59 protein-coding genes and 1 pseudogene (2 of these 60 running past the window's edge) are annotated in these 54,293 nt (G+C 73.3%); 27 read left to right on the forward strand and 33 right to left on the reverse strand.

Annotated features, from left to right (window positions below; translation table 11 throughout):
- On the reverse strand, positions 1 to 501 hold the 5' end (the start) of the coding sequence (locus tag J2X68_RS31045; RefSeq protein ID WP_310435917.1) for an exonuclease SbcCD subunit D. It extends 663 nt beyond the left edge of the window; the window shows 501 of its 1,164 coding nt (coding positions 1-501); the start codon lies at positions 499 to 501; the stop codon falls past the left edge of the window.
- A 185-nt stretch (positions 502 to 686) separates the two neighbouring features.
- Positions 687 to 1,313, reverse strand: a complete 627-nt coding sequence (locus tag J2X68_RS31050; RefSeq protein WP_310435918.1) for a YigZ family protein — start codon at positions 1,311 to 1,313, stop codon at positions 687 to 689.
- Positions 1,314 to 1,367: 54 nt separating this feature from the next.
- Between J2X68_RS31050 and J2X68_RS31055 the strand changes: the two genes are divergently transcribed.
- Complete coding sequence (locus tag J2X68_RS31055) at positions 1,368 to 1,622, forward strand: hypothetical protein (protein ID WP_399041266.1); 255 nt, start codon at positions 1,368 to 1,370, stop codon at positions 1,620 to 1,622.
- Here the strand turns inward: J2X68_RS31055 and J2X68_RS31060 are convergent.
- Together J2X68_RS31060 and J2X68_RS31065 are read right to left on the reverse strand one after the other, a co-directional pair.
- Positions 1,619 to 2,170, reverse strand: coding sequence for a histidine phosphatase family protein (locus tag J2X68_RS31060; RefSeq protein ID WP_310435919.1), 552 nt, complete (start codon positions 2,168 to 2,170; stop codon positions 1,619 to 1,621). The two genes, J2X68_RS31055 and J2X68_RS31060, sit on opposite strands and share 4 nt — an antisense overlap.
- Positions 2,167 to 2,925, reverse strand: coding sequence for a hypothetical protein (locus J2X68_RS31065; RefSeq protein WP_310435920.1), 759 nt, complete (start codon positions 2,923 to 2,925; stop codon positions 2,167 to 2,169). Before J2X68_RS31065 ends, J2X68_RS31060 begins: the two co-directional genes overlap by 4 nt.
- A gap of 112 nt (positions 2,926 to 3,037) precedes the next feature.
- Between J2X68_RS31065 and J2X68_RS31070 the strand changes: the two genes are divergently transcribed.
- Complete coding sequence (locus J2X68_RS31070) at positions 3,038 to 3,445, forward strand: CoA-binding protein (protein WP_310435921.1); 408 nt, start codon at positions 3,038 to 3,040, stop codon at positions 3,443 to 3,445.
- A gap of 48 nt (positions 3,446 to 3,493) precedes the next feature.
- Positions 3,494 to 4,699 (forward strand): annotated as a pseudogene (locus J2X68_RS31075) (4-hydroxybenzoate 3-monooxygenase); the annotation flags it as partial.
- A gap of 19 nt (positions 4,700 to 4,718) precedes the next feature.
- Here J2X68_RS31075 and J2X68_RS31080 read toward each other — a convergent pair.
- A complete protein-coding gene (locus J2X68_RS31080; RefSeq protein ID WP_310435922.1) occupies positions 4,719 to 5,078 on the reverse strand; it encodes a metalloregulator ArsR/SmtB family transcription factor in 360 nt (119 codons plus the stop codon).
- A 61-nt stretch (positions 5,079 to 5,139) separates the two neighbouring features.
- On the opposite strand from J2X68_RS31080, the gene J2X68_RS31085 reads away from it, so the two are divergent.
- Positions 5,140 to 6,273, forward strand: a complete 1,134-nt coding sequence (locus J2X68_RS31085) for a cation diffusion facilitator family transporter (RefSeq protein ID WP_310435923.1) — start codon at positions 5,140 to 5,142, stop codon at positions 6,271 to 6,273.
- 2 nt (positions 6,274 to 6,275) lie between these two features.
- On the opposite strand, the gene J2X68_RS31090 is transcribed toward J2X68_RS31085, so the two are convergent.
- Together J2X68_RS31090 and J2X68_RS31095 are read right to left on the reverse strand one after the other, a co-directional pair.
- Positions 6,276 to 6,833: a YbaK/EbsC family protein gene (locus J2X68_RS31090; RefSeq protein WP_310435924.1), complete on the reverse strand. Its 558-nt coding sequence runs from the start codon at positions 6,831 to 6,833 to the stop codon at positions 6,276 to 6,278.
- Between the two features lie 43 nt (positions 6,834 to 6,876).
- Positions 6,877 to 7,449, reverse strand: a complete 573-nt coding sequence (locus tag J2X68_RS31095) for an XRE family transcriptional regulator (RefSeq protein WP_310435925.1) — start codon at positions 7,447 to 7,449, stop codon at positions 6,877 to 6,879.
- 105 nt (positions 7,450 to 7,554) lie between these two features.
- On the opposite strand from J2X68_RS31095, the gene J2X68_RS31100 reads away from it, so the two are divergent.
- Positions 7,555 to 8,412, forward strand: a complete 858-nt coding sequence (locus tag J2X68_RS31100) for a DMT family transporter (RefSeq protein ID WP_310435926.1) — start codon at positions 7,555 to 7,557, stop codon at positions 8,410 to 8,412.
- Position 8,413: 1 nt separating this feature from the next.
- Here J2X68_RS31100 and J2X68_RS31105 read toward each other — a convergent pair whose 3' ends face one another.
- Positions 8,414 to 9,205, reverse strand: coding sequence for an acyltransferase (locus J2X68_RS31105; protein ID WP_310435927.1), 792 nt, complete (start codon positions 9,203 to 9,205; stop codon positions 8,414 to 8,416).
- A gap of 77 nt (positions 9,206 to 9,282) precedes the next feature.
- Here J2X68_RS31105 and J2X68_RS31110 point away from each other — a divergent pair, with 77 nt between their 5' ends.
- Positions 9,283 to 9,810 (forward strand): gamma carbonic anhydrase family protein, encoded by a 528-nt coding sequence (locus tag J2X68_RS31110; RefSeq protein ID WP_310435928.1) that lies wholly within the window; start codon positions 9,283 to 9,285, stop codon positions 9,808 to 9,810.
- A 9-nt stretch (positions 9,811 to 9,819) separates the two neighbouring features.
- On the opposite strand, the gene J2X68_RS31115 is transcribed toward J2X68_RS31110, so the two are convergent.
- Both J2X68_RS31115 and J2X68_RS31120 read right to left on the reverse strand, forming a co-directional pair.
- Positions 9,820 to 10,473 (reverse strand): DedA family protein, encoded by a 654-nt coding sequence (locus J2X68_RS31115; protein WP_310435929.1) that lies wholly within the window; start codon positions 10,471 to 10,473, stop codon positions 9,820 to 9,822.
- Positions 10,474 to 10,884: 411 nt separating this feature from the next.
- Complete coding sequence (locus J2X68_RS31120) at positions 10,885 to 12,789, reverse strand: RICIN domain-containing protein (RefSeq protein ID WP_310435930.1); 1,905 nt, start codon at positions 12,787 to 12,789, stop codon at positions 10,885 to 10,887.
- 408 nt (positions 12,790 to 13,197) lie between these two features.
- Here J2X68_RS31120 and galU point away from each other — a divergent pair, with 408 nt between their 5' ends.
- Positions 13,198 to 14,127, forward strand: coding sequence for a UTP--glucose-1-phosphate uridylyltransferase GalU (gene galU / locus J2X68_RS31125; RefSeq protein WP_310435931.1), 930 nt, complete (start codon positions 13,198 to 13,200; stop codon positions 14,125 to 14,127).
- A gap of 90 nt (positions 14,128 to 14,217) precedes the next feature.
- On the opposite strand, the gene J2X68_RS31130 is transcribed toward galU, so the two are convergent.
- The gene (locus J2X68_RS31130; RefSeq protein ID WP_310435999.1) at positions 14,218 to 14,655 is read right to left on the reverse strand and encodes a DUF4442 domain-containing protein; all 438 of its coding nucleotides are present in this window, start codon (positions 14,653 to 14,655) and stop codon (positions 14,218 to 14,220) included.
- Positions 14,656 to 14,902: 247 nt separating this feature from the next.
- On the opposite strand from J2X68_RS31130, the gene J2X68_RS31135 reads away from it, so the two are divergent.
- Positions 14,903 to 15,949 (forward strand): hypothetical protein, encoded by a 1,047-nt coding sequence (locus J2X68_RS31135; protein WP_310435932.1) that lies wholly within the window; start codon positions 14,903 to 14,905, stop codon positions 15,947 to 15,949.
- A 116-nt stretch (positions 15,950 to 16,065) separates the two neighbouring features.
- Here the strand turns inward: J2X68_RS31135 and J2X68_RS31140 are convergent, their stop codons facing one another.
- Entirely contained in the window at positions 16,066 to 16,857 is a 792-nt protein-coding gene (locus tag J2X68_RS31140; RefSeq protein WP_310436000.1) for a fused MFS/spermidine synthase, read from the reverse strand.
- Between the two features lie 141 nt (positions 16,858 to 16,998).
- A complete protein-coding gene (gene tuf / locus J2X68_RS31145; RefSeq protein WP_310435933.1) occupies positions 16,999 to 18,180 on the reverse strand; it encodes an elongation factor Tu in 1,182 nt (393 codons plus the stop codon).
- A gap of 266 nt (positions 18,181 to 18,446) precedes the next feature.
- Here tuf and J2X68_RS31150 point away from each other — a divergent pair, with 266 nt between their 5' ends.
- Positions 18,447 to 19,007 (forward strand): hypothetical protein, encoded by a 561-nt coding sequence (locus tag J2X68_RS31150; protein WP_310435934.1) that lies wholly within the window; start codon positions 18,447 to 18,449, stop codon positions 19,005 to 19,007.
- A 13-nt stretch (positions 19,008 to 19,020) separates the two neighbouring features.
- On the opposite strand, the gene J2X68_RS31155 is transcribed toward J2X68_RS31150, so the two are convergent.
- Positions 19,021 to 19,749: a DNA alkylation repair protein gene (locus J2X68_RS31155; protein ID WP_310435935.1), complete on the reverse strand. Its 729-nt coding sequence runs from the start codon at positions 19,747 to 19,749 to the stop codon at positions 19,021 to 19,023.
- A gap of 49 nt (positions 19,750 to 19,798) precedes the next feature.
- On the opposite strand from J2X68_RS31155, the gene J2X68_RS31160 reads away from it, so the two are divergent.
- On the forward strand, positions 19,799 to 20,602 hold the full coding sequence (locus tag J2X68_RS31160; protein ID WP_310435936.1) for a VTT domain-containing protein: 804 nt from the start codon (positions 19,799 to 19,801) through the stop codon (positions 20,600 to 20,602).
- A gap of 65 nt (positions 20,603 to 20,667) precedes the next feature.
- Here the strand turns inward: J2X68_RS31160 and J2X68_RS31165 are convergent, their stop codons facing one another.
- Positions 20,668 to 21,837, reverse strand: coding sequence for a thiolase family protein (locus tag J2X68_RS31165; RefSeq protein ID WP_310435937.1), 1,170 nt, complete (start codon positions 21,835 to 21,837; stop codon positions 20,668 to 20,670).
- Positions 21,838 to 21,972: 135 nt separating this feature from the next.
- Between J2X68_RS31165 and J2X68_RS31170 the strand changes: the two genes are divergently transcribed.
- The gene (locus J2X68_RS31170; RefSeq protein ID WP_310435938.1) at positions 21,973 to 22,443 is read left to right on the forward strand and encodes a helix-turn-helix domain-containing protein; all 471 of its coding nucleotides are present in this window, start codon (positions 21,973 to 21,975) and stop codon (positions 22,441 to 22,443) included.
- A 215-nt stretch (positions 22,444 to 22,658) separates the two neighbouring features.
- On the opposite strand, the gene J2X68_RS31175 is transcribed toward J2X68_RS31170, so the two are convergent.
- The 4 genes from J2X68_RS31175 to J2X68_RS31190 form a co-directional block, all read right to left on the reverse strand.
- Entirely contained in the window at positions 22,659 to 23,375 is a 717-nt protein-coding gene (locus J2X68_RS31175) for a hypothetical protein (protein WP_310435939.1), read from the reverse strand.
- Between the two features lie 117 nt (positions 23,376 to 23,492).
- Entirely contained in the window at positions 23,493 to 24,209 is a 717-nt protein-coding gene (locus J2X68_RS31180) for a cupin domain-containing protein (RefSeq protein WP_310435940.1), read from the reverse strand.
- Positions 24,203 to 25,132: a PmoA family protein gene (locus J2X68_RS31185; RefSeq protein ID WP_310435941.1), complete on the reverse strand. Its 930-nt coding sequence runs from the start codon at positions 25,130 to 25,132 to the stop codon at positions 24,203 to 24,205. Before J2X68_RS31185 ends, J2X68_RS31180 begins: the two co-directional genes overlap by 7 nt.
- A complete protein-coding gene (locus J2X68_RS31190) occupies positions 25,129 to 26,412 on the reverse strand; it encodes a Gfo/Idh/MocA family oxidoreductase (RefSeq protein WP_310435942.1) in 1,284 nt (427 codons plus the stop codon). Before J2X68_RS31190 ends, J2X68_RS31185 begins: the two co-directional genes overlap by 4 nt.
- Before the next feature lie 824 nt (positions 26,413 to 27,236).
- Here J2X68_RS31190 and J2X68_RS31195 point away from each other — a divergent pair.
- From J2X68_RS31195 to J2X68_RS31220, 6 genes are all read left to right on the forward strand, one after another.
- The gene (locus J2X68_RS31195; RefSeq protein WP_310435943.1) at positions 27,237 to 28,112 is read left to right on the forward strand and encodes an undecaprenyl-diphosphate phosphatase; all 876 of its coding nucleotides are present in this window, start codon (positions 27,237 to 27,239) and stop codon (positions 28,110 to 28,112) included.
- 204 nt (positions 28,113 to 28,316) lie between these two features.
- Positions 28,317 to 28,496 carry a hypothetical protein gene (locus tag J2X68_RS31200; protein ID WP_078890313.1) on the forward strand — a complete coding sequence of 60 codons (180 nt, stop codon included), beginning with the start codon at positions 28,317 to 28,319 and terminating at the stop codon, positions 28,494 to 28,496.
- A 150-nt stretch (positions 28,497 to 28,646) separates the two neighbouring features.
- Positions 28,647 to 29,657 (forward strand): hypothetical protein, encoded by a 1,011-nt coding sequence (locus J2X68_RS31205; protein WP_310435944.1) that lies wholly within the window; start codon positions 28,647 to 28,649, stop codon positions 29,655 to 29,657.
- Positions 29,658 to 29,863: 206 nt separating this feature from the next.
- Entirely contained in the window at positions 29,864 to 30,397 is a 534-nt protein-coding gene (locus J2X68_RS31210; RefSeq protein WP_310435945.1) for a GNAT family N-acetyltransferase, read from the forward strand.
- 114 nt (positions 30,398 to 30,511) lie between these two features.
- On the forward strand, positions 30,512 to 30,802 hold the full coding sequence (locus J2X68_RS31215) for a DUF1905 domain-containing protein (protein WP_310436001.1): 291 nt from the start codon (positions 30,512 to 30,514) through the stop codon (positions 30,800 to 30,802).
- Between the two features lie 237 nt (positions 30,803 to 31,039).
- Entirely contained in the window at positions 31,040 to 33,100 is a 2,061-nt protein-coding gene (locus J2X68_RS31220) for a restriction endonuclease (RefSeq protein WP_310435946.1), read from the forward strand.
- A gap of 128 nt (positions 33,101 to 33,228) precedes the next feature.
- Here J2X68_RS31220 and J2X68_RS31225 read toward each other — a convergent pair whose 3' ends face one another.
- Positions 33,229 to 33,810 carry a DUF4291 domain-containing protein gene (locus J2X68_RS31225; protein WP_310436002.1) on the reverse strand — a complete coding sequence of 194 codons (582 nt, stop codon included), beginning with the start codon at positions 33,808 to 33,810 and terminating at the stop codon, positions 33,229 to 33,231.
- Positions 33,811 to 34,004: 194 nt separating this feature from the next.
- On the opposite strand from J2X68_RS31225, the gene J2X68_RS31230 reads away from it, so the two are divergent.
- Together J2X68_RS31230 and lnt are read left to right on the forward strand one after the other, a co-directional pair.
- Positions 34,005 to 34,475: a nuclear transport factor 2 family protein gene (locus tag J2X68_RS31230; RefSeq protein WP_310435947.1), complete on the forward strand. Its 471-nt coding sequence runs from the start codon at positions 34,005 to 34,007 to the stop codon at positions 34,473 to 34,475.
- Positions 34,476 to 34,893: 418 nt separating this feature from the next.
- On the forward strand, positions 34,894 to 36,465 hold the full coding sequence (gene lnt / locus J2X68_RS31235; RefSeq protein ID WP_310435948.1) for an apolipoprotein N-acyltransferase: 1,572 nt from the start codon (positions 34,894 to 34,896) through the stop codon (positions 36,463 to 36,465).
- Here lnt and J2X68_RS31240 read toward each other — a convergent pair.
- The gene (locus J2X68_RS31240; protein ID WP_310435949.1) at positions 36,383 to 37,294 is read right to left on the reverse strand and encodes a Gfo/Idh/MocA family oxidoreductase; all 912 of its coding nucleotides are present in this window, start codon (positions 37,292 to 37,294) and stop codon (positions 36,383 to 36,385) included. The genes lnt and J2X68_RS31240 overlap by 83 nt on opposite strands.
- 233 nt (positions 37,295 to 37,527) lie before the next feature.
- On the opposite strand from J2X68_RS31240, the gene J2X68_RS31245 reads away from it, so the two are divergent.
- A complete protein-coding gene (locus J2X68_RS31245; protein WP_310435950.1) occupies positions 37,528 to 38,040 on the forward strand; it encodes a DinB family protein in 513 nt (170 codons plus the stop codon).
- A 111-nt stretch (positions 38,041 to 38,151) separates the two neighbouring features.
- Positions 38,152 to 38,637 carry a hypothetical protein gene (locus J2X68_RS31250; protein ID WP_310435951.1) on the forward strand — a complete coding sequence of 162 codons (486 nt, stop codon included), beginning with the start codon at positions 38,152 to 38,154 and terminating at the stop codon, positions 38,635 to 38,637.
- Between the two features lie 49 nt (positions 38,638 to 38,686).
- Here the strand turns inward: J2X68_RS31250 and J2X68_RS31255 are convergent, their stop codons facing one another.
- The 7 genes from J2X68_RS31255 to J2X68_RS31285 form a co-directional block, all read right to left on the reverse strand.
- On the reverse strand, positions 38,687 to 39,187 hold the full coding sequence (locus J2X68_RS31255; protein ID WP_310435952.1) for a hypothetical protein: 501 nt from the start codon (positions 39,185 to 39,187) through the stop codon (positions 38,687 to 38,689).
- Between the two features lie 195 nt (positions 39,188 to 39,382).
- Positions 39,383 to 40,075 carry a uracil-DNA glycosylase gene (gene ung, locus J2X68_RS31260; protein WP_310435953.1) on the reverse strand — a complete coding sequence of 231 codons (693 nt, stop codon included), beginning with the start codon at positions 40,073 to 40,075 and terminating at the stop codon, positions 39,383 to 39,385.
- A 135-nt stretch (positions 40,076 to 40,210) separates the two neighbouring features.
- Positions 40,211 to 41,794, reverse strand: coding sequence for an ABC transporter substrate-binding protein (locus J2X68_RS31265; protein WP_310435954.1), 1,584 nt, complete (start codon positions 41,792 to 41,794; stop codon positions 40,211 to 40,213).
- Between the two features lie 205 nt (positions 41,795 to 41,999).
- The gene (locus tag J2X68_RS31270; RefSeq protein WP_310435955.1) at positions 42,000 to 42,761 is read right to left on the reverse strand and encodes an SDR family oxidoreductase; all 762 of its coding nucleotides are present in this window, start codon (positions 42,759 to 42,761) and stop codon (positions 42,000 to 42,002) included.
- A 37-nt stretch (positions 42,762 to 42,798) separates the two neighbouring features.
- On the reverse strand, positions 42,799 to 43,560 hold the full coding sequence (fabG, locus tag J2X68_RS31275; protein WP_310435956.1) for a 3-oxoacyl-ACP reductase FabG: 762 nt from the start codon (positions 43,558 to 43,560) through the stop codon (positions 42,799 to 42,801).
- 132 nt (positions 43,561 to 43,692) lie between these two features.
- Positions 43,693 to 44,109, reverse strand: a complete 417-nt coding sequence (locus J2X68_RS31280; protein ID WP_310435957.1) for a DUF3037 domain-containing protein — start codon at positions 44,107 to 44,109, stop codon at positions 43,693 to 43,695.
- Positions 44,106 to 44,861, reverse strand: a complete 756-nt coding sequence (locus J2X68_RS31285) for a HipA family kinase (protein ID WP_310435958.1) — start codon at positions 44,859 to 44,861, stop codon at positions 44,106 to 44,108. Before J2X68_RS31285 ends, J2X68_RS31280 begins: the two co-directional genes overlap by 4 nt.
- 190 nt (positions 44,862 to 45,051) lie before the next feature.
- Here J2X68_RS31285 and J2X68_RS31290 point away from each other — a divergent pair, with 190 nt between their 5' ends.
- A complete protein-coding gene (locus J2X68_RS31290; protein ID WP_310435959.1) occupies positions 45,052 to 45,555 on the forward strand; it encodes a Rieske (2Fe-2S) protein in 504 nt (167 codons plus the stop codon).
- On the opposite strand, the gene J2X68_RS31295 is transcribed toward J2X68_RS31290, so the two are convergent.
- Positions 45,542 to 46,189, reverse strand: a complete 648-nt coding sequence (locus J2X68_RS31295; protein ID WP_310435960.1) for an isochorismatase family protein — start codon at positions 46,187 to 46,189, stop codon at positions 45,542 to 45,544. The two genes, J2X68_RS31290 and J2X68_RS31295, sit on opposite strands and share 14 nt — an antisense overlap.
- 132 nt (positions 46,190 to 46,321) lie before the next feature.
- Here J2X68_RS31295 and J2X68_RS31300 point away from each other — a divergent pair, with 132 nt between their 5' ends.
- A complete protein-coding gene (locus J2X68_RS31300; RefSeq protein WP_310435961.1) occupies positions 46,322 to 46,789 on the forward strand; it encodes a pyridoxamine 5'-phosphate oxidase family protein in 468 nt (155 codons plus the stop codon).
- A 6-nt stretch (positions 46,790 to 46,795) separates the two neighbouring features.
- On the opposite strand, the gene J2X68_RS31305 is transcribed toward J2X68_RS31300, so the two are convergent.
- Positions 46,796 to 47,698, reverse strand: a complete 903-nt coding sequence (locus J2X68_RS31305; RefSeq protein ID WP_310435962.1) for a LysR family transcriptional regulator — start codon at positions 47,696 to 47,698, stop codon at positions 46,796 to 46,798.
- A gap of 74 nt (positions 47,699 to 47,772) precedes the next feature.
- Here J2X68_RS31305 and J2X68_RS31310 point away from each other — a divergent pair, with 74 nt between their 5' ends.
- Entirely contained in the window at positions 47,773 to 48,705 is a 933-nt protein-coding gene (locus J2X68_RS31310; RefSeq protein WP_310435963.1) for a DMT family transporter, read from the forward strand.
- A gap of 124 nt (positions 48,706 to 48,829) precedes the next feature.
- Here the strand turns inward: J2X68_RS31310 and J2X68_RS31315 are convergent, their stop codons facing one another.
- Entirely contained in the window at positions 48,830 to 50,161 is a 1,332-nt protein-coding gene (locus tag J2X68_RS31315; protein ID WP_310435964.1) for an aminotransferase class I/II-fold pyridoxal phosphate-dependent enzyme, read from the reverse strand.
- 35 nt (positions 50,162 to 50,196) lie between these two features.
- Between J2X68_RS31315 and J2X68_RS31320 the strand changes: the two genes are divergently transcribed.
- Positions 50,197 to 50,880, forward strand: a complete 684-nt coding sequence (locus tag J2X68_RS31320) for a pyridoxamine 5'-phosphate oxidase family protein (RefSeq protein WP_310435965.1) — start codon at positions 50,197 to 50,199, stop codon at positions 50,878 to 50,880.
- A complete protein-coding gene (locus tag J2X68_RS31325; protein WP_310435966.1) occupies positions 50,880 to 51,512 on the forward strand; it encodes an FMN-binding negative transcriptional regulator in 633 nt (210 codons plus the stop codon). The genes J2X68_RS31320 and J2X68_RS31325 overlap by 1 nt, the downstream gene beginning before the upstream one ends.
- A gap of 234 nt (positions 51,513 to 51,746) precedes the next feature.
- Here the strand turns inward: J2X68_RS31325 and J2X68_RS31330 are convergent, their stop codons facing one another.
- A complete protein-coding gene (locus J2X68_RS31330; RefSeq protein WP_310435967.1) occupies positions 51,747 to 52,751 on the reverse strand; it encodes an EamA family transporter in 1,005 nt (334 codons plus the stop codon).
- Positions 52,752 to 53,163: 412 nt separating this feature from the next.
- Entirely contained in the window at positions 53,164 to 53,694 is a 531-nt protein-coding gene (locus tag J2X68_RS31335; RefSeq protein ID WP_310436003.1) for a Clp protease N-terminal domain-containing protein, read from the reverse strand.
- A 383-nt stretch (positions 53,695 to 54,077) separates the two neighbouring features.
- Here J2X68_RS31335 and J2X68_RS31340 point away from each other — a divergent pair, with 383 nt between their 5' ends.
- On the forward strand, positions 54,078 to 54,293 hold the 5' portion of the coding sequence (locus J2X68_RS31340; protein WP_310435968.1) for an SRPBCC family protein. Its footprint extends 213 nt past the window's final position; 216 of the gene's 429 nt are visible here — the first part of the coding sequence; the start codon lies at positions 54,078 to 54,080; the stop codon falls past the right edge of the window.

Genomic DNA, 54,293 nt, shown 5'->3' on the forward strand with positions numbered 1-54,293 from the left:
CGGGCGGGTGGCGAGGTCGGCGCGGACCCGGTCCATGGCGGCGGCCAGCACGCTCTCGTGGCCGGCCTTCTCCACGCCGAACTCGTCCTTCACCAGGGCGGGTTCGAGATAGGGCAGGCCGTAGAACGCCACGTCCCCGTGGGCGTCGGCGAGCACCACGGGCGTCCCCGCGGCGGCGGGATCGGTGCGCAGGTGGATGCCGGCCCGTCCGATCAGCCCGGCGCCGACGCCGAGCCGGCGGGCCGAGTCGTGGTTCCCGGAGATCATCACCGTGGGCACGCCGAGGGCGGCGAGCCGGTGCAGGGCGTCGTCGAACAGTTCGACCGCGGCGAGCGGAGGCACCGCGCGGTCGTACACGTCTCCCGACACGACCACCGCGTCGACCTCGCGCTCACGCACGGTCGCGACGAGGTGACCGATGAACTCGGCCTGGGCGCCGAGCATGTTCACCCGGTGGAACGCCCGGCCGAGATGCCAGTCGGAAGTGTGCAGGAGCCTCATGATCCCCGAGACTAACGGCCGGGTCTGACATCACGGGCGGTTACTCCCGTATCGCACCGTCATACCGGCCGACATAAAGGAGCGTTACGGACATTCCACCCATGTGTCCGTCGACGTGTCACGCGTCACGCACCGCCGGATCGTCTCCGCCGCGCGACGGGCGCCGCCGCCCCGCGCGCCACGACTCACGCGTCCCCGTAGGCCTCCCCGCCCAGCTCGAACCCCGCCGTCCCCGCCGTCGCGTCCGCGAGCCAGGCGCGGAAGGCCTCCACGTCGGCGTCCGGCAGGCCGATCTCGATGGTGACCTCCTCGCCGTAGCGGACGTCGCGCACCGCGCGGCCCGTCGAGTGCAGGTCGTTCTGGACCTTGCCCGCGCGCTGGTGGTCCACGGTCACCGTGGCCAGGCGGAAGCGGCGGCGGGTGAGGGTGCCGAGGGCGTCGAGGGCCTCGCCGACCGCGCCCCCGTAGGCCCGGATGAGACCGCCCGCGCCGAGCTTGACCCCGCCGTAGTAGCGGGTGACGACGGCGACGACGTACCGCATGTCGCGGCGCAGCAGCATCTGGAGCATCGGGACGCCCGCCGTGCCGCCGGGCTCACCGTCGTCGCTCGCCTTCTGGACGGAGGCGTCGGCGCCGATGACGTACGCCCAGCAGTTGTGGGTGGCGTCCGCGTGCTCCCTGCGGACGGACGCGACGAAGTCCTGCGCCTCCTGCTCGGTGGCCGCGGGGGCGAGGGCGCACAGGAAGCGGGAGCGGTTGACCTCGGTCTCGTGCACGCCCGCGTGGGCGATCGTGCGGTACTCGTCCTGCATCCGGCCAGCCTATGCGGTGATCGCGGAGTCGCCGTCGCCGAGGGGCGGGCGACGGTGTGCCCGCACGCCGCCCCGCAGGCGGAGCAGAAGGGCCACCGCCGGTGGCGCGTGATGTGCCCGACCGGTGCCGACTGCTTCTCCACGCTCGGCTACCAGCCGGGCACCGCCGCCCTGGCGGCCGGTCCGCCGTCCCCGCTCGCGATGCTCGTGCCGATCGCGCCGACGCCGCTCGGCGCGCTTCCCACCCGCGAGGTGCTGCGCCGCGCGGGGCCCGGTCCCGGGCGGCGGCCGCGCGTGCGCGTCGGCTAGCCCTCCCGCGGCTTGCGGCCCCTCGGCACGGTCATCGACGTCAGCAGGGCCGTGCCCGCCGCGAGGGCCCGCCAGCCGGGCCCGTGCCAGTCCAGGACGGCGATCGCCGACGTGGGGAACTTCAGCCGCACCTCGTCCAGGATGTCGTCCGGTCCGTCCCCCGCCAGGCCGAGGACCAGTTCCCCGAGGCCGGGGTTGTGCCCGACCAGCAGCAGCGTCCCGACCTCGGGGGGCGCCTCGTGGACGACCTCCAGGAGGCCGGGGACACCGGCCCCGTAGAGCCGCGGGTCGAAGCGCACCGGGGGCGGGGAGTCCCACTCGGCGGCGGCCAGTTCCCAGGTCCCGCGGGCGCGGGCGGCGGTGGAGCACAGGGCGAGGTCCGGGACCTGCCCGGCCGCGGCGAGCGCGCGGCCCGCGGCCGGCGCGTCCCGCAGGCCGCGCGGGGCGAGCGGCCGCTCGTGGTCGGGGACGCCGTCCGGCCAGGCCGACTTGGCGTGCCGCAGCACCACCAGCCGGCGCGGCGCCGTCCCCCCGCCCGGCCCGGTCACGCCGGGGTTCCGATGTCGCGGGTGAGTTCGAGGCCGAGGAGACGGTCGGCGTAGGCGAAGCTCTCGAAGCGGGCGCCGTCCGGCAGCTCGGGCCCCGCGGCCTCCACCCACCGCAGCACCCGCAGCACCGCGGGCAGGTCCAGGTCGTCCTCCCAGGCGGTCCGCAGCCGTCCGCGCACCTCTTCGGGAACCGGCCGCGAGGGCCGCCGAGCCCACCGGGCGACGGCTCGCCGCCAGCCCGCGAGGGTGTCCCGGGCCTCACCCAGCGCGTCGGCGTCGAGCCGCAGGGGTTCGGTGCGGGGCCGGGAGAGAAGGGCCAGCCGCAGGACGGCGAGGCCGGTGTCCGTCCCGCCGGCGCCCCGGCCCGATCCCGGCCCGCGGGGCACCGCGCCCTCCGCCGGCGCGACGGCGACGCACACCCCGTCGGGGGTGCGGCCGCCCTCCGCCACCACGTGCAGGATCTGCGCCTCGCCGACCCCGGCGCCCGCGCCGAGGTCGCGGCCGTCCTCGAAGGGGTGCATGCCGAGGGCGGTGGCGGCCGCCCGGAGTTCCGCCTGGTCGCGTTCGCCGGACAGCTGCGCCCACACGGGCGTGCCGCCGAGCTCCAGCGCGCGGAAGAGCAGATCGGCGACGAGGAGGACCCGCAGCGATGCGGCTCCGTACCCCGAGGCGTGCGCCTCCACCCGGGTCAGGCCACGGCGGACGGGGGCGGCGACGACGGACTCGCCGGTTCGGGCGTCGATGATGCTCAGCACGAGGCGAGCCTAGGCGGGTGGGCGCGACTTCGCAGGCAGGGACCGGAATCAAGGCCTGGCGCGAGCTGTTGTAGGCGGGGACTGTCCCTTTCCGATCTCAAGGAGGCCGCCGGTGCACGGCGACGAGGCAACGATCCGCAGGATCCTCACCGGACTCGGCGACACCTGGGCCGTCGTCGGCCTGTCGACGAACCGCGGACGGGCGGCCTACGGGGTCGCCGAGGTGCTCCGGCGCTTCGGCAAGCGGGTCGTACCCGTCCACCCCAAGGCGGAGACGGTGCACGGGGAGCAGGGGTACGCCTCCCTCGCCGACATCCCCTTCGAGGTGGACGTCGTGGATGTCTTCGTCAACTCCGAGCTCGCGGGCGCCGTCGCGGGCGAGGCGGTCGCCAAGGGCGCGAAGGCGGTGTGGTTCCAGCTCGGCGTCGTCGACGAGGCCGCCTACGACCGGACCCGGGCCGCGGGTCTGGAGATGGTCATGGACCGCTGCCCGGCGATCGAGATCCCCCGGCTGGGCTGACCGGGCGGGGCACTCCGGGCCGGTCCCGGGCCCGCCCACAATGTGCGGGTGAGCACCGACTCCCCTTCCCCCCACCACACTCCCGTCGTCGTCGTGGGCGCGGGCCCCGCGGGTCTCACCGTCGGCAACATCCTGCGGGCCGCGTCCGTCGACTGCGTCGTACTGGAGACGGAGAGCCGTGCGTTCACAGAACGGCGGCCGCGCGCCGGAGTCGTCGAGGAGTGGGCCGTCCAGGGACTGCGCCGACGGGGCCTGGCCCACAACCTGTCGGCGCGGGCCCAGCAGCACTCCGTATGCGAGTTCCGCTTCGGCGGTGAGCGTCACCGCTTCCCCTACACGGAGCTGACGGGTCGTCATCACTGGGTGTACCCGCAGCCGTTGCTCGTGACGGACCTCGTCCACGAGTACGTCGACGTCCGCGGGGGCGACGCCCGCTTCTCGGTGCGCGACGTCGCACTGCACGACCTCGACACGGACCGCCCCTCGGTGTCGTACACCTGCCCCGACACCACGCAACGACAGGTGCTGAACTGCGACTTCGTCGTGGGAGCCGACGGGGCGCGCGGGGTCAGCCGGGCCGCGCTGATGCCGGAGCGGGCCCGGATCGCGCGGCACGACTACGGCGTGGGCTGGCTGGCGCTGCTCGCCGAGGCGCCCCCGTCCGCCGACTGCGTCCTGTTCGGCGTCCACCCGAACGGGTTCGCCGGGCACATGCCCCGCAGTCCCGAGGTCACCCGGTACTACCTCCAGTGCCCGCCGGGCGACGATCCGGAGAACTGGCCCCACGACCGGATCTGGTCCGAGTTGCGGCTGCGTCTCGCGGGCGCGGGGGCGCCGCCGCTCGCCGAGGGGCGGCTGATCGAGAAGCGCGTGCTGGACATGCACGACTACGTGGTCGAGCCGATGACGTACGGGCGGCTCTTCCTGGCCGGGGACTCGGCCCACCTCGTCGCGCCGATCGCCGCGAAGGGCATGAACCTCGCCCTGCACGACGCGTTCCTGCTGGGCGACGCGCTGGTCGCCCGTCTCGACGGCGGTGACGGCGCGGGCCTGGCCGACTACTCCCGGGCGTGTCTGCGCCGGGTGTGGGACTACCAGGAGTTCTCGCAGTGGCTGTCCGAGGTGTACCACGGGCCCGCGGCCGGCGACCCGTTCCGCGCGGGCACGACGTCCGCCCGGCTGCGCCGCCTGTTCACGTCTCCCGCGGCCGCCACCGCCTTCGCGGAGCAGTACCTGGGAACGGCCGGGCGGTACCGAGTCAGTCGGTACTGCGTCAGTCGTGCGGCGGCTCGTCCCCGAGCCGGTGGTCCGCCACGTTCAGCGCCTCGTCCACCAGCCGGCGCAGATGGCCGTCGGAGAGCGAGTAGACCACCCGGCGGCCCTCCTTGCGGGTGCCCACCAGTCCGGCGAGGCGCAGCCGGGCCAGATGCTGGCTGACCGCCGGCCGGGCCGCCCCGACTCCCTCCGTCAGCGTCGTCACATCGGCCTCGCCCGCGGTCAGCGCGTGCAGCAGGGCGAGCCGGGTGCGGTCGCCGAGCAGGGCGAGCAGCTCGGCGGCGAGGGCGAACTGCTCCTCGCCGGGCGTGCGCGGATGCGCATGGTGTGCAGGTGACAGGTGCATGCGTGCGCTCATACGCACATAATGGCGGGGTGGGCGCACGCGCGTCCACCTCGGCGCACCGGAAGGGATCGACGTGAGCGAGCGGCACGACCACGAGCACGGCCACCGGCACGACCGCGGGCACCCTCACGACCACGCCCACGAACACCCGCACCACCACTCCCCCCACTCCGCGCACGACCACCCGCCCGCCCACGCCTCCTCTTCCCCCTCCCCCGGGCCGGGCCTGCGCCATCGCCTCGCCCACCTCCTCACCCCGCACTCGCACGAGAGCGCCGACAAGCTCGACCCGGCCCTGGAGTCCTCGGCCCGGGGCATGCGCGCGTTGTGGGTCTCGCTGGCGGTCCTGGGCGTGACGGCCGTCGCGCAGGCGGTCGTGGTCGCGCTGTCCGGGTCGGTGGCGCTGCTCGGCGACACGGTGCACAACGCGGCGGACGCGCTCACGGCCGTACCGCTGGGCATCGCCTTCGTGCTGGGCCGGCGGGCGGCCACCCGCCGCTTCACCTACGGCTACGGACGGGCGGAGGACCTGGCGGGCATCGCGATCGTGCTGACGATCGCCGCGTCGGCGGCCTTCGCGGGATGGACCGCGGTCGAGCGGCTGATGAACCCGCGTCCCGTCGAGCAGGTCGGCGCGGTCGCCGTGGCCGCGCTGGCCGGTTTCGCGGGCAACGAGTGGGTCGCGCGGTACCGCATCCGGGTCGGACGTTCGATCGGCTCGGCCGCGCTCGTCGCGGACGGGCTGCACGCGCGCACGGACGGGTTCACCTCGCTGGCGGTGCTGCTGGGCGCGGGCGGCTCGGCGCTCGGATGGCAACTCGCGGACCCGGTGGTGGGGTTGGCGATCACCGCGGCGATCGCCCTGGTGCTGCGGGACGCGGCGCGCGAGGTGTTCCGCCGGGTGATGGACGCCGTCGACCCGGCGCTGGTCGACCGGGCCGAACTGGCGCTGCGGGAGGTCGAAGGGGTGCACGCGGTCGGCGAGTTGCGGCTGCGCTGGATCGGGCACCGGCTGCGGGCCGAGGTGGCCGTCGTCGTGGACGGCGAGGCGACGGTGCGCGAGGCGCACACGATCGCCGTGGCGGCCGAGCACGCCCTGCTGCACGCCGTGCCGCGCCTGACGGCCGCGCTGGTCCACGCGGATCCGGCGCCGGTGCCGGGCGAGGACGACCCGCATCTGGCCCTCGCCCATCACACGGCGGCCTGACCTCAGGCCAGGCCGAGCCCTTCCAGCACCACCGCGCCCGGCAGTTCGGCGAACGCCTTGCCGGGCACGAGCAGCTTCCCGCGCCGTCGCCCGCTGCCCACCAGGACGTACGGCAGGTCGACGACGGCGGAGTCCACCAACACCGGCCACCCGGAGGGGAGTCCGATCGGCGTGATGCCGCCGTACTCCATCCCGGTCTCCCCCACCGCCGTGTCCATCGCCGCGAACGAGGCCTTGCGGGCGCCGAGCCGGCGGCGCACGACCCCGTTGACGTCGACCCGGGTGGTGGACAGCACGACACACGCGGCGAGGGTCGTCCCGCCGCCCCGCTTGCCGGCGACCACCACGCAGTTGGCGGACTGCTCCAGCAGCTCCCGGCCGTAGTGCTCCACGAAGACGGCCGTGTCCGCCCACTGCGGGTCGGTGTCGACGTGGACGAACTGCTCGGCGGGCACGCTGCCGCTCCAGTTGCGCACGGCGTCGGCGACCGGGCCGACCAGCTCGTCGAGACAGTCGGGGGCGGGGGTGGCGGTGTCGAAGTGTCCGATGGGTGCGCGCATGACCGCACGCTAACAAGACCGGCCCGCGCGCGGACGCCGCGTCTCAGTGCACGGGCGGCACCGAGACGGCCATCACCATCTCCATCGGCGCCTCGCCCCGGTTGCCGTAGACGTGCGGGACGCTCGCCTCGAACGAGGCGCTCGCGCCGGTCGGGACGCGGTACTCCTCGCCGTCCACGGTGAGCGTGAGTTCGCCCGCGGTGACGTGGACCAGCTCGACGGTGCCGACGGGGTGGGGTTCCGAGGGGCTGCTCTCCCCCGGCATCAGCAGCCAGTCCCACATCTCCAGCGGTCCGGGCGCCTCCGCTCCGGCGAGCAGCCGGTTGTAGCTGCCGGCGTCGGTGTGCCACAGCCGGACCGCCTGATCGGCCGGGACGATACGGACCTTCGCGCCCCGTTCGTAGTCGAGGAGCGTGGTGACGCTGATGCCGAGCGCGTCACCGATCTTGACCACCGTGCCGATGCTCGGGTTGGTGCGGGCCTGCTCGATCTGGATGAGCATCCCGCGGCTGACCCCGGCCCGGGCGGCGAGCACGTCCAGGGTGAAGCCGCGCACCGCGCGCCAGTGCTTGACGTTGCGCGCCAGGGACTGGGTCAGGAGTTCGAGGTCCGACACGTTCCGTCCACTTCGGGAGTCCAATATTCTGGATGCCAGGATCCACTTCCCTGTACTACCGTGGGGTGCACCTGATCGTGCACCGAACTGTACTGCGAGGGCCCCGTGACAGCACTCTTCGCCCTGGCCACCAGCCTTCTGTGGGGCCTGGCCGACTTCGGCGGGGGGCTGCTGACGCGCCGGACCCCGGCGCTCACCGTGGTCGTGGTCTCGCAGTCGATCGCGGCCGTCGTCCTGGGGGCGATCGTGGTCGCCACCGGAGGGTGGAGCGAGGCCGGCCCCCGCCTGTGGTTCGCGGTCGCGGCCGGGCTGGTGGGACCGGTCGCCCTGTTCTCCTTCTACAAGGCGCTCGCGCTCGGCCCCATGGGCGTCGTCTCGCCGCTGGCCACCCTCAGCGTGGCCGTGCCGGTCTCCGTCGGACTGGTACTCGGCGAGCGGCCCGGACTCGTCCAGGTCGCGGGCATCGCGGTCGCGGTGATCGGGGTCGTCCTGGCGGGCGGCCCCCAGCTGAGGGGCGCCCCGGTGCAGCGGCAGGCCGTCCTGCTCACACTGGTCGCTGCCCTCGGCTTCGGCACGGTGTTCGTCCTGATCACCGAGGCGTCCACCACGGTCACCGGCCTGTTCCTCGCCCTGTTCGTGCAGCGCGTGACCAATGTGGCCACCGGCGGGGCGGCGCTGTACCTGGCCGTCCGGCGCGGGACGCCCGCGCTTCCCGAGGGCGGTTCGACCTGGTCCGCCCTGCCGGCGTACGGGTTCGTCGGGCTGGCCGACGTCGCCGCGAACGGCACCTACGCCGTCGCCGCCCAGCACGGCCCGGTCACGGTGGCCGCGGTGCTCGCCTCGCTCTACCCGGTGGTGACCGCCCTCGCCGCGCGCGGCTTCCTGCGGGAGCGGCTGCGCGCGGTCCAGGCGGCGGGCGCGGGCCTCGCCCTGGTCGGCACGCTGCTGCTGGCGACCGGGTGACCTAGGGGTCCAGCCGGGCCAGCGCGGCCGCCGTCTCCTCGTCCAGTCCCGACAGCGCGACCAGCTGGTCCGAGGTGACCCCGTCCGGGATGGGCACCGGCGCCGGGGTGCGCAGCGGCGGCTGCCAGCCCTCGGCCGGCGTCCAGCGCCGTACGACCTTGGCGGGCGCCCCCGCGACGACGCTGTGGTCGGGCACCGTGCCGCGCACCACCGCCCCGGCCGCGACGACGACGTTCCGTCCGATCCGCGCGCCCGGCAGGATCACGGCACCGGTGCCGATCCAGCACCCCGGGCCGATCTCCACGGGCTCCATGCGGGGCCACTGCTTGCCGATCGGCTCGTGCGGATCGTCGTAGGAGTGGTTCGTCGACGTGACGTAGACGTAGGGACCGAAGTAGCAGTCGCTGCCGATGGTGACCGTGGTGTCGGCGATGACATGGCTGCCCCGGCCGAGCACCACGCCGTCACCGAGACGCAGGATCGGGTCAGGACCGAGGTCCAGGTCGGGCATCAGACCGGCGGTCAGGGTGACCTGTTCGCCCACGATGCAGTGTGCGCCGAGATGGATCCAGGGCTCCCCGAAGACGGTGCCGAGCGGGAAGGCGAGCCGGGTGCCCGGGCCGATCGAGCCGAAGCGGAAGCGTCCGGGGTGCTCGGCGGTGACGGAACCCGTGCGCTGCACCCACGCCCAGCCGGCGTGGACGGCGCGCTGCACCAGTCGACGCCGCCATGATGAGAACGTGTTCCAGGGCTTCGGCACCCGCTCACCGTACTCAGCGCGCGGTGCGGCCATACGCCGAAGCCCCTGTGATCTTCGCCCCACCGGGGTGGCGTACGGTGCCGTGGGACGACCGACACGAGGAGACGGTGATGACGCACAAGGCGCTGATCGTGGGCATCGGCGGCAGGGAACCGGAGATCGACGCCGAGGCGTTCGTGGCGCCGACCGCCTCGGTGATCGGGGACGTGACGCTGGAGGCGGGCGCGAGCGTCTGGTACGGGGCCGTGGTGCGCGGTGACGTGGAGCGGATCACCGTCCGGGCGAGCGCCAACATCCAGGACAACGTGACGCTGCACGCCGACCCCGGCTTTCCGGTGACGATCGGCGAGCGGGTGTCCGTCGGCCACAACGCCGTCGTGCACGGGGCGACGGTCGGGGACGACTGCCTCATCGGCATGGGGGCGACCGTGCTCAACGGGGCGGTGATCGGGGCGGGTTCGCTGGTCGCCGCGCAGGCGCTCGTGCCCCAGGGGATGGAGGTCCCGCCGGGCTCGCTGGTCGCGGGTGTGCCGGCGAAGGTCAGGCGGGAGCTGAGCGAGGAGGAGCGGCAGGGTGTGACGCTGAACGGCACGCTCTACGCGGACCTGGCCAAGGCCCACGGGAAGGTCCACGAGTAGGGCGGTCCCCTACTCGGCGGCGGCGGGCACCGTCTCCGCCTCGGCCTCGCGCGACGTGCTCTGCATCTTCTTGGCCTTGCGCTTGATGATCAGCATCGACGTGAGGCCGATCAGCACCGCGAGCACCAGCCCCAGGTACGAGAACCTCTTCAGCCAGGACTCCGCCACGACGCCCACGTAGTAGATGACGGCCGTCGTGCCGCCCGCCCAGGCGATGCCGCCGAGGACGTTGGCGACGAGGAACTTCCAGTACGGCATGTGCAGGACGCCCGCGAGCGGGCCGGCGAAGATGCGCAGCAGGGCGACGAAGCGGCCGAAGAAGACGGCCCACATGCCCCACTTCTCGAAGGACCGCTCGGCGGTCGCGATGTGCCCCTCGCCGAAATGCCTGGGGAACTTCGCGCCGAGCCAGGCGAGCAGCGGGCGGCCGCCCTTGCGGCCGATGGCGTAGCCGATGGAGTCGCCGATCACGGCGCCCGCGGTGGCGCACGCGCCGAGGACGACGGGGTTGACGCCGCCGTGCTGGGAGGACAGCAGCGCCGCCGAGACCAGGACGATCTCGCCCGGCAGCGGGATGCCGAGGCTCTCCAGTCCGATCACGAGCCCGACGAGGGCGTAGACGGCGGCCGCGGGCACCGTGTCGAGCCATTCCTGCACGTGCACCGCGGGTTCCTCCCGTTAGACGTCCCTGGGCAGCCTTGCCTTCCCGGGAAGCCTACCGGTTCGGCCGGACCCGGCCCGTCGCGTGCTGCGGCCCACCGCGCCGCGGACACGCGAGCCGGGCATCAGACCGACCCCCTCACCGGCGAGCAGGATCACCGCGCCGCGGACACGCGAGCCGGGGCCCTCGCGACGACGGCGCCGCCACGTGACCGTGACGGAGCAACGACCCACCGTGCCGCCACCGTTCACGCGAGGACCGCGCCGTCGCCGCCACGCCGGCCTGCACGCCGACCGCCGGCCCGCTCACCGGCCGCGAGCGACCACGGCGGCGTCAGGGACGGCGTCACGGCGGTCGACGGGGGGGGAGGAGGGGCCACTCCCCTCGGGCGGCCCCTCCTCCCGGTTCCGGGCTCAGCGGCCGAGCGAGCCGGTCACGTCGGCGACGGCGTCGCCCAGCGCGTCGGACACCCCGGCGGTCACCGGGAGGACGTCGAGGACCGCGGCGGGGTCCGGCGACCCGGTCGGGCCGGCCGGCGGCTGGTCGCAGCACTGCACCTGGGCGACCCTCGTCCCGAACTCCGGAGCCGCCGGAGCCGTTCCGGCGGGCGCCGGCGAGTCCTCGGGGGCGAGGGGCCGGTCGCCCCCGGGCGCCGGGAGATCCGGTGCGCCGGGGGCGCCGGGGGCGGGCTCCTCCGTCGCACCGCGCGGCTCCGGACCGGACGCCCCCGGCGCACCTCCGGCGGTGTCGAACACCCAGCGCTGTCCGCCGGAACCGTCCCGCTCGGTGACGACCACGGCCGCGCCCGGCGTGCCCGCGGCGCGCGCGACGGCCAGGCCGTCGTCCCGCCGCAGCAGGAGTTCCCCGCGGACGGTCAGGTCGAAGAACGTCTCGCCCGCGTGCACCAGACAGCTGACCAGGGCGGTCGTCCGCCGGCCGGGGTCCGCGCCCAGGCAGAGCGTCGGGTCGGCCGCGCTGCGCAGCAGCCCGTCGTCCTGGTACGACCACTGCTGGGACGCGGCCGACGAGCACGCCGCGAGGACGAGGCCCGCTCCGGGCCGGTCCTGGCCGCGGGCGGCGTCGAGGCAGAGCTCCGTGCCCGGACCGCGCAGCCTGCCGTGGGCGACCTCCGAGGACCGGGACGCGGAGGCGGCCGACGGGGGTCCGGCCGCGGAGCCTCCGGGCAGACCCCGTGCGCCGGTGGCCGGGGTGTCTGTCCCGCCGGCGGGCGCGCCCCAGGTGGCGGTCCCGGGAGCGGGGACACCGTTGTCATCGGACCAGCCCTTGGCCGCGAAGACGGTGGCGATCAGCACCAGCGAGGTCAGGCCCACGCCCACCAGCACGGCCCTGGGCCGCCGGCCCGGCAGGGCGAGCAGTCCGGCCGAGGTGGTGCGGTGCCGGCCGCCCGCGACGGGCGGGCGCCGCGCGGCGGGCCCGGCCGGCGCCGCGGGCCGGACCGGGGCGTCGGCGGAGGGCGTGCGCCCGGGGCGCGAGTCGAGGTAGCGGCGGGCGCCCCAGCCCAGCACGGCCTCGGTGAGCAGCACGTCGAGGCCGTCGTCGAAATGGCTGAGCTGTTCGGCGGCGTGCCGGCAGAAGCGGCAGTGCGCGAGATGCTGCCGCACATCGGGCAGCAGGGTTCCGCCGCGGCGCAGCGGAATGTCGAGGAGACGGTTGTAGAAGCGGCATTCGCTCGTCGGCGCGAGTTCCCGGTGGGCACGTACGCAGCCCGCCCGGAATTGTTCCCGCGCCTGTTCCAGGGCGGCCGCCGCGGAGAGGTCGTCCACGCCGGACAGACCGGCCGGTACGGATATGGGTTCCGCCTCCACCTCCGTGTGCCACAACAGGCATTGGGAGGCGGCCGGAAGCAACTGGAAAGAGCGCTCGGCGAGTTGCCGCCTTTCGGCGGTCACCGCCCGGGCGGCGCGCAGTCCGCGGCCGCCGACGGTTCTCCGCAGCTCCGGCAGAACATCGGCCACTCCGTCGGCGCCTGCCCATTCACGGACCGTCTCCCGTACGGCGACGAGGAGTTGGGGACGCAGGGCGCCGCCGGTGCGACCCTCCGCGAGCCTGCCCAGCACCTCGTGGAACGCGGCGGCGGCCACGAGCCGCGCCGTGTCCTCGGTGCCGGCCAGGCAGACGGTCGCGTAGTCGTGGGCCGCCCGCCAGTGACGGGCGAACAGCAGGGCCACCGCGCGGGCGCGCCCGTCGTCGCCGGCCGGCCGGGAGGCCAACCGCGCGGCGAGCCGGGGATCGGAATCTCCGGGGGGCCGGCCGGGGCGGGGCGGGTAGGGCGGGCGTGGGGGGTTGGGGGATTGCACGGAACCATTTCCTTCCAAGCCGAAGAACGGCACGGAAAAGCACGGTGTCGGAAAGTCGGCGCCTGATTGGTGCATACCTTTGGCCTGACCAGGCACGTTGGTCTGATCCGGCCCGTCCGTAAGGGGAGGCTCACCTTCGCACACGCGCCTCACAGGAAACAAGGAGTGCGAGTGCCCCAGGTGCAAAGCGCGGGAATATCAGATGAGTTACCGACGGTATCCGCACCCGCATTCGAAAAGTCGCCCGGACCCCCGGACTCAACTTGTGTACGCGCAAAGCTGGATGACGCACGGAATCTCCCCGCCGTCCACGCCGGAGCGAACCGTCCCTCTCGCGCAGGGACGGCCCACAGGAATCTCAGATGCGGCTCTCGGGGTACTCCCATCCCCGTGGGACACCCTGGCCCCATGAGCGCCCCCCACTCCGCACCCAGTGTCCGCAAAGCAGTCGTCCCGGCCGCCGGCCTCGGCACCCGCTTCCTGCCCGCCACCAAGGCGACGCCGAAGGAGATGCTGCCGGTGGTCGACAAGCCGGCCATCCAGTACGTCGTCGAGGAGGCGGCCGCCGCGGGTCTGGACGACGTCCTGATGGTCACGGGCCGGCACAAGCGGGCCATCGAGGACCACTTCGACCACGCCTTCGAACTGGAGCAGGCGCTCGCCGCCAAGGGCGACACGGTCCGGCTGGACGCGGTGCGGGATCCGGCCCGGCTCGCCGACATCCATCACATCCGGCAGGGCGACCCGCTCGGGCTCGGCCACGCGGTGCTCTGCGCCCGCAACCATGTCGGCGACCAGCCGTTCGCGGTGCTGCTCGGCGACGACCTCATCGACCCGCGGGAGACCCTGCTCAGCAGGATGCTGGAGGTCCGCGACCGGTACGCCGGCAGCGTGGTCGCCCTGATGGAGGTGCCGCCGGAGCAGGTCCACCTCTACGGCTGCGCGGCCGTGGAGCCGTCCGGCGAGGACGGGGTGGTGCGCGTCACCGGCCTGGTGGAGAAGCCCGCGCGCGAGGACGCGCCCAGCCGGTACGCGGTCATCGGACGGTACGTCCTCGACCCGGCCGTCTTCGACGTCCTGGAGCGCACCGCGCCCGGCCGCGGCGGTGAGATACAGCTCACCGACGCCCTCCAGGAACTCGCGGCGGGCGGCACGGTGCACGGCGTGATCTTCTCGGGCCGCCGCTACGACACCGGCGACAAGGCGGACTATCTGCGCACGGTCGTCCGCCTGGCCTGCGACCGGCCCGATCTGGGGCCCGAGTTCGTCGCCTGGCTGAAGGAGTTCGTGGCGGGTCTGGAGGACGTCGACGCGGCCCGGGAACGACTGGCGGCCTGACCGGCGCGCGACGGTGACGGACGGCGCCGCACCGGCCCCCGGCGCCGACGCGACCGGGACCGGCGCCCTGTCCGGACGCCGTACCGCCGGTCAGTTGTTGGGACGCAGGGTCCAGGTCACCGTCATCTCCCCGGTGACGGCCCCATCGGCGCGGCGGATCTCGATCGCGACCGGGAACTCGGGCCGCTCCCCCGCGTCGAGCTGCGCGACGACCTCGGCGGCCGGGCGGCCCAGCGTGGCGGTGGCGGTGACCACGCCCATGGCGAGCTTGCGGTAGGCGATCTCGGCGCCGACGGCGAGCGGCACGGCCCGGGAGAGCTGGTCGCCGAACGCGGCGAGGACGATCGCCCCGCTGGCGGACTCGCCGAGCGTGAACATCGCCCCGGCGTGCGGCCCGCCCACGTGGTTGTGGAACTCACTCTGGTCGGGCAGGGCGACCACGGCCTTCTCCGGGCCCGCCTCGAGGAACTCGAGGTTCAGGGTCCGGGCCATGGGCACCGTGGCGGCGAGCATCTCGCCGATGGACATCTGGTCTGCGCTCATGGGCAAGATGTTACCTGTGAGTAGCTTCGGCTGACCAGACCGGCGTGCCGATCGCCGTGCGCGCCGGCGGCCCCACGGCCTCACGAGGGCCGGCGGCGCGGGCGCGGATGCCGCATTCCGGAAGTTCGGGGGCACAGTTCGCGTGTTCCGTCCCCGCGCGTCCCGATTCGGTACGTCCCTGACAAGGGGCGGTGACCGAATCGTGTCCCGGACGGCACTAGGGTTTCTGGCCATGTGGCCAGGACAGCAGCCGCCCGGGGGAGAGCAGAACCCGCAGGCGCAGAACAATCCGTACCAGCAGCCGGGATACCAGCAGCCGAATCCCTATCAGCAGCCCGGTTACCAGCAGCAGCCGGGACAGCAGCCCCACCCTTACGCGCAGCAGCCGCAGTGGGGCGCTCCGTCGCCCGCGGGCGCGCCCACACCGCCGCCCGGCAGCGGCGGCGCGGGCGGTGGCAACCGGACGAAGCTGATCGCGATCGTCGCGGCCACGGCCGTCGTCGTGGCGGCCGGCGTCACCGGGTTCCTGGTGCTGGGCGGCGATGACGACGAGGTCGACGCGAGCAAGGGCAGCGCGAGCCCCTCGGTCTCCACGTCCGGTTCCGCCCCGGCTTCCGGCTCCTCGACGGCGGGCACGGACGACAACCCGCGCAGCAACGAGACCGCGAAGGCGACGATCGCCGGCTGGAAGGTCGTGGTGAACCCCAAGTGGGGCATCGCCTTCGACGTGCCGGCGGACTGGGAGGTCCAGTCGCCGACCCTCAGCCAGGGCTTCGAGTGGGAGGACAAGGAGCAGTCCGACGGCTACGACCAGATCCTGCAAGGGGGCACGGCCGAGTTCAAGTCGAAGTGGTGCTCCACGGACTCCGACAAGGACGGCAAGACCGAGGACACCGCGCTGGCCGTGGTCGGCAGCAAGGGCGCCGAAGGCGCCAAGAGCACCGACGAGATCGCCATCAACACGCCCGCCTGGTGGGTCTTCGGCGGTTACACCGAGCCGGACAAGAAGAGCCTGACCTTCGACAAGAAGGCCACCGCCTTCACCACCGCCTCCGGCATCGTGGGCAGTTACGCCTGGGCCCAGTCGACGAACACGCCCCAGAAGGGCAAGTGCGACAGCGACGGCAAGGCGATCACGTTCGGCTTCAAGAACTCCAACGGCGACTACGTGTCGTGGAACCTGTACGGGGCCAAGGGCGTGAAGGACGAACTTCCCAAGGCCACGATCATGCAGATCCTCAGCACCGTACGGCTGAACGGCACGCCGACGCAGAACTAGCCGCCGGGCTCCGGGTCACCGGCAGCGCGCCGCGGAACGCCGCGGGGACGGCGGGCCGGTGGCCGGTCCGGCGGGTCCCGGCGGGGCGCTCGCCGGCCGGTGGCGGTGACCGGCGCTCAGCCGATGCCGAACGCGCCGTCGGGCGGTTCGGGGGACGGTACGGCGCCCTCGTCCCGTACCGGCCGGGCGTCGCCGACGAAACGGCGCAGGCCGGGGCCGTGCTCGACCCGGGCCGGGAAGGCGTCGGAAGCGGTGCGGCGGGCCAGGGCGGTCACGTCGAGCGGGCGGTGCGCGGCGACGAGCACCGCGTTGCCGAACCGGCGGCCGCGCAGGACGGCGGGCTCCGCGATGAGGGCGAGCTCCTCGAACACCGCGGCGAGGTTGGCGAGCTGGGACCGCAGGAAGCCGAACGGCGCCCCGTCGGCGAGGTTCGCCAGATAGACGCCGTCGCCGCGCAGGACCCGTGCGGCCTCCCGGGCGTAGCTCAGGGTCGTCAGATGGGCGGGGACGCGCGAGCCGGCGAAGACGTCGGCGACGAGGGCGTCGGCGGAGCCGTCCGGGGCCGCCTCCAGCCAGTCCCGCGCGTCGGCAACGTGCAGCGCGACGCCCGCCCCGGCCGGGACCGGCAGGTGCTCGGCGATCAGCTCCAGCAGACCTCGGTCGAACTCGACGACGTCCTGCCGGGAACCCGGCCGGGTCGCGGCCAGGTACCGGGGCAGGGTGAGCGCACCGCCGCCGAGATGCAGCACGTCCAGGGGACGTCCCGGCTCGGCGACGGTGTCCAGGACGTGCCCCAGGCGTCGCGTGTACTCGAACTCCAGGTACGTCGGCTCGTCCAGGTCGACGTACGACTGCGGCGCGCCGTCGACGGTCAGCAGCCAGGCCCGCTCCCGGCCCACGTCGGGCATCAGCTTGGCGGTGCCGTGGTCGACGGCGCGGGAGACGGGTAGGGGCTCGTCGTTCACCGTCCCATTGTGCCTGCGGGCCACACCCCCGCAGGGGCACGGCCCGCGGGCCCCGCGCACGCCGGCCACGGACACCGGCCGCCGTCACAGCACGGCGGTCACGGTTCCCGCCCCCACGGTGCGCCCGCCCTCGCGGACGGCGAAGCCGAGGCCGGGCTCCAGCGGAACCTCGCGGCCCAGCTCGACGGTCATGACGACCGTGTCCCCGGGCCGCGCGACCGTGGTCCCGCCCAGGTCCACGTCCCCGACGACGTCCGCCGTACGGATGTAGAACTGGGGCCGGTAGCCGGTCGAGAGGGGCGTGGTGCGGCCGCCCTCCCGCCCGGACAGCACGTACACCCGCGCCCTGAACCGACGGCTGGGCGTCACGCTGCCCGGCGCCACCACCACGTGGCCCCGCCGGACGGCGTCCCGGGGCACTCCGCGCAGCAGCAGGGCCACGTTGTCCCCGGCCTGCGCCTCCTCCATCGGCTTGCCGAAGGTCTCGACGCCCGTCACGACGGTCTCGACGCCCGCGCCGAGCACCTGCACCTGGTCTCCCAGGCGCAGCGTCCCGCGTTCCACGGCGCCGGTGACCACCGTCCCCCGGCCGGTGATGGTGAGCACGTTCTCCACCGGCAGCAGGAACGGCGCGTCCAGATACCGCTCGGGCATGGGCACATAGGTGTCCACCGCGTCGAGCAGCGCGTCGATCGACGCCGTCCAGCGTGGGTCGCCGGCCAGGGCCCGCAGCCCCGACACCCTGACGACGGGCGCGGTGTCGCCGCCGTACCCGTGCTCGGTGAGCAGGTCGCGGACCTCCAGTTCGACCAGGTCGATCACATCGTCATCCTCGCCGTCCTCGGCGGCGTCGGCCTTGTTGAGCGCGACGACGATGTGGTCGACGCCCACCTGCCGGGCGAGCAGGACGTGTTCGGCGGTCTGCGGCATGATCCCGTCGAGCGCGGAGACGACGAGGATCGCCCCGTCGAGCTGCGCGGCCCCGGTGACCATGTTCTTGACGTAGTCGGCGTGACCCGGCATGTCGACGTGGGCGTAGTGCCGGGTGTCGGTCTCGTACTCGACGTGCGCGATGTTGATGGTGATGCCGCGCGCGGCCTCCTCCGGAGCCCGGTCGATGCGGTCGAACGGCACGAAGGCGCCGGCGCCGCGGTCGGCGAGGACCTTGGTGATGGCGGCGGTCAGGGTGGTCTTGCCGTGGTCCACGTGGCCCATGGTGCCGATGTTGAGGTGTGGTTTGGTCCGCACGTACGCGGTCTTGGGCATGGCTGTACCTCGCAGCGTGTCCGTAGGAAGCGGGGACCCCGGGAACCTGACCGACCCTCCCCCTGCGGGGTCCGCCGGACGATCCGGAGAGGGTCAGCTTCGGGCGCCGTCGACAGCGGCCACGAGGAGCGGGACGGCAGCCTTCGGCGTATCCGCGCATGCGGATGCCGCGAGGAGGAAGGCGTACCGGAACATGGTGTCGATGATCGCCGACGGTTCGTTCGGCGTCGAATGGTTTTCGCCCGACGGAGGGGGTCGCGGTCCTGATGACCGACAGCAGCACGGCACAGTCGTGGGAGCGGTGGTGGGAGGCGCTGCCGGAAGGCGTCCGGCGCCAGGTGGACGGCTATGTCCTCCAGGACGCCCGGATGCGGGCGATCCGCGCCGCCTGGGAGGCCGGCCGGGCCCACGGCGTCGGGCTCCACGAGGCGCAACTCGTCGTCCACGAGCGCTATCTCCACCACGGCGACCGGATCGCCCGGACCCCCGACGACCCGCTGGACCTGGAGTCGCTGGCCGCTCGCGCGGCCGGTGCGCCGGGCCGTGTCGTGGCGATCGAGGTCGTCTGGGACGGGGACACGTTCCACGACTGGTTCGTGGTCCTGTACGCCGTCACCGCCGACCCCGAGGGCGAGCATCCGCTGGCCACCGTCCACGGGCACGCGGCCCGACAGCATCTCGACGGCACGGACCCCGCCCTGACCCATCCCTGTGCGGCCGTCGCCGACAAGGTGGGCAGGGCCCTGGCCGCGCGTCTTTCGGTGCCCTTCCACTTCGCGAGCCCGCACACCCCGGACGACGAGGCGCCCCGCCTGCGGCCCTCGTAGCCGCGGAGCGGGACTAGACCGGGTCCCCGAGGTTCTTCAGTGCCTCACGGACCGTCAGCGGCGCGAAGCGGCCCCGCTCGCGGGCGACGAAGGCGCGGACGGCCGCGGGGTCGGTCTTGGCGTACTCGCGCAGGGCCCAGCCGATGGCCTTGCGCACGAAGAAGTCCGGGTGGCCGGACTGCAGCAGGCAGTGGGCGAACAGACGGCCGGTGTCGGTGCGTTCCTTGTAGCGGAGCTGGTGGAGCAGGGCGGTGCGGGCGACCCACAGGTCCTCGTCGGCGATCCAGACGTCCATCTCGGCGCCCAGCCGGGGGTCGGCGGCGACGAGGGCGCCGACCACGTGGGCGGCGAGCAGGTCGACCGTGTCCCACCAGGAGGTCGTGGTCACCAGCCGGCGCGCCACGGGCAGGAAGGCCGACGACAGGCGGGGCGCGTGCCGGCGCAGGTAGTCGACGGCGAAGTAGTGGTACTCGCGCTGCGGCAGCGCCCAGCAGCGCAGCGCGATGGCCGTGCAGTCGGCCTCGTCGGGACGGGGCGTGCCCGCGAGGACGGTGCGGGACAGGGCCCGGCGGGCGGGGGTGGCCAGGCCGAGGAAGGGGGCCACGTCCTTCATGTACGCGCGCATGGCCGCCGCCCGGCCCGGGTCGGCCGCGGCGCCGTACGCGGTCGTCAGCCGCTCCAGCACGAGGTCGGCCAGAACGCTGTCCGGCACGCCGATCGCACCCGCACCTGTGACCGTCATGAGACGAACCATACGGCGATCACACATCCCCGTCGGTTAGTGTCGCGGGATGCTCGATGCCACCACCCGCTCTGGGGGCACCGCCACGGCCACTCCCCGGGCCATCGCCACGGAGCTCGTCGTCCCCCCGCTCGCTCCCGTCATCGCGTCCGTCGCTCCGGCGGTCGCGGCGCCCGGCGGCCTCGCCGCGCGCTGCGCGAGAGTGCTGCGCTCGCCCTGGTCCCGTTTCGCGCTGCTGGTCACGCTGCTGGCGGCGGCCGCGTCGAGCGTGCTGCTCTTCGAGCCGCAGAGACTCCTCGCGGACGGCTGGCCGCCCCAGTTGGGCGGCGTCGCGGCGGCCGCGGTCTTCGCGGTGGCGTACGGACTGTGCACGGTGGCGTTCGTGCCCCGACCGCTGCTGAACCTGGCCGCGGGAGCCCTGTTCGGCTCCCAGTGGGGCATCGCCGCGGCGCTCGCGGGCACGGTGCTGGGGGCCGGGATCGCCTTCGGGCTGGGCCGGGTCCTCGGGCAGGACGCGCTGCGGCCGCTCCTGCGGGGCCGGCTGCTCAAGGCGGCGGACGGCCAGCTGAGCCGGCACGGCATGCGCTCGATGCTGGCGGCCCGGCTGTTCCCCGGGGTGCCGTTCTGGGCCGCCAACTACTGCGCCGCCGTCTCCCGTATGGGCTGGCTGTCCTTCCTGGTGGCGACCGCGCTGGGCTCGGTGCCGAACACCGCCGCCTACGTCGTCGCCGGGGCCCGAGCCTCCTCCCCGACCTCGCCGGCCTTCCTGATCGCGATGGCCTGCATCGCCCTGCCGGCGCTGGCCGGCGCGGTGGTGGCCTGGCGCAAGCGCCACCACCTGCGCCGCCGGTAGCAGCCGTACCGGCAGCGGCACCGGCACTTGCGCTGGCACCGGTTCCAGCCCTCGTCCCCGGCCGGCTACACGGATTCCAGCACCATGGCGTTGGCGAGCCCGCCCGCCTCACACATCGTCTGGAGGGCGTAGCGGGCCCCGCGTTCCCGCATGGCGTGGACGAGGGTCGTCGTGAGCCGGGTGCCGCTCGCGCCGAGCGGGTGTCCGAGCGCGATCGCGCCGCCGTGCACGTTGACCTTGACCAGGTCGGCGCCGGTCTCCTGCCGCCAGGCCAGGACCACGCTGGAGAACGCCTCGTTGACCTCGAAGAGGTCGATGTCGTCGAGCCGCAGCCCCGCCCGGCGCAGCACCTTCTCGGTCGCCGGGATCACACCGGTCAGCATCAGCAGCGGATCCGAGCCGGTGACGGCGAAGCTGTGCAGCCGGGCGAGCGGGCGCAGACCGAGGCGTGCGGCGGTCTCGCTCGAGGTGATCAGCACGGCCGAGGCGCCGTCGTTGACCGGGCTCGCGTTGCCCGCGGTGACGTTCCACTCGATCTGCGGGAAGCGCTCGGCGAAGGCCGGGTCGTAGTAGGCGGGCTTGAGGCCCGCGAGGATCTCGGGCGTGCTCCCGGGCCGTACGCACTCGTCGCGCGAGACGCCGTCCAGCGGCGCCACCTCGGCGTCGAAGAGCCCCCGCGTCCAGGCGTCGGCGGCCTTGCGGTGCGAGGAGACCGCGAAGGCGTCCATCTGCTCCCGCGTGATGGACCACTTGGCGGCGATGAGCTCGGAGCTGATGCCCTGCGGGACGAGCCCCTCCGGGTAGCGCGCGGCGACGCCGGGGCCGAAGGGGTCCTTGCCCGGCGGCACGTTGGACCACATCGGGACCCGGCTCATCGACTCGACACCGCAGGCGACGACGAGGTCGTAGGCGCCGGAGACGACGCCCTGGGCCGCGAAGTGCACGGCCTGCTGGGAGGAGCCGCACTGCCGGTCGACGGTGGTCGCGGGCACCGTCTCCGGGAAGCCCGCCGAGAGCAGCGCGTAGCGGGTGGTGTTCATGGCCTGCTCGCCGACCTGGTCGACGGTGCCGCCGATCACGTCGTCGATCAGCGCGGGATCGACGCCGGAGCGGTCGACGAGGGTGCGCAGGGTGTGGGCGAGGAGTTCGACGGGGTGGACGTGGGCGAGGGAGCCGTCCGGCTTGCCCTTGCCGATCGGGGTGCGTACGGCTTCGACGATGACTGCGTCACGCATGTGCGGTGCCTCCATGACGAGGACGAGCAGGGAAACTACCGGTGAGTAGGAAATCCGAACTCACCATAGCTCCGTGGGTTGGAAAATCCAACCAACCTCGATTTGTTTTTCCAACCCTCCCCTAGACTGGCCGTCATGGCCGCCTCCAAAGACCCGCGCCCCTGCTCGATCGCCGACGCCCTCGCCCTCGTCGGCGAGAAGTACTCCCTGCTCGTCCTGCGGGAGGTGTGCCTGGGCAACGCCCGCTTCGACCAGCTGGCACGCAACATCGGCGCCCCGCGCGACATCCTGGCCACCCGGCTGCGCCGCCTCGTCGACGCCGGGATCCTGACCAGGCGGGCCTACAGCGAGCGTCCGCAGCGATTCGAGTACCGGCCCACGCAGGCGGGGCTCGAACTGGAGCCGGTCCTGATGACCCTCATGGCCTGGGGCGACCGCCACCTCCGCGCGGACGACGACCGCCCCATGGTGCTCGAGCACGCCTGCGGCAACGAGCTGGTCCCGGTGGTCACCTGTGCCGCCTGCGGCGACCAGGTCCGCCACGAGGACGTGAGCGCCCACCCGCAGGCTCCGGGCTGGACGGTGGCGGGCCCGTCGGCCGCCTGAACGGCGAACGCGCCGGACCCGACCCCGCGACGACCCTCGCCGGCGGCGGCGGGCGCTCCGGGCAGCACCGGCGGTCTCTCACCCGCCCTCCCCCGCCGCCTTCCCGGCCCCGGGCGGCCGGCGGCGCGCCCGCAGGCCCCCGCACGGGCACGAGCGCGGGCCTGCGGCCACTGTCCCGGGGACGCCCGCCGGCGCGGGGGCCCGGGTGACGGCCGTCAGGCCTCCAGTTTCCGGATCTGCGCGGTGACCAGCTCCGCCGGCACCTTCGCCGCGGAACCGGTGCCGGTGGCGGTGTAGAACAGGACGACCGTGGCGCCGGTGCGCACGACGACGAACGCGTCCTCGCCGTCTCCCCGGGTCCGCAGGCCGAAGGCGACCGCCTCGTCGCCCGCGTCGGGGGCGGTGGCCGCCGCGACGGTGGTACGGGCGGGCACGCCCCCCTCGTAGGCGGCGCACTTCTTCAGGGCGGTGCGCAGGCCGTCGAGGACGCCCCCGGCGTCGGACCGGTCGTAGGCCATGAGGCCGATGGTGGTGGCGGAGCCCGCGGTGGGACCCGCTCCCCCGAAGGCGAGGAGGCCGACGAACGCCTCGGGGCCCGGGTCCGGCGAGGCGGTGCGCATGTCCTCCAGCGGCTGGCAGTCCGCGGGCCGGGCGGTGGAGTCGCCGTCGGGTTTCACGGGGAAATCGGTGATCTGGTAGCCGTCCACGTCCCCGCCGGCCAGCGCGGCGGACTTCAGCTGAGCCTCACCGAGCGTCTCGGCGGGCGCCCCCGCCGCGGAACCGGAGGCCGGCCCCGACCCCGATCCGGAGCCGGATCCCCGCGCGGCCGCGGAATCCGTGGTCTTCGCGGCGGAGCCGTCGCCGCCCCCGCCCCCGCATCCGGCCACCAGAACCGCTGCCAGAAGAGCCGCCGCCGTCACTGTGATCCGCACCTGCTGACTCCCCGCTGTCGACATCGGTCGAACGGATCATCGCGGCGGGAAAGGCGCGGCGCGCGGGGCATCGCGGAAACTACGTCAGCCGATCCCCCGTGCCCTGATGACCCGGCACTACGGCAGTGCGTACGCGTCCAGCCACCCGCACATCCCGAACCCGCCGTGCGCAGCGGGCTGTTCGGCCCGGACGACGGCCTGCGCGAGATGGGAGACATCGCCGTCCGAGAGGCGGTCGAGCTGCTCCCCCGTGGCCTGCGCGGCCGCCCGCGCACCGCGGAGCCAGCGCTCGCGCCACTGCGCGAGCCGGGGCTCCACCAGCGCGGCGGCGGACCGGTGGAAGGCGGCCAGGGCGGCCGCAACGTCCGCCGCCTCGCGCAGCGCGCGGTAACCCTCCAGCGCGAGGTCGCGCCGGGCACGGGCGAACCGGGCCTGCTCCTCCCGCGACACGCCGGCCGGGATCACGGTCGCGGCGGCGTACGTCCCGGGGTCGGTGAGGTACTCCGGCGGCAGGGTGAGCACCGCGTCGCCGGCTTCCGGCAGTCCGCCGTTCTGCATCAGGACGGTGATGCGCAGGTCGTCCTCAGTGACCAGTCGGTGGACGGTGCCCGGCGTGAACCAGGCGACCGTGCCCGCCGCGAGAGGGGTGACCTCGTACCCGGACGCCGTCAGGGTCTGCACCGCGCCGTGCCCGGACGTGACCACGTACCCCTCGGAACACGTCAGGTGCAGATGAGGAGTTCCGCCGCGCAGACCGTCGGCGGCGGGCCAGTCGTACACGCGCAGCCGCGAGACGCCGACCCCGCCGGGCAGTCCCCCGTACGCACTCACCACGGATGCGCTTCCAGGTACGCGGCGATCTCCTCCCGCTCCCAGGCGCCGTCGGCCACCACCACGCGGTAGCGGCGGGTGAGCGTGTCGCCGGGGGCGAGCTCGAGTTCGTCGAAGAAGGACCAGGAGGGGGCGATGCCCGCGAACGGCTCGTTGCGGACGAACCAGTGCGCGGGGTGCGCGCCCCGGGCGCCGGAGTGGTCGTTCTCGGGGGCGTGCGCGAAGACGACAGTGGCACGGCCGTCGGCGCCGTCGTGCTCGCCGGACAGGGCGAGCCAGGGGCTCTGCGAGGCCATCAGCCCGGGGCCCTCGCCGTCCGGGCCGATGATCCGGCCGTCACGGAAGGCGCGCGGGCCGCGCCAGAACAGGCCGGTGTATCCGGCCAGTTCCCGTCCGGCGGTGGTCGGACTGCCGAAGCGGAGCGGCTCGTCCCTGCGGTTGGTGACGGCACTGGTCCAGGTCAGCGCCCAGGAACCGGATTCCCGGTCGACGTCGTGCACCTCGATCCGGCGCGCCTCCCGCGCCCACAGCTCGCCGCTGTGCGGATGCCAGGTCAGCCGCTCGGCGATGACGGCCCGGCCGTCGGCCGCCGCCACCTCGTCGAAGCCGGCGTGCGCCATCGAACCGACCCGCTCGGGGAGTTCGAGATACCCCTCGCCGTGCACGTACGAGTTGCCGCCCCACAGGTTGGCGCCCGAGAGGTGCGAGGCGGTCAGTGACAGGCCCTTGTGCCAGCGGTGGTCGTTGGGCCGGTAGTCGGTGACGACGTCACCGGCGAGGGTCCGCAGCGGGTGGATGTACGGCCGCGGCGCCTCCCAGGCCGCCTCGGGGCGGTAGACGTAGGCGAGCAACTCGACGTCGGTGGCCGGATCGGTCACCGTGACGCGGTCGCCGGGCGCGTGGACGACCCGCAGATCACCGCTCACGCGGACACCTCCGCGTTGGTCTCCGCGCTCTCCGGGTTCTCCGGGTTCTCCGGGTTCTCCGGGTTCTCCGGGTTCTCCGGGTTCTCCGGGTTCTCCGCCGTCGTCCCCCTGTCCGTGCCCGCCGCCGTCTGCGCGGGGATCCCGACCGTGCCGGGCGCCCAGCCGGGGGCGCCGCCGTGCAGGGCCGTGTAGTACGGATCGCCCGGCCCGATCTCGCCCCGCCGCACCGTCGTGTCGGTGAACGCCGACTTGTACAGCGCGCTGATCAGCTCCAGGCTGGTGCGTCCGTCCGCGCCGCTGCTGCGCGGGCGCCGGCCGGCACGCATGCTCGCGATCAGCTCGCGCAGCTGCGCCAGGTGCGAGCTCGGGACGTCGGCGCCGAAGTCCTGCCACTCCGCTGCCAGTTCGGCGGGGACGTCCGGGGCGGGCGTGATGTGCCAGTCGGCGTTGGAGTGGCCGTAGAGGTGGGTGAGTTCGACGGTGGCGCGCTCGCAGTCGATACGGATGCGGCTCACCTCGTCGGGGCTCAGGACGCTGTTGACGACCGTCGCCATGGCCCCGTTCTCGAAGCGGACCAAGGCGGTGGACACGTCCTCGGTCTCCACGTCGTGCACGAGCCGGCCGGCCATCGCGCGCACCTCGCTCCACGGGCCCAGCAGGTCGAGCAGCAGGTCCGTCTGATGGATGCCGTGGCCCATTGCGGGGCCGCCGCCCTCGGTCTCCCAGCGCCCGCGCCACGGCACGGCGTAGTAGGCGGTGTCGCGGTACCAGGTGGTCTGGCAGTGCGCGACCAGCGGCCGCCCGAGGGCCTGGTCGGCGAGCAGTCGCCGCACGTGCCGGCTCCCGGATCCGAAACGGTGCTGGAAGACGATCGAGGAGTACGGCCCCGACTCGGGGCCCTCCTCCGCCTGCACGGCGTCGTAGTCGGCGAGGGTCGGCACCGGGGGCTTCTCGCACCACACCCAGGCGCCGGCCCGCAGCGCCGCCACGCTCTGCTCGCGGTGCAGGGTCGGCGGGGTGCAGATGGTCACCAGGTCGGGGCGCTGCTCCGTCAGCATCCGCTCGAGGTCGGTGTACGCGTGCGGAACCCCGCTCTCCGCGCAGAAGGCCTCGACGGCGGTGGCATCGATGTCGACGGCCGCCACGACCTCGGCCTCGCCCTCGGCGGCGAGCTGCCGCAGGGCGGTCAGATGGGAGCCGCGCCCGATCGCGCCGATGCCGACGATGGCGGCCCGGACACGGCGGCCGGCGAGTGCGGGCAGCGGAGTGGATGGGGGCATGGGCGTGATCAGCACTCCTCCGACGTACGGCCGAACGACCGAGCGGGCCAGCAACCGAGGGGAAAGCGTGCAGTACCTGCAGACAGCAAGCGCTTTCCCATCGGCAGCAACGTATGCGGCGGCCGGGCGGCCGGTCAACCATGGGGACACCTCTCCGACCAACCGATCCGCACGTGAGCCGCGTGCGGGCGGGCACCGCGGGGCGGGGCGGGCAGGAGGCGGGGGCACGCGGCGGACGGAGGAGAGGCTCAGGAGCCGCGTGCTGCCGGGCGAGGGCGGCCGCGCGACGACTCGGGAGCTCGGGCGACCTGAGGGCGAGAGGCGCGGGGCGGGGCGGCACGGGGCGGGGTGGGTCGGCACGGGGCAGGGTGGGTCGGCGCAGGGCGGGACAGGTCGGCACGGGGCGGGGTGGGTCGGCGCAGGGCGGGACAGGTCGGCACGGAACGGGACGAGTCGGCACGGAACGGGACGAGTCGGCACGGAACGAGTCGGCACGGGACGAGTCGGCACGGCACGGGACAGGTTGGCACGGCACGGGACAGGAGACACGGGACCGAACGGAACGGGACGGCGGAGGCAGAGCGCGGGCTCGTTTCTCGCGTGAGGGCGCGTGCTCGTCACGTAAGGGCTTTTGTCGCTTGTGGGGAGGGACGGGCGCCGTCGGCGCGCTGGCTCGTGGGTCGCCTGCGAAACCCCTGTGCCGGGCCTGTCATCCGGGAACGCTACGCTTCCCCCCGGCACACACTTGATCACCTGATCATCGCGCGCGGCGGGCCGACCGTCGCCGTCGCCCTCTCCGATCGGCACTTGGACTCCGTAACCTCATGTCTTGGTTTGAATCCCTCATCCTCGGACTCGTCCAGGGGCTGACCGAGTTCCTCCCCGTCTCCTCCAGCGCGCATCTGCGGCTGACCGCGGCGTTCTCCGGCTGGAAGGACCCCGGCGCCGCCTTCACGGCGATCACGCAGATCGGCACGGAAGCCGCGGTCCTGATCTACTTCCGCAAGGACATCGGCCGGATCATCTCGGCGTGGAGCCGGTCACTGTTCGACAAGACGATGCGCAAGGACCACGACGCCCAGATGGGCTGGCTGGTGATCGTCGGCTCGATCCCGATCGGCGTCCTCGGCGTGACACTGAAGGACCAGATCGAGGGCCCGTTCCGCGACCTGCGGATCACGGCCACGATGCTCGTCGTCATCGGCATCGTGATCGGCATCGCCGACCGGCTGGCGGCCCGTGACGAGACGGGCGGGAAGCACCGCGCGCCCAAGCAGCGCAAGAACCTGGAGAACCTGGGCGTCAAGGACGGCCTGATCTTCGGCCTCTGCCAGGCCTGCGCGCTCATCCCCGGCGTCTCGCGCTCCGGCGCCACCATCAGCGGCGGCCTGTTCATGGGCTACAAGCGCGAGGCCGCGGCCCGTTACTCCTTCCTGCTGGCCATTCCGGCCGTACTGGCCTCCGGCGTCTTCGAGTTGAAGGACGCGATGGAGGGCGGGCACGTGGCCTGGGGGCCGACGATGTTCGCGACGGTGATCGCCTTCGCGTCCGGGTACGCGGTCATCGCCTGGTTCATGAAGTTCATCAGCACCAAGTCCTTCATGCCGTTCGTCTACTACCGCGTCGTCCTCGGCATCGTGATCATCGCCCTGGTCGCGACGGGTTCGCTGAGCCCGCACGCGGCGGAGTCGGCGGGCTGACCGCCCCCGCCCAGCCTCCCGCCCGCCCCCCTGCTCAGCCCCCGCCCGGCCCCCACGAGGGCTCGCGTCGCCGCGCGGATCAGCCCTCCCGACCGAACCGGCGGGAGGGCCACCGGAGTTGATCGATCAGCCGTGACCAAGCCCATATCCGCGCGCGTAGCCGTCCGGTAGCGCACTGTCAGTGCTTGCGCCTAGGCTTGGCCCATGTCCCCCAACTCAGTGCCCTCTGGTTCCGTGCGGTCCGCTGCCGAGTTAAATGAGCGGATCCGGGCCCTTTGGCTGCGCGCGGGCGGTTCGCTCTCCGCCCAGGAGCGGGCGGAGTACGAGTTGCTGGTCGTCGAGTGGGCCATCGCGATCCGCGGCGAGGTCGTCAGGGCAGCCTGAGCCCTCCCCGCGGCTCCCTTCCCCCACTCCCCCGCCCGTCGACCCCTGCCGCCTGCCGCCTGCCGCGCGCCCTCTCCCCTCCCTCGCCCTTCCCTCTCCTTCTCTTTCGCCCGCTCCTACGCCCTTCCTCCGCTCCCGCCGTGTCGTCCCGTGCCGGGTGCGGGACCGTCCGTTACGCTCGCGTCGCCACAGACGGTCACGATCTTCCTGGAGGGCAGGACGGCGAGGATCAAGCGTGAGCGCCTCGTCAGAACGCTGACGTTCTGGCTGCGTCCCGCCTTCGCGTTGCGCGTCATCAACCGGTTCCAGAAGATCGTGGGCTTCGACCGGTCGATGGCCCTGGCGTCCAGCGCGCTGACCGCGCTGGTCCCGCTCTCCCTCCTCATCGGCGCCGTCGTGAGCAGCTTCGCGGACTACGACGCCGCGGAGCAGATCATCAGCCGCTACCACCTCACCGGGGCGGGCGCCACGGCCGTCAGCTCCCTCTTCTCGCCCGCCGAGGACAGCGGTGCGACCGTGGGCGTCTTCGGAGCCGTTTTCCTGACGATCTCGGTCCTCAGTTTCGCCCGGGCCGCACAGCGGCTCGTCGAGCAGACGTGGGAACTCAGCCCGCTCAGCGTGCGCAACACCCGTAACGGCCTGTGGTGGATCCTCGGCCTGGGCGGCTATGCCCTGTGCACCGCCGCGATCAACGCGCTCCTCGGCGACGGCGAACTGGGGCTGCTGGTCGCCGCGGTGTGCGAGCTGCCGATGACCGCCGCGTTCCTCGTCTGGAGCGGACGGCTCCTGTCGGCGAAGCGGATCGACTGGCGGGACCTCGTCCCCTTCGGCGTCACCGCCGCCGTGCTGACCGCGGCCTACTCGGTGGGCGCCGCCGTCTACCTGCCGCGACTGTTCAACTCCTACGCCGCACGTTACGGCGTCGTGGGAGCGGTCTTCGCGATGATCTCCGCGTTGTTCGCCGTCATGCTGGTCATGGTCGGATCGTCCGCGCTGGGCCGCGAGGTGCGGGACGAACTCGACCGGATCCGCCAGGGCCACCGGCCCTCCGACCACGAGGTCCGCCTCCAGTGGGACACCGTGGTCGAGCAGGCCCGGTCACGGTGGCACACGGCACGGGGCCAGATCTCCCGGCATCAGAACCGGAAGCCGGACCACTGAGAGCCTCACCGACGAATGCCCGGCGACGCTGTCGACACGTCCTCGCCGGGGCGTCCCCGGACAGCTCCACGCCGGCCCTCGGGCAGGCCCGGTGGGGTTGCCGACGCGGCCGAGGGGCCCGGGCGCCGATCACCGCCGCCCCCTCCGGCCACCGTCCCTCACCGCCGATTACCGGTGAGGCTCCCGCCCCGGGCAGGATGGGCACCATGACCGAGATCCACACTCCCCGCCTCCTCCTCCGCCGCTGGACCGACGACGACCTGGTGCCCATGGCCGAGATCAACGCGGATCCGCACGTCATGCGCTGGGTCGGCGACGGCTCGGTGCTCGACCTGGACCGCACGGCGGAGGCCATCGAGCGCTGGGAGGAGGAGTGGGACGAGGAGGGCTTCGGGCTCTTCGCCGTGGAACTGCTCGGCTCGGGCGAACTGGCCGGGTTCGCGGGCCTTTCCCTGCCCGAGTTCCTCCCCGAGGCGATGCCCGACGTGGCGATCAGCTGGCGGCTCGGCGCCCAGTTCTGGGGCCAGGGGTACGCCTCCGAGGCCGCCCACGCGACGCTGGAGTTCGCTCTCCAGGACCGCGGCCTCGACCGCGTCATCAGCATCAACCGGGTCGGCGACGACGCTTCCGAGAACATCAGCCGCAAGCTCGGGATGACCCCGGAACGCGAGACGAAGCACCCCGTGTACGGCTTCGCCCTGCACATTCACGCCATCGATCTCACCGAGTTCGACGGGTGACCGAGGATCGAGGCGTTCACCCCCACCACCGGCGGACGCCGTCCGCGGACGGCTCCGACGAGGGCTGAGCCGGAGCGCTGACCACGCGGCCGCCCCCGGAAGGAGACCGACTTGATGGAACTCGCCTTCTCCGGCCGAGTGATCGAATGGCGTGGGCCGTCGCCGTACTACTTCGTTCCCGTGCCGGACGAGGAGTCCGCCGAGATCCTCGAGGTGGCCGCACTGGCCTCCTACGGCTGGGGCGTGATCCCGGTCGACGCCCGGATCGACGAGGTGGTTTTCCGGACGTCGCTCTTCCCCAAGGACGGCGGCTACCTGCTGCCCCTCAAGGACGCCGTGCGCAAGCCGAGCGGCCTCACGGCGGGGGACGACGTGAGGGTCCGGATGACCGTCCGTCTGCGCTGACACGGCTCGGGGACCCGGGCGGGTGCCCGGGAACGCGTCACCCGGGGCACTGGGCCCCCGTCCGGCACTGGTTACCCTCCCGTCACGTTGACCTGCGGGGATGGTTCGTGCGAGCTGCCTTCGACGCATGGATGGGCGAGACGGCGATTGCTGGATAGAGTCGTCCCGTCACAACTGGTTGCGGGGGCAACCAAGGCCCCTTTCGGTGGCCGGCGTCCTGGGGAGGGCCTTCAGCACATGAGTCGTCGCTCAACTGGTTTTGTCGGCGTCTGGGCCGAAATGCAACGACAGCAGCAGCGCCAGACGGAGGCCGAGGCCAGACGGCGACGGCAACAGGAACAGCAGGCGCGGGCCTACCAGCGGCGAGCCGCTCAGAGCCACCGCGAGTACCGGCAGGCAGATGCCTTGCGGCGCACCGAGGAACTGGACGCCCGGGTCGCGTCGTTGCAGGGTCTCCTCGCGTCGGGTTGCCGGGCTCAGGCCTTCAGGGCCGCCTCTCTCCTGCGGCCCGAGGACGTTCAGCCCTTCGCTCCGGGGCCGTTGGCCCAGCCCGTGCCTCTGCCGGACTTCCGTCACTACCAGACGCAGAACGGCTGGACCGCGAGCCGCCGGGCGCAGGCGCAGGCCGAGGCGCAGGCGCGCTTCGAGCGGGACCGGCAGGCCGCCCAGGCCGCGGAGGCGCAGCGCCGGCAGCAACTGGCCGCGTATCAGCGGGAGTACCAGCAGTGGGTCGACACCCAGCTGGCCGACGTGCGGCGGCACAACGCGGGCGTCGTCGCGCTCACCGAGGGTGTGCGGCGACAGGATCCCGACTCCGTGATCGAGTACTTCTCCGCCGCCCTGTACGCCTCGACGGCCTGGCCGGAGGATTTCCCGCGCCGGGTGGCGGCGGCCTACGACCCCTCGGCCCGTCAGTTGGTGCTGGACTGGGAGCTGCCCGCCTACGAGATCGTGCCGGAGGTCAAGGCCGTTCGGTACCTGTCCGGGACGGACCAGGACAAGGAGACCCCCCGTCCGGTCGGCCAGCGCCGGGCTCTGTACCGGGAGGTGCTGGCGCAGTGCGTGCTCCTCGTTCTGCACGAGTTGTTCGCCGCGGACGAGCTGGGCGCGCTCGAGTCGGTGGCCCTGAACGGATTCGTCGACGGGCACGATCCCACGACGGGCCGGCCGGGCCATATCTTCCTCGCCACCGTCATGGCCCCGCGCGCCGCGTTCCGTGACCTGCATCTGGCGCAGGTGGACGCGGGGAGCTGCCTCGCCGACGCGCTGCGCGGGCAGGTCTCGGCCCGACCCGACCAGCTCACCCCGGTGCGGCCGGGCCGACGGCCCGAGGAGGTCGGCAACCGCGTGGTCGCCCACGGCGGCGACGAGGAACCGGACCTGTTCGCCATGGACCCGATCGCCTTCGAGAACCTCGTGGCCGACCTCTTCCGGGCCATGGGCATGCAGGCGGTGACGACCCAGCGTTCGAACGACGGCGGTGTGGACGTCGACGCGCTGGACCCGACGCCGATCCGGGGCGGCAAGATCGTCGTCCAGGTGAAGCGCTACCGCACCACGGTGCCGCCCACCGCCGTGCGCGACCTGTACGGCACCGTGCAGGACGCCGGCGCCAACAAGGGCGTCCTCGTGACGACTTCAGGGTTCGGCCCGGGCTCCCACACCTTCGCCAACGGCAAGCCGCTGGAACTCGTGTCGGGCCCCGAACTGGTCGACCTGCTCCATCGTCACGGGCTGAGCGGACGGCTGGGCGAGGCCGGACGGCAGGTCCCGGCGCAGCGGACGTCGTCGGCGCCGGCCCGTCGGCTGCCGGACGACTACAACGTCTTGGGCATGTCCTGGACCGGCGGCGTCGCCCTGGACGTGTGCGCGCTCGTCTGCCGCGGCGATCGCGTCCTCAGCGACGATCACTTCGTCTTCTTCAACAACCCCCAGACGCCGGACGGTTCCGTGCGCGCCCTTCCCCCGTCCGCGCCGGACAAGGCCGCGATCTGCGTCTCCTTCGACAGCCTGCCCGCCGAGGCCGACCGGTTCGTCCTGGTGGCCGCCGTCGACCCGGAGGTCAACCCGGACGCCGACCTCTCCGGCTTCTCCGACGCCCGCATCCGCCTGCTCGACCCGGGGCTGACCGAGCTGGGCCGACTGGAGGTCTCCGACGGCCGCCCCCGCGAAACCGCTCTGGTGCTGGGCTCCTTCCGCCGAAGGTCCAACGGCGACTGGGACTTCGTCCTCGGCGGCAAGGGCTACCCGGGCGGCCTCGAGGAACTCGTCCAGGACTTCGGCATCGAGGTGGAGTGACCGGACCGCCGGGAAACCTCTGTGCCGTCCGCCGCTGGGAGGCCCTACGACGACTCGCGCGACCCCGAGGGTGCGCCGAGTAGCTCTGCCGGGGCACGACGTGCCGGATCCCAGCCCCGAGGGGGGACCTAGCGCCGCAGATGGCTCAGCGCGTCCTCCGGCAGGGGATACGGCCGCTCCTGCGGCAACAGGGCGGCAGCCCGGTCCGGTTCACCCGCGCGCACATGTCCGTGGACCGCCCGGGCCAGCGGCGTCACATCCTCGATCCCGACGATCCACTCGTCGGCGTACCGCACGGTCGCCTCCCCGGCGAGGCCGAGTTGCAGGGACCGGTAGGGCAGGGCGTTGAGACGCAGGTCCCGTTCCGGATCCCACTGCACCCGGGCCGGAGCCCGCCTCAACCGGCGCTTCCACTCGGTCTGATCACCGTGCAGGACCGGCACGAAGTGCGACAGGCACGCGTGCCGCAACGCCCATTCGAAGCCCTCCCGGCTGATCTCGATCGCCAGGACGGTCTCCTGCCCCTCTTTCAGGCCCCACCCGCAGCGGTACATCATCCACAGGAAGCTGGGCTTGATCCAGGTCATGCGTTCGCGGCTCCACGCCGGGGGAAAGCGGCCGTCGCGGGCGGCCGCGTTGCCTATCTTCGGGCGGTACGCCTGATAGACGGTGATCGTGGAGGCGGAGTATGCCGCGCGGATGCGGAACATGGGTTCCTGCTCGGCCGGTCCGTCGTTCGGCGTGCTCGGCGTGGTCCCCGCGTTCCGCGGGTTCGGATTCTCGTCGGTGTTCGGGTCGTTCACGGCAGCAGCCTGGCCGCCCCGGCCCCGAGGCGGCCACCGAATTACCGGATCGTTCCCGCACAGACCTTGGCTGAGCAGCCCCCATGCCCAACACTCGGGCCATGACGCAGCGTGTGGAACTCGCCGCCGTGATGGACCGTCTGGCCGTCGACGGGTTGGTCACCGACTACGCGGTGGCGGTCGACGACGGTGACTGGGCGGCGTACCGGGACCTGTTCACCTCGGACGGCCGGGCGGACTACCGCTCGGCCGGCGGTATCGAGGGGGACGCCGGGAACGTCGCCTCGTGGCTCGCGGAGAACCTGCGGGTGTTCGCGATGCGGCAGCACCTCATCGTCAACCGCCGGGTGCGCTTCGGGGTCCTGGAGCAGGACACGGGCGACACGGCGCGCGTGCAGGCCGACTACGTCAACCCGATGCGGCTGGCCGCCGAGGACCGGGACGGCTCCTCCGCCGGCGCGCCGGACTTCGTCTGCGGCGGCAGGTACTCCTTCGGTCTGCTGCGGACGGACGACGGATGGCGGGTGCGTGAGGTCGTCGTCCGGGAGAAGTGGCGCCGGCTGCCCGGCTGACCCGGGCGCGGCGAGAGAAGCACCGCGCCGAAGGCGGACGCCCGGAGCCGGGCGCAGGTGACGAAGGCGGCAGCGGGAGCGAGCAGAAGGCGCGGGCCCGGCGGCGGAAGGCAGGAGGCAGGCGCCGGGAGCCCGATGCCGGGGCCGGGCGGCGCTGTGGGCGGGAGGCGGGCAGCGGCACTGGCAGGAACCGCGGGAGCAGGAGGCGCGGGCCCGGCGGCATGGCCGGGCGGCGCTGTGGGCGAGGGCGGGGCAGCGGGAGCGGGAGGCGCGGGCCCGGCGGCGGGAGGCAGGGGCCTCGGCGCGGGGCGAAGCGGGCCTCGGCGGACGCCCCGTGTCGGGCGAAAATGCGCCCCCTGTCGGAGATCTTCAGGTGCGCGCACACTGGAGGCACCCCGAGCGGGTAGGGAGGTGTCGTATGAAGACGTTCGGACATCGGCTCACCTCCCCCTGGCGGCGTTCGGCCCTCGCGGCCGTCGCGGGCGCGCTGCCCGTGCTCGCGTTTCCCGCGCCCGCTCTGTGGTGGTGGGCCTGTTTCGCCCTCGTCCCGTGGATCCTGCTCGCCCGATCCGCGCCGACGGCGAGGCGGGCCGCGTACGACGGATGGAGCGGCGGGTTCGGGTTCATGCTCGCCATGCACCACTGGCTGCTGCCGAGCCTGCATGTGTTCACCCTGGTCATCGCCGCGCTGCTGGGCGCCCTGTGGGCGCCGTGGGCATGGCTGGTCCGGCGGTTCCTCAGCGCGGACCCGGTCCCCGGCCGGGGGCGCGTGTTCGCCGCGCTGCTGGTCCTGCCCTCGGGCTGGCTGGCGATCGAACTCGTCCGCTCATGGCAGGGGCTCGGCGGGCCGTGGGGGATGCTCGGGGCCAGTCAGTGGCAGGTGGAGCCCGCGTTGCGGCTCGCCTCCGTCGGCGGGGTGTGGCTGCTCAGCTTCCTGGTGGTGGCGGTCAACGTGTCGGCCGCCGTCCTGGTCTCCGTCCCGGCGTCCCGGGCCCCGGCCGTCGCCGGTCTCGTCGCCACCGCCGCCACGGCGTCGGCCGCGTGGATGTGGGCGCCGCGCCCCGACACCGGCGGGCAGGCCCGGATCGCCGTCGTGCAGCCGGGGGTGATCGACGGCCCCGACCGGCGCTTCGACCGCGAGGAGCAGTTGACCCGGCGACTGGCCGGGCAGCAGGTCGACCTGATCGTCTGGGGCGAGAGCAGCGTGGGCTACGACCTCGACGACCGGCCCGACCTGGCCCGGCGCCTGACGGAGCTGTCCCGCGTCACCGGCGCCGACATCCTCGTCAACGTGGACGCACGCCGCTCCGACCGGCCCGGCATCTACAAGAGCTCGCTGCTCATCGGGGCCGAGGGCCCGACCGGCGACCGGTACGACAAGATGCGGCTGGTGCCGTTCGGGGAGTACATACCGGCCCGTTCCCTGCTCGGCTGGGCCACCTCCGTCGGCAAGGCGGCCGGCGAGGACCGGCGGCGCGGCGCCGAGCAGGTCGTGATGAACGCCGGGCACGGGCTCCGCATCGGGCCGATGGTGTGCTTCGAGACGGCGTTCCCCGACATGAGCCGGCACCTGGCGGGGGACGGCGCGGACGTGCTGGTCGCGCAGTCGTCGACGTCCTCCTTCCAGCAGAGCTGGGCGCCCGCGCAGCACGCCTCGCTGGGCGCGCTGCGCGCCGCGGAGACCGGGCGGCCGTTCGTGCACTCCACCCTCACCGGTGTCTCGGCCGTGTACGACGCGAGTGGCCGGCGTGTGGGCTCGTGGCTGGGCACGGACGCGAGCGCGACGGCCGTCTACGAGGTCCCGCTCGCCGACGGCGTCACCCCGTACGTGCGCTACGGCGACTGGCCGGTCCACGGGGCCCTGCTGGTGCTGCTGGTCCTCGCGCTCACGGAGGGCGCGCGGACGGTCAGGCTCCGGCGGACTGCTCCCGCACCGCTCGTACCACCCGCTCGCACAGCTCATGAGTCGCCAGCGCGTCCCGGGCGCTGAGCACCTTGCCGGCGCGCACCGCGTCCAGGAAGGCGAGGACCGCCTGCTCGATGCCGCGCTGGCGGGCCACCGGCACCCAGTCCCCGCGCCGCCGCACGGTGGGCTGCCCCTTGTGGTCGATCACCTCGGCGAGGTTGACGACCTGGCGCTTGGTGTCCTGCCCCGACACCTCGAGGATCTCCTCGTTGGAGCCGCTGAGCCGGTTCATCACGCCGAGCGCGGTGAAGCCGGGTCCGGCGAGCTGGAGCACGACGTGGTGCAGCAGGCCGCCCTCGACGCGGGCCCGCACGGTCACGTCGTCGACCGGGCCCGGCACCAGGAAGCGCAGGGTGTCGACGACGTGGATGAAGTCGTCGAGGATCATGGTGCGCGGCTGCTCGGGCAGCCCGATCCGGTTCTTCTGCATGAGGATCAGCTCGCGCGGATGGTCGGCGCACTGCGCGTAGCCGGGCGCGAGGCGCCGGTTGAAGCCGACGGCGAGGGAGACGTTCCGGGCCTCGGCGAGCGTGACGAGCCGCTCGGAGTCGGCGAGTTCGTAGGCGAGCGGCTTGTCCACGTACGTGGGGACGCCCGCCTCCAGCAGCCGGGAGACGATCTCGGGGTGGGCGGCGGTGGGCGCGTGCACGAAGGCCGCGTCGAGGCCCGCGGCGAGGAGCGCGTCGAGGTCGTGGTGGCGCTGCTCGCGGGGCAGGCGGAGGCTGTCGGCGACCCGGTCCAGGGTGGCCGCGGTGCGGGTCTGGAGGTGGAGCTCGATCCCGGGCAGCGCGCCGAGCACCGGCAGATACGCCTTCTGCGCGATGTCGCCGAGTCCGATACAGCCGACCTTCACGGGCGCTCCCTCGCTACCTGTCCCACGCCGCCCGGCACCTCGCCCGGCCTGCCGTGTACCGCAGCATACGGGCCGCCGCGCGAGCGCCGTCCGCCGGTCGGCGATGGGCGCGGACGACCGGCCCGGCGGCGGTGCGCGGGGCTCCGGGGGTCCGGGGGTCCGGGTGCGAGGGGACCGCCCCGCCGGGCGAAAACCCGTGGTGGCGGAGGGCGGACGGGAGCGACCATGCGGGGATGACGACCAAGCGCACCGGACCCGCCCAGAACGCCGACGAACGCGCCATGCTGGAGGGCTGGCTGGACTACCACCGGCAGACCCTGGCGTGGAAGTGCGAGGGACTGACCGACGCGCAGTTGCGCACCGCCGCGGTGCCGCCGTCCGAGCTGTCCCTGATGGGCCTGGTGCGGCACATGGCCGACGTGGAGCGCGGCTGGTTCCGCAGAGTGCTCATGGGCGACGACGCGGGGCCGATCCACTACGGCGACCGGGATCCGGACGGCGAGTTCCGCCTCACCGAGCGGGACACCTGGGCGGAGGCCTTCGCCACCTGGCAGGCGGAGATCGAGGCCGCCCGGCGGCACGCGGCGGACTTCGCCCTGACCGACCTGTCCCGCGGCCGGAGCCGGTACACCGACGAGCCGTTCAGCCTGCGCTGGATCTACACCCACATGATCGAGGAGTACGCGCGGCACAACGGCCACGCCGATCTGATCCGGGAGCGCATCGACGGGTCCACCGGCGAGTGACGTCAGCGCGGGCGGGTCCGCTCCCTCGAACGGGGTGCGAGATCACCCGTGCGGGGCAACCTCCGCCCCTCGGGTGTTGCCCGGGCGGGCGGAACCACCAGAGTTGCGCGGGTGCATCGAACGACGACTACCGCAGCGCTCCTGGTCACCGTGGCCGTATCGGCATCGGCCCTCGCGGGATGCGTGACCGTCCAGCGCCCGGCCGCCCCCGGTCCCGTCCTGGCGCCGTCCCGGCCGTCCGTGCCGCGGCCGGAGGGACGGGCCGAGGTGCAGGTCGTGCAGGCGCCGGCCCGTGAAGCGCTGGAGATGGTCGGGCCGTCGCGGACGCCCGGACCGGCCGCTCCGACGGCGCCGGCGCAACGGCGGACGGCACCGCTGCCGGGAGCGGGCGGCGCCGGAGAGCCACCCAGGTCCCGTCCCCGCACCCGGCCCTCCCGCCCGGACGCGCGGCGGCACGTGCCGCCGCGCGTGGAGATCCCGGACGTGGAGGAGGAGGTGCGCAGGAACACCGACGTGTGCGCGCTCGGCAGGACGTACGGCGGATGGCGGCGCGACAGCCCGGAGGCGACGATCTGCGCGCAGGCCTACGGGCGGTGAGGGTTCAAGGTGCGGTGGGCGTCGCCGGGAGACGGCCGTCCGGCCGCTCTCACCACTCGCGCTCCCACTCGCCCCGTCCGTCCCAGCCGCCGTCGGCTTCGCCCGCCCCCAGCCGCAGTTCCATCCGGCTGATGGCCGCCCGTACGCCGTCGCCGTAGCTGTCGTCCCGCAGGGCCACGGCCGCCGTGCGGGCCTGGCGTACGTGGGTGCGGGCGGCCTCGGCGCGGCCGAGCTTGACGTAGTCCGCCGCCAGGTTGAGGTGCAGCGACGGATAGAGCGCCCGCACCTCGGCCGAGCCGACGTGTTCCTGTGCCGCGGTCAGTGCCCGCAGGTCCCACGCGAGCTCGTCCGAGGGGTCGTCGTGGGTGTCGGCCAGGTAGTGGGCGAGGGTGCAGCGGTGCAGGGGGGCGCCGCCCTCGCCGAGTTCCGTCCACAGGTCGAGGAGCCGGCGCCGGGCCTCCTCGCGGTCTCCCCCGTGGTGCAGCATCACGACCTGCCCGATCCGCGTCAGCAGGGCGTCCTGCACCGTCTGCCCCTGTCGCTCCGCCACCTCGGCCTCCTTGCGTCGTTGCGACGACGCTAGCCGCAGGCATCCGCGATCCCGGTCAGGCGGCACCGTGCCGGTCCGCGGAGGAACCGGCCCGGCGGCAGACGGCGGGGGCAGGGGACAGGGTGGCAGCAGGTGGCGTGCGGCAGGCGACGGGCCGCGGTCGCCCCGGGTCGGGGCGGGTCAGGTCGCCTGAGATCAGGCCTGGTCGGCCAGGTTCGGGATCGTCCAGTCGATCGGCTCGTGGCCCTGCTGGGCCACGGCCTCGTTGATCTGCGTGAACGGGCGGGAACCGAAGAACTTCTTCGCGGACAGCGGCGAGGGGTGGGCGCCCTTGACCACGATGTGCCGGCTCTCGTCGATGAGCGGGAGCTTCTTCTGCGCGTAGTTGCCCCACAGCACGAAGACGGCCGGGTCGGGCCGGTCGGCCACCGCGCGGATCACCGCGTCCGTGAACTTCTCCCAGCCCTTGCCCTTGTGCGAGTTCGCCTCGCCGGAGCGGACCGTGAGGACCGCGTTGAGCAGCAGGACGCCCTGCTGCGCCCACGGCATCAGGTAGCCGTTGTCCGGGATCGGCGTGTCCAGCTCCGCGTGGAGCTCCTTGTAGATGTTCCGCAGGGACGGCGGGATCTTCACGCCCGGACGCACCGAGAAGCACAGGCCGTGCCCCTGACCCTCGCCGTGGTAGGGGTCCTGGCCGAGGACGAGCACCTTCACCCGCTCGTACGGCGTCGCGTCGAGCGCGGCGAAGACCTCCTCGCGCGGGGGGTAGACGGGACCCGCCGCGCGCTCCTCCTCGACGAACTCCGTCAGCTCCTTGAAGTAGGGCTGCTGGAGCTCGTCGCCCAGAACCCCGCGCCAGGACTCGGGCAGCATGGCGATGTCGGTCACGTCAACGTCCTTGACTCGTGCGGTCACTTGCAGGACACAGAACCTACAGGCGACCACTGACAACCGGACCCGCGCTCCGGTCCGCGGAGGCCCCGCGGTGACACCGCGGACCGGGCCGGCCGCCGGACCGACGGCCTACCAGCTGGTCTTGCGCGTCAGCTCCCACATCATCATGATCGTCGACGGGTCCAGGGACCGCTCGCCGCCCGAGACGTCCTCGGACGAGGCCAGGTACTGCTTGCCCTGCCACAGCGGCAGCAGCCGGGCGTCGTCGACGAGGATCTGCTGGGCCTCCTCGAAGTCCTTCACCACGTTCGCGCGGTCGCTCTCGCCGCGCGAGCGGGGCAGCAGGACCTGCGTGATCTCCTTGGCCGGGTAGGGCGTGCCGAGCGCGTTCTGATCGCCGACGAAGGGGGCGATGAAGTTGTCCGCGTCGGGGAAGTCCGGGGCCCAGCCCCGCCCGAACACCGGGTACTCGCCCTTCTGGTAGCCGACCACGTAGGTGTTCCAGGGGCGGCTCTTCAGCTTGACCGAGAACAGGCCCGAGGCGTCGAGCTGCCTCTTGATCTCCTTGAACTCCAGGGCGGTGTCGGAGCCGTAGCGGTCGGTGGTGTACCAGAGGGTGAGCGGGACCGTCTCGGTGATCCCCGCCTCGGTGAGGATCTTGCGGGCCTTGGCGGTGTCGGGGTCGCCGAAGGAGTCGAAGAAGCCGGTGGTGTGACCGGTCAGGCCGGACGGGACCATGGAGTACAGCGGCTCGACGGTGTCCTTGTAGACCTCGTGGGCGATCGCGGCCCGGTCGACGACCTGGGCCACGGCCCGGCGCACGGCGACCTTGTCGGACCACGGGTCCTTGGGGTTGAACACCAGGTAGTTGATGTTGCTGCCGGCGCCCTCGATGAGCTGGAGGCCCTCGTTGGCGGCGGTCTTGCCGTCCAGGTCGACGATGTCGTCGGCGGCGAGACCCTGGTAGGTGATGTCGATGTCGCCGCCGCGCAGGGCCTTGACCATCTCGCCGGAGTCCTGGAAGTAGCGGATGGTCACCGCGTCGTTCTTGCGGTCGGCGAAGCCCTTGTAGTTGTCGTTCCGCACCAGCACGGCCTGCTTGCCCTGTTCGTAGGACTGGAGCCGGTACGGTCCGGACCCCACGATGCCGTCTTCCTTGCGCAGGGACTTCGCGGAGTAGTCGTCGGGGTCGACGAGGGACATGCCGGGGGTGGCGAGCACGAACGGGAAGGTGGCGTCGGGCTTGTTGAGCCGGAAGAGCACCACCCGGTCGCCCTTCGTCTCGATGCTGTCCAGGCTGCCCAGGAGCCCGTTCGGGCCGGTCTCGGCGTTGATCGCCCTGATCCGGTCGATCGAGTGCTTCACCGCGTTCGCGTCCAGCTTGTCGCCGTTGGAGAACTTGAGGCCGTCGCGCAGTTCGCACTTGTACGTGCGGTTCGAGTCGTCCGTGAAGTCACAGGACTCGGCGGCGTCCGGCTGGGGACTCGTCGCTCCGTTCGGGTAGCTCAGCAACGTCTGGTAGATGTTGCGGAAGAGCTCCCACGAGCCGTCCCAGGCGGCGGCGGGGTCGAGCGTGCTGGGAGCACTGGTGGTGCCCACGACGATCGGTCCGGCATCGTCGGAGCTCTCCTCCCCCAGGAGGCTGCATCCGGCCACCAGGGATATGGACACGATCGCCGCCATCTGCTGCAAGGATCGGTTCCGGTTGAACACGCGCACGCTCCTCGATCTGCCATGCCAAGGGTTGGCAGACCATACCGCAGCCCCACGCCCCGTGAACCCGCGCCCTTGAAGCATTCTTGATCACTTTGAGGTGACTACGTTGTCATCGCCCGCGCGGCGCTCCGAACACGACACAGGCGCCGTTTCCGTCAAGAAACGGCGCCTGTGGCGGTGTCGAATTCAAGCCAGATCGTGATCAGCCCACACCGGCGTTGAGGAAGATTCCGCCGTCCACGACGAGGGTCTGGCCGGTGATCCAGTCCGACTGTTCCGAGGTGAGGAACGCGGCGGTGCCGCCGATGTCGGAGGGCACCCCGAGCCGGGCGAGCGGGTAGGCGGCGGCCGCCTCCGCCTCGCGGCCCTCGTACAGGGCCTCGGCGAACTTCGTCTTCACCACGGCCGGGGCGATCGCGTTGACCCGCACCCGCGGCGCGAACTCGTGCGCCAGTTGCTGGGTCAGGTTGATCATCGCGGCCTTGCTGACGCCGTACGCGCCGATGAAGGGCGAGGCGGAGAGCCCCGCGACGGAGGCGATGTTGACGATCGCGCCGCCGTTCTCCTTCTGCCAGGCGTGCCAGGTCCGCTGCGCGAAGCCGAGCGCGGAGACCACGTTGGTCTCGAAGACCTTGCGGGCCACGTCCAGGTCGAGGTCGGCGATCGGCCCGAACACCGGGTTCGTGCCGGCGTTGTTGACCAGGAAGTCGACGCGGCCGAAGGCCTCCATCGTGCGCTCGACGGCGGCGGCCTGGTGCGCCAGGTCGTGCGCCTTGCCGGCGACGCCGATGACCCGGTCGGCGCCGAGCTGCTCGACGGCCTCCTTGAGCGCGTCCTCGTTGCGTCCGGTGATGCAGACCCGGTCGCCGCGGGCGACGAGCGCCTCGGCGACGCCGTATCCGATGCCGCGGCTGGCGCCCGTGACGAGGGCGACCTTGCCGGAGAGTGCGGGCAGTTCAGTCATGGTGTGATCCCCAGTGCTCCCTAGTGCTGCCTGGCCTTTAGTCGAGCGGTCCGCCGGCGACGTACAGCACCTGGCCGGAGACGAAGCCGGCGGCCTCGTTCGTGAAGAAGGCGATCGCGTTGGCGATGTCCTCGGGCTCGCCGACGCGCGCGACGGGGATCTGGGTGGCGGCCGCGGCCTTGAACTCCTCGAAGCCCATGCCGACCCGGGCGGCGGTCGCGGCGGTCATGTCGGTGGCGATGAAGCCGGGGGCGACGGCGTTGGCGGTGATGCCGAACTTGCCGAGCTCGATGGCGAGGGTCTTGGTGAAGCCCTGGAGACCGGCCTTGGCGGCGGAGTAGTTGGCCTGGCCGCGGTTGCCGAGCGCCGACGAGGACGACAGGTTGACCACCCGGCCGAAGCCGGCGTCGACCATGTGCTTCTGGACGGCCTTGGTCATCAGGAAGGAGCCGCGCAGGTGCACGCCGAGGACGGTGTCCCAGTCGGCGACGCTCATCTTGAACAGCAGGTTGTCGCGGAGCACGCCCGCGTTGTTGACGAGGATCGTCGGCGCGCCGAGCTCCTCGACGATGCGGGCGACGGCCGCCTCGACCTGGGCCTCGTCGGAGACGTCGGCGCCGACCGCGAGGGCCTTGCCGCCCGCCGCGGTGATCTTCTCGACGGTGTCCTTGCAGGCGGCCTCGTCGAGGTCGACTACCGCGACCGCACGGCCTTCCGCGGCCAGCCGTACGGCGGTGGCGGCGCCGATGCCGCGCGCCGCGCCCGTGACCACGGCGACCCGCTGCTCAGTGGTGGACATTGCTGGTTCTCCTCGCCCTTGAGAAAATCTCGATGCGCCCGACAGGTGAGCGACCGCTTAGTACCTTCGACAGACGTGACGCTAGAAGCCCTGGCACCCGGTGTCAACGCCACACGGCGCGGGTGTGATCCATTACCTCACCAGCAGCCGCAGCAGCCGCTCGGTCTCGGCCGCGGGATCGGTGGTGAGCCCGGTGTGCACGGGGCCGGGCTGGACGATCGTCGACCGGGGCGCGATCAGCCAGCGGAAGCGCCGTCCGGCGTCGTCGTGCGCCGCCTGTCCGGCCGACGCGCCGCCCGCGCACACCCCCTCGACCGCCCGCAGCGCGGCCCGCACCCCGGTGACGTCCGCGTCCGGGTCCAGTGCCAGCAGCCTCGCCTCGTCGAGGTGGGTGCGGGCGCCGACGTAGTCCTGGCCGCGGCAGTACACCAGCACGCCCGCGTTGATGCACTCGCCGCGTTCGACGCGCGGTACGACACGCAGCAGGGCGTACTCGAAGACGTCCCGGTCGCCGCCCTGGCCCGGCCGGATGATGTGCCGCTCGTTCACTTGGTCCCCTTGATGCGGTCGTGGATGACGGCGGCGCGGGCGAGCAGGGGGGCCGCGTAGGCCCGGCGGAGCGCGTCCGGGGTGTCGAAGCCGGGCTCGTCCGCCAGCCAGACGTCCGGGATCTCGGCGGTGACCTCGGCGAGGAGGTCGGCGGTGACCAGCGGCGCCAGCTCCGCCGCCGCGGCCGCGACGTCCGGTCCGAACGGGGTGAGGGCGTGGTCGGAGGCGTCGTAGGGGCGGGCCGCGGAGGTCTCGGCGGTGGGCCAGTTGTGCTGCCAGATCATGGTCGCCCCGTGGTCGACGAGCCACAGGTCGCCTCGGTGCATCAGCAGGTTGGGGTTGCGCCAGGACCGGTCGACGTTGTTCACGAGCGCGTCGAACCAGACGATCCGGCCGGCCTCCTCGGAGGTCACCGGGAAGGCGAGCGGGTCGAAGCCGAGCGCGCCGGAGAGGAAGTGCATGCCGAGGTTGGCGCCGCCGCTGGACTTGAGCAACTCCTGTACCTGCTGGTCGGGTTCGCCGAGCCCGAGCACGATGTCGAGCTCCACCCTCACCAACCGGGGCACCCGGAACCCGAGCCTGCGGGCGAGTTCGCCGCAGACCACCTCGGCGACGAGCGTCTTGCGGCCCTGTCCGGCGCCGGTGAACTTCATGACGTAGAGACCGAAGTCGTCGGCCTCGACGAGTCCCGGCAAGGAGCCGCCCTCACGCAGGGGGGTGACGAAGCGGGTCGCGGTGACTTCCTTGAGCATCGCCCCAGGCTACTGGGCCTGGCACGATGCGCGGCCGACAGCTCCGCGACAGCTCTGGCTTACGTCGCGCTCATCTTTAACGGGTCAATATCTCGACACTGTCCGGACTTGGCGGGGGCACTGAACGAGCGGCGCCCGCGGCTCGTACCTCTCGGCAGATCCACACACCCTGGGGAAGGGAACCTCCAGCATGACCAGCGCATCGATCAAGTCCGCGTCGGGGCCTGCCCGCCGTACCGTCGTGGCAGCCGCCGGAGCCGCGGGGCTCTCCGCCGCGCTGACCGCGTGCGGGGGCTCAGACGACGACGCGTCGAGCTCGTCCGCCTCGGCCGGCACGTCGGGTTCCACCGGGTCCGGTGACGCCGCGAGCACCGGCGGCACGGGCGGCGGGGACAACGCCGCGGCCGGCGCCGCGCTCGCCACGACCGCCGACATCCCCGAGGGCGGCGGCAAGGTCTTCGACTCGGAGAAGGTGGTCGTCACCCAGCCGACGGCGGGCACGTACAAGGCGTTCTCCGCCGTCTGCACCCACCAGGGCTGCGCGGTGAAGAGCATCAGCGACGGCGTGATCAACTGCCCCTGTCACAACAGCAACTTCTCGATCACGGACGGCAGCGTGAAGAGCGGTCCCGCGCAGAAACCGCTGCCCGAGGTGGCGATCAAGGTCAGCGGCGACTCGATCACGCTGGCCTGACGGACGGCTGCCGGAAGCAGGCCAGCACCTCGTCGGTGGTCGCGACCGTGGCGACCAGCGCGAGGGTGTGGCGGATCATCGCGGGGGTGTAGTCGGCAGGCACCCCGGCGATGGCGTCCGACGGCACGACGGCCGTGTAGCCGCGGTTGACGGCGTCGAAGACGGTGTTCGGGATCGCCACGTTGGCCGAGACGCCGGTCACGACCAGGGTGCGGCAGCCCAGGTTGCGCAGCAGGGCGTCCACGTCGGTGCCCTGGACCGGCGACAGCCCGTGCAACCGGCGTACCACGAGGTCCTGTTCGGCCACCTCGATCGGGGGCGCCACACGGGTCGCGTCGGTGCCGGTCAGCTGCTGGACGGGCAGCCGCTCGGCCGCGCGGAACAGCCGGGCGTTGCGGTTGGCGCCCCGGCCGTCCGGGCGGCGTTCGGCGACGGCGTGCACGACCTGGACGCGGCTCGCGCGGGCGGCCGCGACCAGCCGGGCGACGTTGTCGAGGACCCCCGACTCCCGTGCCGCACGGGCGAGCTGGGGCAGCGCGGCACCGGGCCCGACGACGCCCTGCTGGCACTCCACCGTGATCAGCACGGTGCTCGCCGGGTCGAGGAGGGCGCTGAGCTGTTCGTACGACGGCATGACTCCCCCTGGCGTCGGTGTGGAGCGGGCGACAGTAACCGCCATTGCGCGCAGAAGGAAGAAGACCCATGCTTTCCTGACGGGATTTCAGGAGAGCGGCACGTACCCACAAGAAAAGAATGAGGGGGCCGGATGACCGTCACTCAGCGCCGGGGCCGGAAGATCATGATGTCGCCGGGTGAACTGGACGCGTTCCTCACCCTCCAGCGCACCTGCCGGGTCGCGACCGTCTCCACCGACGGCGCCCCGCACGTCAGCGCCCTGTGGTTTCTCTGGGACGGCACCGCGTTGTGGTTGTACTCGGTCGTGCGCAGCAAGCGCTGGGCGGACCTGAACCGCGATCCGCGGGTCGCGATCGTGATCGACACGGGCGAGGAGTACGACGCGCTGCGGGGCGTCGAGCTGTCCGGCGTCGTGGAGTTCGTGGGCGAGAGCCCGCGCACCGGGGAGCTGTGCGCCGAACTCGACGCCGTGGAGACGCTGTTCGCCCGCAAGAACTTCGGTCTGGACGCGATGCCGCACGACGGCCGGCACGCGTGGGTGCGGCTGGAGCCGACGAAGATCGTCTCCTGGGACTTCCGCAAGCTGGGCGGTCTGTAGAACCGGTCAGCCCACGGCCTTGCCCGCGGCCTTGAGCGCGGCGACCGCCGCCCGGATCGACGGACGGCGGTCGGCGTCCGCCCGCCAGAGCACGTACACGTGCCGGCGCACCCGCTGCCGCAACGGGACGGTCACCACGCCCTCCGGCACCGGGTGACGGCCGAGCAGCGGGGCGATGCAGACGCCCAGTCCGGCGGCCACCAGGCCGAGCTGGGTGTGCGTCTCGGCCGCGCGGTGGCCGACGATCGGCTCCACGCCCCGAGAGCGCAGCGTGAACAGCAGCCACTCATGACAGAACTCGCCCTCGCCCCAGGTGATCCACTCGTCCTCGGCGAACTCCGCGAGATCCACCTCGTCCCGGTCCGCGAGGGGGTGCCCGGCCGGCATCGCGACGTCGGCGGGATCGTCCAGGATGGGCGCCTTGACCAGGCCGTCCGGCACCGGCATCGGCTTGTTGTACCAGTCCAGGACGACGGCGAGGTCGAGATCGCCGCGGACCACGCCGGCGACCCCGCGCTCCGGTTCCAGCTCGCACGAGCGCAGGCGCAGCCCCGGGTGTGCCTTGCGCAGCTCGGCGAGCGCGACGGGGAACAGCCCGCGCGCGGCGGTCGGGAACGCGGAGAGCCGCAGCTCCCCCACCACCTGCCCGCGCTGGGCCTCCAGATCGGACTGGGCGAGCTCGACCTGCGACAGGATCCGGGACGCGTGGTCGGCGAGCAGCCGCCCCGCGTCCGTGAGCCGCACGCCCCGTCCCTGCTTGGCGAGCAGCCGCTGGCCGACCTCCCGCTCCAGCTTGGCCATCTGCTGCGAGACGGCCGAGGTGGTGATGTGCAGGCCCGTGGCGGCGCCGCTGACCGATCCGTGCCGGGCCAGGGCGTCGAGGGTGCGCAGGCGCTCCAGGTTCAACATGTAAGCGATGCTACGAGGTGTCGCTCGAATATTCTCGATTGTGTGAGGAGACGTCGTCCAGCATCGTTACGCTCATGACTGCTGTCGCCACCCCAGCCCGGACCTCCCCGCAAGCCCCCGCCAGCCCCCGCCGCACCCTCGACTGGCGGCTGCGCTTCGGCGTGCTGTCGCTGATCTGGGGCTTCAGCTTCCTGCTCATCAAGGTGGGCACCGACGGCTACGCGCCGTTCCAGGTCACCCTGGGCAGGCTGCTGTTCGGTACGGCGGTCCTCGCGGTCGCGATGGCGGTGAAGCGCGAGCGGCTGCCGCGCGGGGTCCGCACCTGGGCGCATCTGACGGTGGCGGCCTTCCTCCTCAACGCCCTGCCCTTCTCCCTGTTCGCGTACGCCGAGCTGACCATCCCCTCGGCCCTGGCCGGGATCTGCAACGCGACCTCGCCCCTGTGGGGCATGGCGCTCTCGCTGGTGGCGTTGTCCGAGGACCGGCCGACCCGGGTGCGGGTCGCGGGCCTGGGCCTCGGCTTCCTGGGCGTCCTGACGGTGCTGGGCGCCTGGCAGGGCTTCCACGGCCTGGACGCCCGCGGCACGACTCTGGCCCTGCTGGCCTCGCTCAGCTACCCGGTCGGCTGGATCTACCTGCGCCGCACCCTGGCGGACACCGGCTCCTCGGCCCTGTCGATGACCGGCGGTCAGCTCCTGCTGGCGACGCTCCAGCTGGCCGTGGTCACCCCGCTGTTCACCAGCCTCCCGAGCAGCTTCCCGCTGGTCCCGCTGCTCGCGACGGCCGCCCTGGGCGCGCTCGGCACGGGCCTCGCCCTGCTGATCCAGTACGGCCTGGTCGCGGAGGTCGGCCCCACCACGGCCCAGATGGTCACCTACTTCATCCCCGTCATCGCGACGGCGGCGGGCGTCGCGATCCTCGGCGAGCCGCTGAGCTGGTCCACCCCGGTGGGCGCGGCGATCGTCCTGGCGGGAGCGGCCCTGACCCAGGCGCGGGGCAGAGCCTGACCCCGACGACCGGGATCCCCCGAGGCGCCGCCCGGCGCGGCCCCAGGCCGTCCCCCGCCCGCCGTGACCGCCCGGCACCGGACGACGCGCCCGCCGGGACCGTGTCCCGCGGCGGCTCCACGCCCTAGACGTACCCGCGTGCGCCGCTCACCCGTACCGCCGAGGCGACGGCGTCCGCCAGGGGCCCGGCCTCGTCGGCGGCGAGCGTCGACACCGTGATCCGGATCCCCGGCGGTGCGTCGATCCGGAACCGCGCGCCGGGCGCGACGGCCCATCCCGCCTGGAGCATCCGGGCCACGGCCCCCGTCTCGTCCGGCACCGGGATCCACACGTTCATCCCGCTGCGGCCGTGCGCCTCGACCCCCCGCGCGGCCAGCGCCGTGATCAGGGCGTCGCGCCGGTTCCCGTACGCCTCGGCCACCGCCCGCGCGTCCACCGCGCCCTCGGCCCACAGCCGCAGCACCGCGCGCTGGGTGATCCGGCTGACCCAGCCGGGTCCGAGCCGCTGGCGCCCGCGCACCCGGTCGAGGGTGACCTCGTCGCCGGTGAGCACGGCGAACCGCAGGTCGGGCCCGTACGCCTTGGCCACCGAGCGCACGAACGCCCAGTGCCGGGTGACGCCCGCGAGGGGGTGCAGCGGGAGGTCGACGATCCCGTGACCGTGGTCGTCCTCGACGAGCACGGTCTGCGGGTGGGCCCGCAGCACGGCACGCAGGGCACGCGCGCGTGCGGCGCTCACCGCCGCGCCGGTCGGGTTCTGCGCCCGGTCCGTGACGATCAGGGCGCGCGCCCCGCCCTCCAGGGCGCGCCGCACCTGCTCGGGCAGCGGCCCGTCGTCGTCGACGCCGACCGGAACGGGGCGCAGCCCGAGCGCCGGGACGAGGTCGAGCAGGGAGCCCCAGCCCGGATCCTCGACGGCCACGGTGTCGCCCGGTCGCACATGCGCGGCGAGGACGCGTTCGATCGCGTCCAGCGAACCGGAGGCGACGGCCACGGGGCCGGCCGGCACGCCGTCCGCGTCCAGCCCGGCGCGCGCCAGCCGCGCCAGTTCGGGCTCGAGCGGAGCGTGTCCGTACAGCACCGGCTCCCGGTCGGCCTGCTCGGCGGCCCACGCGAAGGCCGGCGCCAGCGGCGGCAGCAGCGCGGTGTCCGGGTTTCCCGCGGCCGCGTCCCGTACCCCCTCCGGCACCTCGACCCGGAGGAACTCGCGCCCGGTCGTGACGGGCTTCGACCGCACCCGGCTGCCCCGCCGGCCGTCGGTCTCGATCACCCCGCGCTCCCGCAGGGTGCGGTACGCGGCCGCGACGGTGTTCGGGTTCACCCCCAGCTCGGTCGCCAACTCCCTCATGGGCGGCAGCAGTCGACCGGGGCCCAGCGCACCGGTGCCCACCGCCGCCTCGATGCTCGCGGAAATCTCCGCTGCGCGTCGGCCTTTGATCGGATATTCTCCTAGCACAAAGCCTATTATGCACTAGTGCAATGGAGACCGCCATGCAGGGGACCCCGGAGACGACGACGCGGCCCGCCGCCTACACCCCGACCGACCGCACGATCCCCACCCGGTCCGCGGAGCGGGCCTCGTACGACAGGGACGCCGTGCACGCGATACTCGACGAGGGCTACGTCTGCCACCTCGGTTTCGTCCGCGACGGCGTGCCGGTCGTGCTGCCGACCCTGTACGGCAGGGTCGGCGAGACGCTCTACGTGCACGGCTCCACGGGCTCGCGTCCGCTGCGGATGACGGGACAGGCGGACCCGGGGCTGCCGGTGTGCCTGACGGTGACGCACGTCGACGGTCTGGTGCTGGCCCGCTCCGCCTTCCACCACTCGATCAACTACCGCTCGGTCGTGGTGCACGGCGTGGCGTACGACGTGACGGACCCGCAGGAGAAGCGTGACGCGCTCGACGCCCTCGTCGACCATGTCGTCCCGGGCCGGGCCGCCGACTCGCGCCCCGCCAACAAGAAGGAGCTGGCCGCGACCGCGGTGATCCGCCTGGACCTGAACGAGGTCTCGGCCAAGGCCCGCACCGGCGGGGTGAACGACGAACCGGAGGACCTCGCCCTCCCCCACTGGGCCGGTGTGCTCCCGCTGCGCAAGGGTTACGACGCGCCCCTCCCGGAGGCCGACCTCGCCCCCGGCACCGGACTCCCCGCCTACCTCGCGGTGCCGTGATGCTCATCCACCCCTGGGACGCACCCCACGACGACGCCGAGTGGCGCACCTGGCTGTCCGCCCACGACTTCGGCCAGCTCGCGGTCAACGGCCCGGCGGGCGAGCCCCCCTTCGTCCAGCCGCTGCACTTCGCCTACGACGCCGACGCGGGCGAGGCCGTCACCCACCTGGCCCGCCCCAACCCGCTCTGGCCCGCCCTGGAGGCGGACCCGACCGTGATCCTGAGCGTGGTCGACGACTACGTGTTCGTCCCCGGCCCGTGGCAGGCGCCGCCGGGCGCCCCCGCCGAGCACGGCACGCCGACGAGCTTCTACGCGGCGGTCCAGCTCCGCTGCACGGCGCACCTCGTGGACGATCCGGCCGCCAAGGCCGAGCTGCTCGGACGCCAGCTGGGTCACTTCCAGCCGGACGGCGGCTCCGCCCGGCCCGCGGTCGGCGAGGCGCCGTACGGCCGGCTGCTCTCCGGCATCCGCGGCGTGCGGCTCGAGGTGACCGGTGTGCGGGCCAAGTTCAAGTACGCGGCCCACCGGCCGAGCGAGACCCAGGACCGCATCGCCGCGGGCCTGGCCGCCCGCGGCGGCCCACGCGACGCGGCGGCCGCCGAGCACCTGTCGCGACGACGCCGGGCATGACCGTCCGAGGTCGCCTACGGGACGGCGCGCGAAAGGGGCGGCAGCCCGGCCCCGCGCCGCCCACGGCAGTCGCGTCCTGAGCCGGATGTGTCGTGACGCCGCGCGCCCGCCCGGGAGACCGCGAGGACCCGCCCCGAGCCGTCGCGGGCACGGGGGCAGAGACCGGGGCGGGGGCGGGGGCCGGGGGCAGAGACGGGGGCGGGGCGGGGGTGTTCAGGACGCGCCCGGGAGAGCCTAGGCGGCCGTTCCGCGGGCGGACAGCTCCCGCTCGGGACTGCCGCCGGCCACCGGCTCCGCGGCGCCCTTGGCCGGCGCGGACGACTGCGCGATGAAGGCCCCCAGGAGGACCACCGCCCCGCCCACGATCTGCGGCGCCGAGAGGTGTTCGCCGAGCAGCACCCAGGCGAGCACCGTCGCGATGACCGCCTCCAGACAGGCCACCACGCCCGCGACCTGGGGCGAGAGCCGCCGCACGGAGACCACGCCGGTGACGTACGCGACCACCGTCGCGACGAGCACGATCCAGCCGAGAAGCAGCCAGGCGGGGACCTCGGTGCCGTTCATGCCCGCGGTGTGCGCGAGCACCGACCAGTCCATGCCCCAGGGGCGGGAGACGGCGGTCAGGACGACGGCGCCCACGAGCAGGCCGTACGCGATGACGCCGAGCGGATCGGGCGCTTCCTCCCCGGAGTCGCTGCCCTGGTCGGACAGGACGAAGTAGCCGACCTGGCAGCAGGCGGCCGCGAGCGCGAGCAGCAGTCCGAAGACGTCGAAGCTCAGCCCCGACCAGACCTCCACGACACAGGCCAGCCCGCCCACCGCGAGGACCACACCGAGCGCGGCGGCCCGGGTCACCGGCCGCCGCTGCACGAACCGCACCCAGCCGAGCACCAGCGCGGGCGCGAGGTACTCGACGAGCAGCGCGACACCGACCGGGATGCGGGAGATCGCCGCGAAGTAGAACGCCTGCACTCCCGCCACACCGAGCAGACCGAACCCGGCGAGCAACGCCGGACGGGTCCGCAGCAGGGCGCGGTGCCGTACGGCGAGCGGCAGCATCACCAGGGCCGCGCCGGTCACCCGCAGCCACACCACGTGCAGCGGATCGAGGCCCGCCTCGATCAGCGGCTTGGCCGCGACCCCGGATCCGCCGAAGGCGATGGCCGACCCGATCGCCAGACCGAGCCCGATGCCCTTTCCGCGCTTGCGCTCACTGCTCACAGACGTATGCACCGGCACATGATGACAGGGGATGACATGAGCGTCATCCCCGATGACACCTGTCTCATCGGCTGGACGGCCCCAGGCGGCGGAACGGGGACGATCGGCCCGGGCTCGGCGGGGGCCGGGACCGGGCTCGGCGGGGGCCGGGACCGGGCTCGGCGGGGGCCGCAGCCGGGCTCGGCGGGGGGACTGGGAGCGGGCTCAACGGCGGTCGGGCCGGGTTCGGTGGAGGTCGGGCCGGGTTCGGTGGAGGTCGGGGCCGCGACCGGGCCCAGTAGGGGGCCGGGCCAGGATCAGCAGGGGTCGGACCGGGGTCAGCGGGACCAGAACCGGACTCGGTAGGGATCGGGGGCAGCGGCGGTCAGTGGGGCCAGGGACCGGAATCAGCAGGGTCAGGGACCAAGGTCAGCAGGGTCGGGGACCAGGGTCAGCAGCCGCCGGGACCAGGCTCAGCAGGCGCTTCGCCGCCTCCGGGGCGGGTCCGGCGCCCCTGGAGGCCGTCCTCGAGCCGTGCGCTCAACTCATGGACGTCGACGGCGGCGCGGGTCAGCACCTCGACGGCCCGCGCCTGCGGGTCCGCGACGATCGCCGCGAGCAGGTCGACGCCCCGGGCCGGCGCTCCGTCGCGCCCGGCGGCGCGCACGCACGCGTGCTCCAGCGCGGCCGCGGCCAGCGGGGAGAGTCCCTCGACGACCGCCACCGCGGCCAACGCCCTCGAGTCCTCGATTCCGCTCTGCCAGCGCAGGCCGTAGCCGATGCTGCGCTGGACGAGGTAGCCGAGCAGCCGGGCGAGCTGGGGTCCGCCGTCGAAGGCGGCGCGCACCTGGGGGTCCTGTTCGAGGAGCGAGTGCAGCAGGTGGGCGGTGTCGACCTGCCGGTCCCCGTCCCGCACCGCCCTGCGACGGGCGGCGGCGAGCGCCGCCGCGGGCTCGGCGGCGAGCCTGGGGTCGTCGTCCATGCCGTGCGCCACCGGGCCGGGGGGCGACTGCCGGAAAGTACGGGATTGCACAACCCCACCCCATCAGCCCCGGCCGGGCACGGTCATCCCCGGCGGGGAGCATCTTCGCGTCCCACACAGAGCGGACCCCGGCCGTCGGAATCTCCTCCCTACGGATGAGATCAGGCCGCTTTCCTCTCGGGGGCGCGCGCCGGCTTGCCGCACGCCCGGGACGTGCTCGACGCCACGGCGGTCCGGCGGACGGGCCGAAGCGGTCCCGAGTGCACCGCGCCACTCCTCCACATCTTCTGACGGTTCGTCAGTATTGAATGTTCGAGGTCTCGGAGCTACGTTCCGCGACACCGCAGCCGCAGCCCAGTTGCCCGACACGAAGAGGTGGTCGCATGGCCGAAATCAGCGCGGAGGCACGCATCGAGGCACCGGCCGAGAAGGTGTGGGCCCAGCTCACCGACTGGTCGGCGTACGGGGAGTGGAACGCGACCCACACCAACTTCCCCAAGGGCGGCCCCGAGACCCTCGCCGTGGGCGCGACCTTCCAGGAGAACATGAAGCTCATGGGCTTCCCGGCCGAGGTCGAGTGGACCGTGACGGAGCTGGAG

This window comes from Streptomyces sp. 3330, from assembly GCF_031456635.1.
Classification (GTDB): domain Bacteria; phylum Actinomycetota; class Actinomycetes; order Streptomycetales; family Streptomycetaceae; genus Streptomyces.

What these genes read in the sequence shown, in the direction of transcription:
- J2X68_RS31050 (WP_310435918.1), bottom strand. Translation starts at nt 1,313, where the DNA reads ATGCAGGACGAGTACCGCACGATCGCCCACGCGGGCGTGCACGAGACC.
- J2X68_RS31080 (WP_310435922.1), bottom strand. Translation starts at nt 5,078, where the DNA reads ATGAGCGCACGCATGCACCTGTCACCTGCACACCATGCGCATCCGCGC.
- J2X68_RS31090 (WP_310435924.1), bottom strand. Translation starts at nt 6,833, where the DNA reads ATGCGCGCACCCATCGGACACTTCGACACCGCCACCCCCGCCCCCGAC.
- J2X68_RS31105 (WP_310435927.1), bottom strand. Translation starts at nt 9,205, where the DNA reads ATGGCCGCACCGCGCGCTGAGTACGGTGAGCGGGTGCCGAAGCCCTGG.
- J2X68_RS31110 (WP_310435928.1), top strand. Translation starts at nt 9,283, where the DNA reads ATGACGCACAAGGCGCTGATCGTGGGCATCGGCGGCAGGGAACCGGAG.
- galU (WP_310435931.1), top strand. Translation starts at nt 13,198, where the DNA reads ATGAGCGCCCCCCACTCCGCACCCAGTGTCCGCAAAGCAGTCGTCCCG.
- J2X68_RS31130 (WP_310435999.1), bottom strand. Translation starts at nt 14,655, where the DNA reads ATGTCCATCGGCGAGATGCTCGCCGCCACGGTGCCCATGGCCCGGACC.
- J2X68_RS31135 (WP_310435932.1), top strand. Translation starts at nt 14,903, where the DNA reads ATGTGGCCAGGACAGCAGCCGCCCGGGGGAGAGCAGAACCCGCAGGCG.
- J2X68_RS31140 (WP_310436000.1), bottom strand. Translation starts at nt 16,857, where the DNA reads ATGCCCGACGTGGGCCGGGAGCGGGCCTGGCTGCTGACCGTCGACGGC.
- tuf (WP_310435933.1), bottom strand. Translation starts at nt 18,180, where the DNA reads ATGCCCAAGACCGCGTACGTGCGGACCAAACCACACCTCAACATCGGC.
- J2X68_RS31150 (WP_310435934.1), top strand. Translation starts at nt 18,447, where the DNA reads ATGACCGACAGCAGCACGGCACAGTCGTGGGAGCGGTGGTGGGAGGCG.
- J2X68_RS31155 (WP_310435935.1), bottom strand. Translation starts at nt 19,749, where the DNA reads ATGACGGTCACAGGTGCGGGTGCGATCGGCGTGCCGGACAGCGTTCTG.
- J2X68_RS31160 (WP_310435936.1), top strand. Translation starts at nt 19,799, where the DNA reads ATGCTCGATGCCACCACCCGCTCTGGGGGCACCGCCACGGCCACTCCC.
- J2X68_RS31165 (WP_310435937.1), bottom strand. Translation starts at nt 21,837, where the DNA reads ATGCGTGACGCAGTCATCGTCGAAGCCGTACGCACCCCGATCGGCAAG.
- J2X68_RS31170 (WP_310435938.1), top strand. Translation starts at nt 21,973, where the DNA reads ATGGCCGCCTCCAAAGACCCGCGCCCCTGCTCGATCGCCGACGCCCTC.
- J2X68_RS31190 (WP_310435942.1), bottom strand. Translation starts at nt 26,412, where the DNA reads ATGCCCCCATCCACTCCGCTGCCCGCACTCGCCGGCCGCCGTGTCCGG.
- J2X68_RS31195 (WP_310435943.1), top strand. Translation starts at nt 27,237, where the DNA reads ATGTCTTGGTTTGAATCCCTCATCCTCGGACTCGTCCAGGGGCTGACC.
- J2X68_RS31200 (WP_078890313.1), top strand. Translation starts at nt 28,317, where the DNA reads ATGTCCCCCAACTCAGTGCCCTCTGGTTCCGTGCGGTCCGCTGCCGAG.
- J2X68_RS31210 (WP_310435945.1), top strand. Translation starts at nt 29,864, where the DNA reads ATGACCGAGATCCACACTCCCCGCCTCCTCCTCCGCCGCTGGACCGAC.
- J2X68_RS31215 (WP_310436001.1), top strand. Translation starts at nt 30,512, where the DNA reads ATGGAACTCGCCTTCTCCGGCCGAGTGATCGAATGGCGTGGGCCGTCG.
- J2X68_RS31220 (WP_310435946.1), top strand. Translation starts at nt 31,040, where the DNA reads ATGAGTCGTCGCTCAACTGGTTTTGTCGGCGTCTGGGCCGAAATGCAA.
- J2X68_RS31225 (WP_310436002.1), bottom strand. Translation starts at nt 33,810, where the DNA reads ATGTTCCGCATCCGCGCGGCATACTCCGCCTCCACGATCACCGTCTAT.
- J2X68_RS31230 (WP_310435947.1), top strand. Translation starts at nt 34,005, where the DNA reads ATGACGCAGCGTGTGGAACTCGCCGCCGTGATGGACCGTCTGGCCGTC.
- lnt (WP_310435948.1), top strand. Translation starts at nt 34,894, where the DNA reads ATGAAGACGTTCGGACATCGGCTCACCTCCCCCTGGCGGCGTTCGGCC.
- J2X68_RS31245 (WP_310435950.1), top strand. Translation starts at nt 37,528, where the DNA reads ATGACGACCAAGCGCACCGGACCCGCCCAGAACGCCGACGAACGCGCC.
- J2X68_RS31270 (WP_310435955.1), bottom strand. Translation starts at nt 42,761, where the DNA reads ATGACTGAACTGCCCGCACTCTCCGGCAAGGTCGCCCTCGTCACGGGC.
- fabG (WP_310435956.1), bottom strand. Translation starts at nt 43,560, where the DNA reads ATGTCCACCACTGAGCAGCGGGTCGCCGTGGTCACGGGCGCGGCGCGC.
- J2X68_RS31285 (WP_310435958.1), bottom strand. Translation starts at nt 44,861, where the DNA reads ATGCTCAAGGAAGTCACCGCGACCCGCTTCGTCACCCCCCTGCGTGAG.
- J2X68_RS31290 (WP_310435959.1), top strand. Translation starts at nt 45,052, where the DNA reads ATGACCAGCGCATCGATCAAGTCCGCGTCGGGGCCTGCCCGCCGTACC.
- J2X68_RS31295 (WP_310435960.1), bottom strand. Translation starts at nt 46,189, where the DNA reads ATGCCGTCGTACGAACAGCTCAGCGCCCTCCTCGACCCGGCGAGCACC.
- J2X68_RS31300 (WP_310435961.1), top strand. Translation starts at nt 46,322, where the DNA reads ATGACCGTCACTCAGCGCCGGGGCCGGAAGATCATGATGTCGCCGGGT.
- J2X68_RS31305 (WP_310435962.1), bottom strand. Translation starts at nt 47,698, where the DNA reads ATGTTGAACCTGGAGCGCCTGCGCACCCTCGACGCCCTGGCCCGGCAC.
- J2X68_RS31310 (WP_310435963.1), top strand. Translation starts at nt 47,773, where the DNA reads ATGACTGCTGTCGCCACCCCAGCCCGGACCTCCCCGCAAGCCCCCGCC.
- J2X68_RS31320 (WP_310435965.1), top strand. Translation starts at nt 50,197, where the DNA reads ATGCAGGGGACCCCGGAGACGACGACGCGGCCCGCCGCCTACACCCCG.
- J2X68_RS31325 (WP_310435966.1), top strand. Translation starts at nt 50,880, where the DNA reads ATGCTCATCCACCCCTGGGACGCACCCCACGACGACGCCGAGTGGCGC.
- J2X68_RS31335 (WP_310436003.1), bottom strand. Translation starts at nt 53,694, where the DNA reads ATGGACGACGACCCCAGGCTCGCCGCCGAGCCCGCGGCGGCGCTCGCC.